Here is a 46,290-nt window from a genome sequence, read left to right as displayed (position 1 = left end):
TTTGGAAGTATGAGCGGAATGATCAGGGGGATGTGACGCGCAGGACCGATCCTGACGGCAACGCTATTGACTACAGCTACAACAAATATGGGCAGCTGGTTGGGGTTTGGTATCCGGATCACAGCTGTCAGACGTTGGTTTGGAATGAACGTGGGCAGTTGCTTGAAGAGCAGTTGCCGAATGGTGGGATCAAGCGTTATCGCTATGACGATCTTGGCCGAAAAATCTCCCAAGAAGATGAGCACGGTGCGCTCACACAATTTGAGTGGAACGACGTTGGGCGGTTAGTCCAAATCGTCTTGCCGAGCGGCGAAACGCGTAAATATACCTACAACCCCTACGGAAAAATCACTTCCGAACGCGATGAACTGGGGAACGTCACCCGCTACGAATACGCCGACGGCCTGCACCTGATCAGCCGCCGCATCAATGCCGATGGCAGCCAGGTCAACTACCGCTACGACAACGTACGCTTGTTACTGACTGAAATCGAAAACGAGGTTGGCGAAACCTACAAGCTTGATTACCACGCCAACGGCCTGATCCAACAGGAGATCGGCTTTGACGGTCAGCGCACCGCTTACGTTTACGACCTCAACGGCAACCTTCAGGAAAAGACGGAACACGGCGATGACGGCAGTCAGTTGGTTACCCGCTACGAGCGAGACCACGCCGGTCGGCTCGTAAGAAAAACCCTGCCTGATGGAAACTCTGTCGACTATGCCTACGACCGCCAGGGCAATCTCCTCAGCGTTGACGACGGTAATTGGTTTTTAGCCTACGAATACGACGTCCAAAACCGCCTCACCGCCGAACACCAAGGCTGGGGAACCCTGCGCTACGGCTACGACGCCTGCGGCCAACTTACAAACCTGCGCCTGCCCGACAACAACCGCCTCACCTTCAACCACGACAAAGGCGGCCACCTGGCCACCGTCGAACTGAACGGCGAGATCCTCACTTCGCATCTCTACAAAGCCGGCCAGGAACACCAACGCCAACAAGGCCAACTGATCAGCCACTACCACTACGACGACCAGCAACGCTTGCATGCCCACGCCGTCACCCAGCAGGAATACACCCTCTACCAACGCCACTACGACTACGACAAATCCGGCAACCTCACCCGCCTGCTCGACACCCGCAAAGGCGAGCACCACTACCACTACGACCCACTAAGCCGCCTCACCCGCGCCAACCACTCCCAAGAAGAGCCAGAACGCTTCGGCCACGACCCCGCCGGCAACCTGCTCATGCAAGACCGGCCGGGCCCCGACATCGTCGCCGGCAACCGCCTGATGATCCAAGGCGAACACCATTACGACTACGACGCCTTCGGCAACCTCATCCGCGAACGCCGCGGCAAAGGCCACGCACTCGTCACCGAGTACCGCTACGACTGCCAGCATCGGCTGATCGGCATCACCCAACCTAACGGCCAGACCGCCAGCTACCGCTACGACCCGTTTGGGCGGCGTATCAGCAAAACCGTCGACGACGTAACCACCGAGTTCTTCTGGCAAGGCGACACACTCATCGCCGAACACCATGCGGACCGTCACCGCAGCTACCTCTATGAACCGGACAGCTTTCGTCCACTGGCTCTACTGGAAGGATTCGGCCCAAAAGAAACCAAGGTCTACCACTACCAACTTGACCACCTCGGCACCCCACAAGAACTCACCGACACCGAAGGAGAAATTGTCTGGTCCGCGCACTACCGCGCATACGGCGAAATCACCCGGCTCGACATCGGAAAAATCGACAACCCGCTGCGCTTCCAGGGCCAATACTTCGATCCAGAAAGCGGGCTGCACTACAACCGCCATCGCTACTACCATCCGGATATTGGTCGGTACCTGACACCGGATCCAGTGAAGCTGGCGGGTGGGATCAATGCGTACCAGTACGTGCCCAACCCTACAGGATGGATAGACCCGTTGGGGTTGAATAACTGCCCTGGAGAAGACGGGTGTGGGGCGGAGGTGAGTGCTAAGGATCCGGCCAAGTCGACAAAAGTGGATCCAGGAGAAGCTGAACTACCTAAAACTGGGGGAGCTGAGCGAGCAGCTAAGTATTCCTCAAACTGGAAGGTAGCAAGCTTAGATGAAAACATCGTCAAGTTTGCCGGCACTGACCCAATCGTGACGACGACAGACAAAGGCAAGAAAATCTACAAGAACCCTGCAAATGGCGTTGAAATTGTAGAGGACCTCAATGGGGACTACTTCAGAATCCATGACCCATCACAGCCGGGAAAAAGGCGCTACTTGAGTCTTGAAGGCGTGGTCCCTAACAACAAGACATCCCCTTCAGGAAAGCAAATCGGTAGAACGCAAAGCGAATACAATGAAGCCACCCACTTTAATAAAAAGGTACACAAAAAATGAAAGTAATCTGTACCCCACTTACCTTAGAGGCCATGAGTTTATTAGACGTAGACGACTGCCCGGACTCTTTACTCGAAAGCGTTACGCTCACCCACGAAGAGTACGAACAACTTCTACAGTCAGGCGCGCTAGAAGCAATAAACACCACGCTGGGAAAAATAATTGACGACTACGAAGACGAAGTCATCTACAACCTTGAGGAGCTCAACAAAACCTTAGCGATCCTCAATAACCATCTGACGCCCGAAAACTCATCTACTATAAAAAAATTAATCGATCTAAACACCCTTGCGATCAAAAACCGAACAGGCCTCTTTTTCTTCTTCTAGCTTTTTACGTATCCCGCATTAATCCCCCTCACCCCCACGCCACCACCAACAACCCCACCCCCAACACCAAACACAATGGCGAATAAAAATACGTATCCAACCTCGCAAACCGCGACCCACCCACCTTCTTGAAAAACCCCACCAACTCCGAATCCCCAATCGCCCTTGCAAACATCACCACGGCAATCGCGCTGATCCCCCACTGCAGCGCCCCATGGGACACCGCCGAGAAGTACAGCCCAGCCCGCAGGCACACCAACAGCGCAATCGCCACCAGCCCCATCGCCACGAGGAACGTCCCCAGCGCCGAGGGCTTGAACGCTGGCTTTGGGCCACTGGCGAATTCGCCGGGCAGTTGGGGGATGGCGGCGAGGCTGCCGAGTTTGCCGCCGGCGGCCCAGTAGAGGTGGACCATGCTGATGCAGGTAAAAACGCCGACAATCCATCGTGCGACAACAAAGCTCATGGCTGGCTCTCCCTGAAAAGGTGCGAAACAGAATAGTCGCCCTGAGATTTTCTGCAGGCATTTCGTCGGCGGCTGATGGTAAAGTGCCGCCCCATGAAACTTGCCCGTGCCGATCGCTCGCTCATTGCCTGGATGCTTTACTGCTGCGTCCTGTTCAATGTGTTCGCCTGCAGCATCGGTCATGGGCAGATGGTCGGGATGCAGCTCAATGGCATCGGCGGTCAGTTTTGTACGGTGGACCCGCGCACCCAGGCGCCCACGCCGTCCAATGCCCCTGAAGAGAATTTGCCTACACTGTCCAAGGCGTTTGGTTGTCCGCTGTGTTCCACCGGCGGCATGGGCCCGGCGCTGAGTTCCAGCCTGAATGTGGCGGTGCTGCCACAGCCTCATGCCCCCCCGCCTGCCTTCGTCCTGGCTGCTGACATCCCTGCCCGCTTCACCTGGCCCACGGCCCACCCGCGCGCGCCGCCTGCCTTCGCCTGAGTCCTTCGCTTTCTGATCTGCACTGAGCGCCGTTTCCGCAAGGAAATACGGATGGCTGTGCGTTGCTTTCAAGCCAAGTTTTTCAGGATTCAACCATGAAACATCTACCCCTGTTGGCGGGCCTGTTCGGCTGCCTGCCTGTCTGCGCCTGGGCCCTTGAGTTGGCCCCGACGACCATCGATGGCGAACAAGCCGTCGAGCCCGGTTTGGCTTTGGACCAATCCAGCGGCATGGCGTCGCGGTTGGGCTTGAGCGTGCGGGAAACCCCGGCGTCAGTGGCCATCGCCACTCGCAATGACATCGAGCGCCACGGCGCCAAGACTTTCCGCGATGCGGCCAATACCTTGCCCGGCGTCAACGCCAGCGCTCCACCGGGGTTTGGCGGGTTTGTCTCCTACCGTGGTTTTACCAGCAGCCAGATCACCCAGATGTTCAACGGCATCAACGTCGCCACCGGCCTGGCACGCCCGGTGGATGCGTGGATCTATGACCGGGTGGAGCTGGTGGGCGGCCCCTCCTCGCTGATCAACGGCGCAGGCTCAGTGGGCGGTTCGCTCAACTACGTGACCAAGCTGGCCACCCGTGAGGAACAGGCTGCCGAAGGGCAACTCACTTACGGCAGTTATGACACCGCCGGCATGGCCTTCGGTGTCAATCATGCCCTGACCGACCCCGGCGCCGAGGTGCAGCACTACGCTCGCCTGGATGTAAGCCGCAGCACCAACCACAGCTACATCGACCGCGACCAGCGCGACGCCTGGAGCCTGGCGTTTTCCCTGCTCAGCGATCTCACCCCGAACCTGTCCCACACCCTGGCGCTGGAATACCAGGATGAGCATGAAGACAGCCCCTACTGGGGCACACCGGTGCTCAACCCCAAGGTCGGCGAACTGAAGATCGACAAGCGCAACCGCTTCAACAACTACAACGTCGCCGACGGCCGCTACGAACAGCGCACGCTCTGGGTGCGTTCGATCATCGACTACCGCCTCAACGACAGCACCACGCTGAAAAACACCCTCTACCATTTGGACAGCCAGCGCGATTACCGCAACCTGGAAACCTACCAGTACAACGCCGACAACAGCGCGGTAAACCGCTCGACGGCCTATCAGGTGCGCCATCAGGGCGAACAAAACGGTAACCAGTTCGAGTGGCGCCACGAGGACCACATTTTCGGCCTCTCGACCACCTGGTCCGGCGGTTTCGAGTACAAGGTCAACAGCACCACCAACACCCCACTGAATGTGCCAGGCAACAGCGTGGTAGACCCGAACAACTTCGATTCCGGCCACTTCTATGACATCCCGCGAACCCGAGAGAACGTCGGCAAGGACAAGACCAACGAAGTCACCACCCAGGCATTATTCGTGGAGAACCGTCTGGGCCTCACCGATAAACTGTCGCTGCTGACCGGCTTGCGGTATGACGCCATAGACCTGGACGTCACCAACCACCGGGCGATAACCGCCACCAACCCCCGCCACTTCAAGCGCCGCTGGGAACCGGTGACCGGCCGCGTGGGCCTGACCTATCAGTTCATCCCCTCGGCCAATGTGTATGTGCAATACAGCACCGCCGCCGAGCAACCGACGACCACCACGCAAGTGTTTGAGGTCTCGACGGGCAAACAGTGGGAAGTGGGCAGTAAGTTCGACTACCTGGACGGCCGTGGCTCGGCCACCGTGGCGGCCTACAAGATCGAGCGCAAGGACTTTGCCGTGACCGATCCGCTGGATCCCACCAACAGCATCCCGGTCGGCGCGCAGTCTTCCAGGGGCATCGAGTTGGCGAGTTCACTGCGCATCACGCCCAGGCTGCTGGCGGAAGGCAACTTCGCCTGGGTTGACGCCGAATACGAGGACTTCAATGAGAAAATCGCCAGCGGCGCGGTAGTCTCACGCAAAGGCAACACGCCCACCAACGTGCCCAAGCACGTGGGCAACCTGTGGCTGACGTATGATTTTGCCGAGGACTGGCAAGGTGGCGTGGATGCGCGGTATGTGGCCGAGGTGTTTGCGGACAATGCCAACACCCAGACGGTTCCAGCCTACACGCTGTTCGGAACGTTCCTGCGCTATAAGGTGGACTCGCACACCTCGGTGACGGGCCGGGTGCGCAACGTGACCAATGAGGTGTATGCCGAGTTTGCGCATGTGTCGCCGGCGTATTACTTGGGCTCGCCACGAACCTTTGAGTTGGCGGTACAGACCCGGTTCTAATCTTGGAATGCAACTGAATGTGGAAGGAAGCTTGCTCCCGATAGCGGTGAATCAGTCAACCATGCCGTGACTAAGACGCTGCATCGGGAGCAAGCCCCCTCCCACACTTGATCCGCATTGAACTGAAAGATCCGTGGTTATTTCAGGCTGGCTTCAACCTTCTGCGCCACATCCTCGGTCAACCATGCCTTCCACACCTCGGGATGTTCCTTGAGAAACGCCTGGGCCACCTCACGTGGCGCGGTGTGATTTTCGCTCATGGTCGCCAAGGCTTTATTCAGCGGTTCAATCGGAAACTCGACCTTTTCAAAGAACTCGGCAATCTGCGGATGTTCCTTCTGGAACGGCGTAGAAACGCCGATACTCAACTTCGACGCCAACGACCGCGTCGGCTTCGGATCAGGGTTATCTGCATCCGTCAGGGTCTTCCACGCCTCGGCATCAAACGGCGGTTCTTCCAGCTGGATCAGCTTGTAGCGTCCCATCAGCGGCGTCGGCGACCAGTAGTAGAACAGCACCGGCTTGCCACGCCGGATCGACGAGGCAATCTCGGCATCCAGTGCCGCGCCCGAACCGCTGCGGAAGTTCACGTAGCTGTCATCCAGGCCGTAGGCCTTGAGCTTCTGTTTGTTGACCACTTCCGAGGTCCAGCCGATCGGGCTGTTGAGAAAGCGCCCCTTGCCTGGGGATTCGGGGTCCTTGAACACGTCCTTGTAATGCGCCAGGTCCGTCACGCTTTTGAGGCCCGGCGCCAGGGGCTTGATGCCTTTGGCAGGGTCACCCTTGACCACGTATTCCGGCACCCACCAGCCTTCGGTTGCGCCTTTGACGGTATCGCCCAGGCCTACCACCTTGCCTTCGGCCTCAGCCTTGACCCACACCGGGCTGCGGCCGGCCCATTCTTCGCCGATCACCTGAATGTCGTTCTTCGCCAGGGCGGTTTCCAGGGTGATGGTGGTGCCCGGCAAGGTGTCGGTGGGCAGGTCGTAGCCCTTCTCGACAATCACCCGCAACACTTCAGTGATCAGACTGCCGCTTTCCCAGTTCAAGTCGGCAAAATGGATCGGTGCCTGGGCCGCTGAAACCGGCAACGTCGTCACTGACAGTGCCAGGGTCGTCAGGGATGCTGCCAACAGTGTTCTCAATCCTTTCATGCCTTCGCACCTCGCGATATCGCAGCCAATGGCGGACGGCTTTGCTGCGTATGCGCGAAGCCTCTGAACAATTAAGTCAACTCAACTGTAGTAGAGGTTCCGGGAGATAACGGGTGTTCGCTGTTTTTACTGATTATTCACTGGCCTTGAACGTCACCAGTTCACCCTTGCGCCATTTGGCGGCCTTGCCGGTCACGGCCTTCAGGGTTTTGGTCAGGCCTTCCTGCAGTTGCTCGGTGGCGGCAAATACCAGCATCACGCTGTGGCCTTCCTTGAACACAATTCCCTGGCCTTCGGCTGAAGACACAAAGGCGTATTCGCCCAAGCCATAGACGGTCAACTTGATGTCGCGGAACTTCAACTCGAACTTGCCGCCTTCACGACTCGGCAACACCGCCGCGCGGAAATGGTCACCGACTTTGAGTTCCAGGCGGGGCTTGTCATCCACCACCATCGCCGCTTCGGTATCGATTTCGGCGATGTAGATGCCTTCCGGCGTCTGCTCGGTGATGTAAACGAAACGGGATTGAAACTGTTTAACCAACTTTGCGCGCAAATCACCCAGCACGAATAACGCGTGCATATCCAGATTACTGACTGCCAAGGAAACGCCCCCACATCGAAAAGAGCGCTGTCCGCCAGAGCGGGCAGCACAAAAAAACGGCCATCACGGCACGACCACATCACTCATTCTTTGAAAAAAACTGAAGTTAATCCCGCCATCGCGCCGTAAGACGAGTGCGCACGTATGCGATAGACCTTGTGCGAGGTCATCAGGCACCACAGGAGATCACAGGTTTCACGGCACGAGAATACGCGCCGACCAACTTCAGAGAATAACCTGATTAAAAATGCAGTTTTCCGACACGCAAACACAAATAAACACACTGTCGTGGAACCGTGCGCGGGCCGGCGACAACAATACTAAAACAGCAGCAAGGATCAAAACCACTCAAAACGCTGCAATAACGTCATCCGGCTAGATCGAAAGGAGCAGGCCATGCAACGATCACCCTACAGCGCTATGTCTTCGCACACCCGTTCATCCTGTCAGGACAGCGCTCAATACTACCGTTTGAACGGCTTTGGTGGGTACTCGGATTCGGTTCTCTACCAAGTCGTACCTGCCGGCAGAAACTTTTTCCACATCCGTGAAGTGCTCAGTGGTCGAATCAAAGGCTTTCGCAGCGATCATGTCAAGGCCTGTGAGCTGGCCAAGAAACTTGAAGCCCTGTTGCAGGCCTCCCACAGCGCAATCGTTTCGTCCGCCGGGTAACTTAACTGCGCCGCCGACCCGCAACAACTGCCATACTGGCCCGTCCACTGAAGTTTGTGCCCCGCGGGCCAGGTTTCTCCAGTGCAGTTATCTCCAAGGGAAGGCTCTACGTGACGGAATTTGATATCGGCGAATTTTTCATCCATGGCGACGCAAGGGAGGTAGACGGTGAATTTCAAGCAGTGATTGTCATGCGGGCCAAGCCACCGCTGACCACTGTCACCACACACCAGGTGGAAAAAGACCGCTGGTTCAAAACCGCCGACGCCGCCGCCATCGCCGCAAAGGACGCCGCCAAGGCGTTAAAGACCGCTGTGGATGCCGGGGCCCTGAATTCCTGACATCCGATAGAACTCTACCGCGCCACAACCCTCCCATGCATAACGACCACCCTGCATGGAGAACGAAATGGACGCGCCAATCCCCACCCTTGAAACCCTGTTTGAACAATTGGGCCTGGATTCAACTCCGGAGGCCATCGATGCGTTTATCGTCGCGCACCCTTTGCCTGACGACGTGAAGTTGATCGATGCGCCTTTCTGGTCCGCACAACAGGCAAGTTTTCTCAAGGAAGAGCTGCGCGAAGACGCCGAATGGGCGATCGCGGTGGACGAACTCAACCAACGCCTGCATCAACCGCACTGACGGTAGATATCTACACAACGTTCAAAGGCTGAAAAATCTCCCTGTAGTGAGCGGGCTTGCCCCGCGCTGGGTGGCGAAGCCGCCCCAAACCAAGCGACCTAGTTCTATCTGGAACTCGGCGATGTCTTTATTGGGGCGGCTTCGCCACCCAGCGCGGGACAAGCCCGCTCACTACAATATGTGTCGATACCTATGCCCATTCCGGAAAAGCCTAATTTACGTCAGCGCCTCACAGCCTCGGGTTTATAGCCCAGGCGCAGGCCGCCCCAGTGCCGACCCTTGACCATGATCGGCACCGACAGATCGTGCATCAACTCCCCGGTGTCGCGGGTATAGGTTTGCAGCAGAACTGCCTGTTGGTGGCTGCCACAGCGGATCCCGGTGCGGTCTTCGAACTTGCGCTTGGTGCGGTTCTGCACCGCATCCACTTGCATGTCGCCGGTCAGCGCCTGGGAAAACGCTTTGTTGTGCGTCGGCACATAGCCCTGCGGCGTGCAGGCGATGGCGAACACCAACCCTTCATGCCGTGGCAACAGCGCCTCCTGGATCGCCGGCAGCACCTGGTCGGTGTAGCCGTCAAACCGGGTGTGGTACTTGCTCGGGCTGGTGTTGGCAATCGGCGTGTAGCTGCGGTCGAACAGGTCATCCAGGCTGATGCGGTTCTGTTGCACATCGGCTTCGAATTGCGCGGCAATCCGGCTCGCACCCTCGCGGGCCAGGTCGTAGATACGCTGGTGGTAGTCATCCAGCCCGACTGCCGCCAGGCGCTCGCTGATGGTTTCGGCCTGACCCTCCATCTGCACGGCGGCATCGGCCAGTTGACGGGTTTGCTGGTCACTGACGGCCAGGTCGCTGCGCATCTGTTCCACGGCATGGAACAGGCTGTCGAGCTGGGTGCGATTGGTGTCGGTGCCCTGGGCGATTTCATTCACCTGGCCTTCCACACCCGCCGCCAGCGTTGCGATACTTTGCAACTGCTCGCCAGCGTGCTCCACCTGCTCGACGCCAGTGTGCAGGTCCGCCGAAAGCTGGCGAATCTGCTCCACCACCTGGGCGGTACGTTGCTGGATATCCGCCACCATCACGCCCACTTCATCGGTGGCCGTGGCCGTGCGGCCGGCCAGCCCGCGCACTTCATCCGCGACCACCGCGAAGCCACGACCGTGTTCACCGGCCCGCGCCGCTTCAATGGCCGCATTGAGCGCCAGCAAGTTGGTCTGGCTGGCGATGGACTGGATCACCAGGGTCACCCGCTGGATTTCTTCACTGCGCTGGCTCAAGGCTTCGATCAGTTCACGGCTCGCGTTGGCGCGCTGGCTGAGTTGGTGCATGCGGGTAATTGATTGGGCCAGCACTTCGCGGCCCTCGGTGCTGCGCTGATGGGCTTGGCTCGCGGCTTCCAGAGCCTCACGACTGAGTTGGGAGGTGATCTTTTCGGTGCCAATCATCACTTCGGCACTGCTGACAATCTGCTTGGCGGCGCTCAACTGCGACTGCAACCGGGCGGCCAGTTGCTTGACCGAATAGGCCACGCCGGCAGCGGACAATGCGTTATGGCTGGTGGTGTGGGACAGGTCGCGAGTCAGCTCGCCAATGGCATCGACGGCCTCGGCAGACGCAATAACCGGCGTGCGGCGTTTCAGCTGAGGCAGCCAGATCACCAGCAAGGCCAGTGGCAGGCAGAGGTACAGCGGCAGGCTGGCAAACGCCAGGCCCAGCAGTAGCAACACCAGGGCGGCGCTCTGCATCAGCTGCGTGAACCAGCCGGGCAACCCGCGCACCACCGGTTGCGGTGGCACTGCTGCGCCCATCAGAGATCCGTCTCCAGCCATCTTCGCCACCCCACTGCTTGTCGTTATTGTCACTGCATTAAACGCCACTATCGGGCCATTATCCATGGGCCTTTAGTGGGGTAGCTTGCAGCAGATCAATAGAGGGGGTGTAACGGGGTCTTTCCCTGGGGGAACGGCGTGGCGATCCCCCAGCTTCACCGCATCAGGCTTGGCGCTGATGCTTGTCGATCTGCTCGTGGCGCTCTTGCGCTTCGATGCAGTATTTGGTGGTTGGGCTGATCAGCAGGCGCTTGAGGCCAATCGGCTCGCCGCTGTCATCGCACCAGCCAAAAGAATCTTCCTTGATGCGTTCCAGTGCACGCTCAAGTTGCGGCAGCATGCGCTGGTCGCGGTCGATGGCATTGACCAGCCAAGTGCGCTCTTCTTCCACGGAAGCGGCGTCAGCCGGGTCAGCCGGGGTGTCCAGGCTTTCAATGGCGATGCGGTTCTGTTCGATGCGCTCGTGGTGTTCCACTTTCATGTCTTGCAGCAACTTCTCGAAAAAAGCGTGCTGTTCGGCATTCATGTAGTCATCCGCCGGCATGGCCAGCAACTTTTCCTTTGTCATTGATTTCTCTATAAAAAATACGTGCATTAAGGCGAATAAGGGAGCGTTCCGGTCGACCTCTGCAGGTCTCGGAAAGGCGCCGTCCATTTCAAGCGCCACCCGGCACTCAATTTACGAGGGGCGGCAGTCTAAGGCCGACTTGAGGGCGCAGCAACTGAAATGACAGGCAATTTTTCCGAGATAACCCCAAAAGGCACCAGGACGGGCTTGGCGAATGGTTATCGGAGTGCGTTTATAGCAAGAAATTCAGTGTTGTGGAGCTATATAGAAGACAAACGGTTAGAACGGCCTGATAAAGATCAAGTGTGGGCGTCGGGCTTGCCCGCGATGCAGGCGACTCGGTCCGTCAGGGCTGCCGAGTGGATGCAATCGCAGGCAAGCCAGCGCCCACATTTGATGTGTGTTGGCCGTAAGACGATCTCAGCGTTTGAGCTTGCGCTTGTTGCGATACTGGTCAATCACCACTGCGACCACAATGATCAGGCCCTTGATGATGTCCTGGATATACGCGTCCACCCCGACAAAGGTAAACCCGCTGGCCATCACACCAAGGATCAGCGCGCCGATCACAGTACCGGTGATGCGCCCTACCCCGCCCGCCAGGCTGGTGCCGCCGATCACCGCCGCGGCAATCGCATCCAGCTCATAGGACATGCCCATGCCGGCCTGACCCGTCGCAGCGCGAGCCGACGCCACGACCCCCGCCAAACCTGCGAGCAAGCCGGCGATGCTGTAGACGATGATCAGATGACGCTTGACGTTGATCCCCGACGTCCGCGCCGCCTGCATGTTGCCGCCGATGGCGTAGGTGTACTTGCCGTACTTGGTGTAGCGCAAGGCGATGTGGAAGATCACCGCCACCACCAGGAAGATGATCACCGGCATCGCGCCATGGCCGATGGCCGTGTACGAGTCCGACAGCATACTCACCGGCTGGCCTTCGGTGTAATAGCGCGCCAGGCCGCGCGCCGAGACCATCATGCCCAAGGTGGCGATAAACGGTGGGATACCGGTAACGGCGATGATGCTTCCATTGATCGCACCCGCCAACAGCCCCACACCCAGCCCCATGGCCACCGGGATCCACACCGGCAAGTCGGTCAGGCTCGGGAATACCGCCCGGGAAAAATCGGACGTTTGCGCCAAACTGGCGGCGATCATCGCCGACAATGCCAGCACCGAGCCGGAGGACAGGTCGATACCGGTGGTGATGATCACCTGGGTCACGCCGATGGCCAGCAGCCCAATGATCGACACCTGCAGGATCATCAGCACCAGGCGCTGGGAGTTCATCAGGAAGCTCTGGTCACGCACGATCCAGCCGAACAATTCAAACACCAGGCCGATACCGATCAGCACCAGGAAGATGCTCAGCTCGGTGGGCATGCGTCGACGACTCTTGGTTGGCACCGTCGCCGGTTTGTTATCCGTTATTGCGTTCATAGCCAATCACCTTTTTTATTCTGTACGTCAGTGGACTGCCGTCATCCCGGAGGCCAACTGCATGACTTTTTCCTGGGTCGCTTCGCTGCGATCCAAGGTGCCCATCAATTCGCCTTCGTGCATCACCATGACCCGGTCGCTCATGCCCAGCACTTCGGGCAGCTCGGAGGAAATCATGATCACCGCCATGCCTTCGCTGGCCAGGAACGAGATCAAACGATAGATCTCGGCCTTGGCGCCCACGTCGATGCCCCGCGTGGGTTCATCGAGGATCAGCAGGCGCGGGTTGGTCATCAGCCAGCGCGCCAGCAACGCCTTCTGCTGGTTGCCGCCGGACAAGGTGTCGATGCACTGTTCAAGGGACGGGGTTTTCACCCGCAGCTTCTTGCACATGTCTTCGCACAGCGCACGCAGGGCTTTCTGCTGGATAAAGCCGTTACCCGAGTAATGCGGCAGCACGGCCATCTCCATGTTTTCCAGTACCGACAGGCACGGGAACAGGCCGCTGAGCTTGCGGTCCTCGGTCAGCAGCGCAAAGCCTTTCTCGATGGCCATGTGCGGGTCGCTGATACGCACCGCTTTGCCGTCCAGTTCAATCTGCCCGCCGTCGCTTGGGGTGATGCCGAAAATGGTTTCCGCCACGTTGGTGCGGCCTGAGCCCATCAACCCGGCGATGCCGAGGATCTCGCCGGCATGCAGGTCAAAGGAGACGTCCTTGAACACACCGTCCAGGCGCAGGTCGCGGACCGACAGCAGCAGGTCGCCGATCGGCGTCTCGCGCACCGGGAACAACTGGCTCAGTTCACGGCCGACCATCATCGAGATCAGGCTGTCGCTGTTCATGCTGTCGGCGCGTTGCAAGCCGATATAGTGGCCATCACGAAACACCGCCACTTCATCGGCGATGGCAAACACTTCGTTCATTTTATGCGTGATGTAGACGATGCCTTTGCCCTGGGCCTTGAGGTCGGCAATGATCGAAAAAAGGTGGGCCACTTCCTTCTCGGTAATGGCCGACGTCGGTTCATCCATGATCAGGATGTCGGAGTCGTAGGACACGGCCTTGGCAATCTCGACCATCTGCCGCTCGGCGATGCTCAGGTTGCCCACGTGTTCCTCGGGGTCCAGGTTGATGCGCAGGCGTGCCAGCAATTCTGCCGTGCAGCGGTGCATTTCGCGGTGGTTGACCATGTGCAGGCTGTTGAGCTGCTCGCGGCCGATCCAGATGTTCTCGGCGATGCTCATGTGCGGCATCAGGTTGAGTTCCTGGTGGATCATCGCGATCCCGGCCTTCTGGGCCGCCAGGGGCGTTTCAAATACGATCGGCTTGCCGCGCAGGCGAATTTCCCCGGCGTCGGGCTGGTAGATGCCGGCGATGATTTTCATCAGCGTGGATTTGCCCGCACCGTTCTCGCCCATCAGCGCCAGCACCGTGCCAGGGCGTACGCGCAATTGCACGTCGGCCAGGGCCACGACGCCGGGAAAGCCTTTGCTGATGTTGACGATTTCCAGCAGGTAGGGTTCGTCCAGCGGCAACGGCTGGAGGCCGGGGGGCTGCGAGACAGCGGCTTGAGCGAGCATAGGGAGGTACTCCATCGGCAGGGCGGGCACGACCGCCCTGCCGGTTTATTGTTGTTATGTCAGGGCTACTTGAACTGGGCGACGTTTTCCGGAGTGATCAGTTGGAACGGAATAATCACGTTCTGCTCGACCGGCTCCTTCTTGGCCATTTTGCGCGCCGCTTCCACCGATCCCACCGCCTGACCCTTGGCGTCCTGGAACGCCGACGCGGCCATGTCACCCTTGGTGATCGCGTTCAGACCGTCCGGGGTGCCGTCGACACCTGCGATCAGCACGCTGCCCGGCTTGGTACCCGCCGACTTCAGGGCCATGGACGCACCGATGGCCATCTCATCGTTGTTGGCCAACACGGCGTTGAATTCGCGACCTTGGGTCAGCCAGTCGTTGACCAGGGTCATGCCCTTGTCACGCAGCCAGATGCCGGTCTGTTCCTGTTCGATCTTGATGTCCGGGTATTTGGCCAGCACCTCCTTCACGCCCTTGGTGCGGTTGGTGGTGGAGTTGTTCGCCAGGTCACCCAGCAGGATCACAATCTTGCCCTTGCCGCCGAGTTTCTCAGCGATGTATTGCATTTGCAGGCGACCCGCCTCGATGTCATCGGAGGTCACCGCGACCACATCCTTGGGCAAGTCTTTCTGGTCGGGACGGCGGTTGACGAAGACCAGCGGGATGCCCGCCTTGGTCGCCGCATTGATGATGTTCTTGGTCGAGGCGGTATCCACCGGGTTGACGATGATCGCGTCGACTTTCTGACTGATAAAGTTCTCGACCTGGCTCAGTTGCTTGACCACATCGGCACGCGCGTCCTCGAACTGCAGCTGCACGCCATCGCCCTTGGGATAGGACTTGGCTTGCTTGTCCATGTCTTCGCGCAGGTAAGTCAGGAAGGTGTCATCGAAGGCGGACATGCTCACGCCTATCTTCAAGTCGGCAGCCGAGGCAAAACCACTGGCCAGCAGCATGGACAAGGCCAGCGCGGTAAAACGGATCGGGGTCTTCATGAACGGTCTGTCTCCACTTTCTTGTTGGTTTTTTGGACGTTGCGTTTTTCAGAGCTCGGCAGGCAGCCGGACGACCGGTGCGCCTGGAATGCAGCACACCAGCGCGCCTTTGTTTTCGACGCACAGCACATTAAGGAAGGAGAAGTAGAACGGCCGGGCGCGGGGCAGGCCGCGTGGCGTGTGGGCAGGGCGTAAAACTCGCAGTACAGCGTTGAAGATTTTCATCTGACGGTACCTGGTTGTTTTTGATCTTGTTTTTGTTGAGTCGTGCGAATCGAGTCCGAACGTACTTTATGCAACCTGGAAAAGACTTTATTGGAAAATAATTTCCATATCAACCTGTTTTAGAATTTTATTCTATTTTTGTTGAAACCACCTGCTGGCGCTCGGCGCTCAGGCGTGCGGCGTCCAATATACGGGTGGTTTCCAGCGCATCATAGGCGTCCACCGGCAACGGCCCCTGCCCTTGCACGGCCACTTGCAACTGCCGATAGAACTGCGTCCAGCAGCCCTTCTCCGACGGCACTCGCTCGCGTTCCGGGCCTTGTTCGAACCAGCCCCAACGTCGGTGTTCTTCAGCGCCCCAATGCTCGCCTTCGGTCTTCGGCGACTTGCCGGCCATCAAGGCGTCTTCCTGGCCGTCCAAACCGTCGACGGTGTAGCAGCCGGCGGTGCCACTGACCCTGAAACGCGGGGCCTGGCTGTTTTGCAAGGCATTGCCCCACAGGTGAGAGATCACCCCGTTGGCATGGGTCAGGGAGACAAAGAAGCCATGATCCACGGTGGGGTGTTCGGCGGTGTAGTGCAGTTGGGCGAACACCCGATCTACCGGCCCGAACAGTTGCAGGGCCTGATCGACCAAATGGCTGCCCAGGTCGCGCAGCCAGCCGCCACCGCTGGCGTTGCCCACGGCTTGCGGGCTGTAGCGTTCCACGCGGGATTCGAAACGGGTGATGGTGCCCAGAGCGCCGGCGTCGATGCGTTTGCGCAGGGTCAGGTAGTCCGAGTCCCAGCGCCGGTTCTGGTAGACGCTGAGCAAAGAGCCCTGGCGTTCAGCCGCAGTGATCAGGGCTTGGGCCTGTTCGGCGTTGGCGGCGAAGGGTTTGTCGCTGACCACCGCAACGCCGTGTTCGATGGCTTCCAGCACTAATGCGGGACGCCCTTTAAGCGTGGTGGAGATCACCAGCGCATCGACCCCGGCTTCGACGATCTGGCCGATGGAATCAAAGGCCTTGAGGCCGGGGTGGTCGGTTGCCAATTGCTGGCGGCGTTCCGCAGACCGGGTGACCACGCCGACAAATGTGGCACCGGCCAATGTTGCAATCAGCGGCGCATGAAAGAAGCGCCCTCCATGGCCGTAGCCGACTAGTCCGATTCGCATACCTACACTCCTTGCTTGAAGTGAAAACCCGATTCAAATGTGGGAGGGGGCTTGCCCCCGATTACAGTGTGTCAGTCAATAAATATCTATCTGATCCACCACCATCGGGGGCAAGCCCCCTCCCACATTTTTGACAGTATTTCTCCAGTGATTCAGCCGTAGAAACGCGGGCGATCCGGCAAGCTCATCTTCACAATCTGCTCACTGCCTTGCGCTTCGATACACGCATCCGCCGCCACCGCCGCCGCGAACCCGTCCCACGCCGACGGCCCGCCGACCTGCCCGGCGCGCACGCTGTCGATGAACGCCTGCAACTCCACGTCGTATGCACCGATAAACCGATCCTTCCAGTCCATCAGAATCGCATTGGACAGCTTCGCCCCGCTGCGCAGTTGCACCTGGGATGGCTCCGGCAGTTTTGCGATACCGGTCTCCCCCACTACTTCGCACTGGATGTCGTAGCCGTACTGGCAGTTCACAAACACTTCCACATCGATGCGCGTGCCCTTGACGGTTTCCAGCAGCACGATCTGCGGGTCACGCAAGTGCGCCAGGGCCTTGCTGGATTTGCGCGGGAACACCACTTGCACCGACACGTAGTCATCGTTGAGCAACCAACGCAATACATCCAGCTCGTGGATCAGGGTGTCGGTGATCGCCATGTCGGTCTTGTAGTTCTCGCCCACCGTGGGGTTGCGATGGGCGCAGTGCAGCATCAACGGCTCGCCGATCTGGCCACTGTCGATCACCGCTTTGAGGGCGCGATAGCCTTCGTCGTACGGGCGCATGAAGCCGACCTGCACCAGGCGCTTGCCGTAGGCCACCTCGGCGTCGACGATCCGGCGACACCCCTCGGCGGTGACCGCCAGGGGTTTTTCGCAGAACACCGGTTTGCCGGCGGCGATGGCGGCGAGCACGAACTCTTCGTGGCTCGGGCCCCAGGAGGTGACGAGCACCGCTTCGACCTGCGGCGAATTGATCAAGGCATGGCCGTCGGGGTACACCTCGGCGTCCAGCTTGAGGTCCGCAACCACCTTGGCGGCCTGCTCAAGGTTGATGTCGGTCACCGCCACCACCTGGCTGTTGAGCAAGGTCTGGCTGCAACGACGAATATGGTCCCGGCCGATGGCGCCTGTACCGATCACTCCAAGCTTCAAAGACATACAAACACTCCTCTTGTTATTAGTACTGCCGGGCCTTCGCCAGGTGTTCATTGAGTTTTTTTGCGGCGGCATTCGTGCGTTCGCTGGTGGACACCTGCGCCACGCCCACGCGCCACCACGAGAGGTAGCCGTGGATCATGGTCTTGGGCAGCACCTTGATATCAATCAGCGTCGACACCGTTTGCGTACGCGCGTCCGCCAGCGCCGATTCCAGTTGTTCCACGGTGCTGACCTTGTAGGTCTTGCAGCCATAAGCCGCCGCGCTCATGGCGAAATCCACCGGGACCAGGCCACCATCGAGCTTGCCGCTCTCAGGGTTGCGGAAGCGGAATTCGGTGCCGAAGCTGTCCATGCCATTGCCGATCTGCAGGTTGTTGATACAGCCGAAAGCCATGTTGTCGAGCAGCACCACGTTGATCTTGTGCCGCTCTTGGATCGAGGTGGCCAGCTCCGAGTGCAGCATCATGTAGGAGCCATCGCCGACCAGGGCGTAGACCTCCTTGGTTGGTTCGGCGAGTTTCACGCCCAGGGCGGCGTTGATCTCGTAGCCCATGCACGAATAGCCGTATTCGACGTGGTAGGTGTTGACGCCCTTGCTGCGCCACGCGCGTTGCAGGTCGCCGGGCAGGCTGCCGGCGGCGGCGACGATGATGGCGTCATCCGCCAGGCTCTGGTTGAGCACGCCCAGCACGCGGCTTTGGGTCAGGCACGAGCCGGTCAGCTCGATGAATTCCCGCAGCACCGCACGGTCCAGGTGGTCGTCGACCTCAGGCACGAAGCCGTCGCCGGCGTATTCCACCTGATGCACGCGGTCCACTTCGGCATCCAGCTGCGCCTTGGCGTCGCGCACCTGCTCGCCCCAGCCGGAACGGTAGTCGCCCAGGGCATCGGCGAGCGCTTCAAGCGCGACCTGCGCGTCGGCCAGCACCTGCACGCCGTCGAGCTTCAGGGCGTCGCACGGGCTGATATTGAGGTTGAGAAACGTCACCTCGGCGTGCTTGAACAGTGATTTGGACGAGGTGGTGAAATCGGTGTAGCGCGTGCCGATCCCAATGATCAGGTCGGCCTCGGGCGCCAGCAGGTTCGCCGCCAGGCAGCCGGTTTCACCGATCCCGCCCACGTTCAACGGGTGACTGGAGACGACAGCACTCTTGCCCGCCTGGGTCTCGGCAAAGGGAATATCAAAACGCTCGGCAAACGCTTGCAGCGCGGCATTGGCGCCGGAGTACTTCACGCCGCCACCGCAGATGATCAGCGGTTTGCGTTTGCCTCGGAACGCCGCCAGCGCGTCACCGATCATCGCGGCAGTGGCCGGGCGACGCTCAATACGGTGCACGCGTTTCTGCAGGAAGTAATCGGGATAGTCCCAGGCCTCGGCCTGCACATCCTGGGGCAATGCCAGGGTCACGGCGCCGGTTTCGGCCGGGTCGGTGAGCACGCGCATGGCGTGGATCGCAGCGGTCATCAACTGCTCGGGGCGGTTGATGCGGTCCCAGTATTTGCTCACCGAGCGAAAGGCATCGTTGGTGCTGATGCTCAGGTCGTGGAACTGTTCGATCTGTTGCAGCACCGGGTCGGGCTGACGGCTGGCGTAGACGTCGCCCGGCAACAGCAGCAACGGAATACGGTTGGCCGTGGCGGTCGCGGCGGCGGTGAGCATATTGGCCGCACCGGGCCCGACCGAGGCGGTGCACGCGTAGATCTTGCGGCGCAGGTGCTGCTTGGCGAAACCGATGGCCGCGTGGGCCATGCCTTGCTCGTTGCGACCCTGATGCACGACAAGGTCACCGCTGTCCTGCTCCAGGGCCTGGCCCAGGCCCAGCACATTGCCGTGGCCGAAAATCGTGAACACCCCGGCGACAAATTTGCTCTGCACGCCATCGACTTCTATGTATTGGTTATCCAGGAACTTCACCAGGGCCTGGGCCATGGTCAATCTTGTCGTGGTCATCACTTGCACCTTGTGTGAATGCAATTCGATTGGTCAACACCGATCCAATGTGGGAGCTGGCTTGCCTGCGATAGCGGTGTGTCAGGCAATGAATCTGTATGTGATAAATCGCTATCGCAGGCAAGCCAGCTCCCACAGGTTGATCGGTGTCAGGTTCGAAAATTTTGCAAATGGGCGATGCTTGCACCCAAGGCTTGCTGGATGTCGGCCAGGCCATGCACGCTCTCGGAAAACGGCTCGAACGACAGGTAGCCGCTGTAGCCGCTGCTGAGCAAGGTGTCGATCTGCGCCGCGTTGCCGAGGATGTCGCCCTCGCCCACCAGCACGCGGTGGCCGTCTCGAATCGAATTCAGCGGTGCCTCGGCATCTTCCACGCCGGAGATATGCACCAGGCCGGTGAGTTCCGGAAAGAACTCATGCTCGCTGGCCAGGTGATGGTGAAAGGTGTCGTGCACCAGGCGGAACACATCCAGGCCGCCGATGGACTGGATCGCGTCCACCGCCACGCGTTTGCGGCGCATCGCGCACTCTTCAAAACCCAGGGGTTCGATAAAACCGAGAATCCCGTATTCGCGCAGGATCGGCGCCAGCTCGCTCAGGGCGGTGCGCAAGCCGGCAGCGCGCTGGGCTTCATTGCGCGTATCACCCGGCTCGTTGAACGGGCACATCACCAGGCCCTGGGCGCCGCATTCGCGCGCGTAGGTCGCCAGCGTGATCGCCTGGGCACGGCGTTCGTCGTTCCACACATCAAAGGGGTACAACGCGTTGATCGACAGCACCGTAATGCCTTGCACCGCGCACAGTTCGCGCACGCGGCTGGCCGGGGTGCCGAATTCAATTTGTCTGTCCGCCAGGTCGTTGCGGATCTCGATGGCATCGCACTTGAGCGCTACCGCCAATTGGATGAAATCCGGCAGGGACAATTGGGGCGCGACCATGCGGTTAAGGGCGAAACGTAAAGGCGATTTCATTGTTGTTGTTCTCCGTCCAAACCGCTGATTAAAGGTCCAGCAGCCAGCTGTGCTGCGGGTCGTTATGGAAATGCCAGGCGCGCTTGGGGCCGGCCATTACGTTGAGGTAATAGGACTCGTAGCCATACGGCACGCTGACCGGGTGATAGCCCTTGGGCACCACCACCAGGTCGCTGTTTTCCACCGCCATGGCCTGGTCGATGCTGCGGTCGTCGGTGTAGACACGCTGGAACACAAAGCCCTGGGGCGGGTTGACTTGGTGGTAGTAGGTCTCTTCAAGGAAACTCTGGTGCGGCAAGTCGTCGGTGTCGTGTTTATGCGGCGGGTAGCTCGACGAGTGCCCGGACGGCGTGCGCACCTCCACCACCAGCAGCGAATGCGCCGGCTCGCTGTCAGGCAGGATGTCGCACACGTAGCGGGTGTTGGCGCCTTTACCGCGCACGCTGCGCTTGCAGTTTTCCGGGCGGATCAGGCGTGGTTCGTAGCCTTCTGTGCCGGGAGCGGCGCAGACGGCAATCTGTACATCGCTCAAGGCGGTAACTTGCGCATCGGTGCCCGGTGGCAGGTAGGCGGCGAACGGGGATTTGTCTTCAAACACCGACTGGCGATCCCCCAGGTTCTGCCAGTTGAAGCCTTCGCCCTCAATGTTCACCCGGCCGCTTAGCAGCACCAGGCACAGCTCCTGATCACCGGCGCTGACCGGAAGGGTTTCGCCGAGGCTCAGGCGGTAGGCGGCAAAGCCCACGTACTCCAGGCGCCCTTCTTCCAGGGCGACCATGGTTTTTCCGCGTTTGCTGCTTTTGACCAACAAGCTCATTTTCCGGTCCTCTCATTCAACAGAGCACGTAAGGTGTCGTAGCCTTTTTTCGCATAGATATAGCTCGGCGCCACAGCCGGGTCCTGCTCGGCCTCCACCACCAGCCAGCCTTGGTATTGGGCGGCGAGCAGCACATCGAGCAATTCGGCGAAGTCGATATCGCCATCGCCGGGCACGGTGAAGGTGCCGTTGACGATGCAATCCGGAAAACTCCACATCTGGTTGCGCGCCAGTTGCACCACCGGTTTGCGCACGTCCTTGAAGTGCACGTGGCAGATACGCCCGATATGCTTGCGCAGCACGTCAATCGGCTCGCCGCCGCCCATGTAGCAGTGGCCGGAATCGAACAGCAGGCCGACTTCCGGGCCGGTACGGTTCATCAGTTGGTCGATGTCTTCCGGGGATTCAACATAAGCGCCCATGTGGTGGTGGTACGCCAGGCGCACGCCCTGGGACAGGGTAAAACGCGCCAGTTCGGTGAGTTTGTCAGCGTAGTCCTGCCAGGCCTGCTCGCTGTGGAAACGTGGGCGTTCGATCAGGCGGATGCGCGAGCCCTGGATCGAGTCGGCCACCTCGCCGTACACCAGCACCGTGGCGCCGTTCTGTTTGAGCAGCTCGACATGACCGGCGATGGCTTCGATTTCCTCGGCCACCGAGCGACGGGCCAGGCGGCTGGAGTACCAACCGGAGACCAACGCCAGGTCGTAGGGGCGCAACACGTCGCCGACGCCCTTGGCGTCCTTGGGGAATTTACCGTTGAGTTCGAAGCCTTCGTAGCCGATCTCCTTGCCTTCGCTCAGGGCGGTGCTCAGGGGCGTTTCACCGCCCAGGGCCGGCAGGTCGTCGTTGCTCCAGGAGATCGGGTTGATGCCAATTCGGATTGCGGGCATGGCTGCACCTTTATTATTTTCAGGTATCACTGAGATCTGCTTTATGTGGAAGCTGGGTTGCTGTGGTGAGGGGGGGGATTGTCCCGCGACGGGTTAGTCGCAGAGCCGGTGGGGCTGCTTCGCAGCCCAGCGCGGGGCAAGCCCGCTCACCACAAAAGCCCGCTCACCACAAAAAGCCCCTTCCCACATTGGATTGCATTTCAAATTAAGAACTGGGTTTAGCCTCGGGCACTGCGCCAGGCATTGATCAACTGCTCGAAGGTGGCTTGCACCCGCTGGACCAGGGTCTCGTCATCAATCTCCCCCGCCATCCACGCCCGGCTCGGTTCCTGGAAGATCGTGCGCCCCACGGCAAAACCCCGGCAGGTCGTACTCTGGCTGGCTTGCTGGAAGCCATCGGCGAGGAACTTGGCCGAGGCATTCAGGCCCAGCAGCACCACGCCTCGGCAGTACGGGTCGCGCTCCTGGATCAGTTCGTCGAGCTTCTTCCAGTCCTCGGCCGACTGCGCCTCGATCTTCCACCACGCCGGGTAGATGCCCAGGTTGTACAGGCGCTTGAGGCTGCGATAGAGCACGTCGGGGTAAGTGGACGGGTGATCCTTAGGCGGGATGACTTCCAGTAGCAGTTCATGGCCGCTGACGATAGACGCCTCGTACACCGCCTTGAGTTGCGCTTCCTGTTCCAGGCGCAGCAGCGGCTCGTCGTCCGGGTGGAATTGCACCAGGCACTTGATGATTTGTTCCTGGGGCCAGGCAATCAGGTTGCTGCCCACCGAGCGGCCATGTTCGAACGCCAGCGGCCGCGAGTTCTGCACCTCCACCGGGCGCGCAATCCACCAGCCGCGACCACTGGCGGCGTTGAGGGCGTCCTGGCCGAAGCGCTGGTCGGCGAGCAGGCCGACGTCGGCTTCCACGCCTTGCTCAGCGAGTTTTTGCTCGACGCGTTCGATGGCCTGGATAAACAGTTGCTTGATGGCGCTGATGCGCGTCGTGTCTTGGCCACCTTTCTGCGCCAGGTCCACCAACTGCCAGCGGTGGTCAAAGGCAAACACGAACAGTTGCTTCCAGTTCTTGCGCGGCACCGTCACGCGGTGCAGGCGCTGCAGCGTCACGTCCTGATCCGGGCGCGTAATCGGCACCGGGCTGTTGAACAGGTACTCGAGCTCCGCAGGCGTCGGCATCGCCGGCGCACAGGCGTGCCGCGAAACGACCAGGCCGCCGCAGGCATTGGCCAACTGGCTGCACCGTTCATCACTCGCATCGTTGATCCAGCCACTGAGGAACCCCGACATGAACGCATCGCCGGCGCCAAGCACATTGAGCACTTCCACACGCACACCGGGGTAGATGGCGCCGTCTTCCAACCGCGCGGGAATGGCGCCGTGGAGGACTGTGCAACCCTGCGGACCGAGCTTGACCACCAGGGTCGCCGGGGTCAATTCGCGCACCTTACGCAAGGCGGTGAGCAAGTCTTCGCTGCCCCCCGCAATCAGGAATTCTTCTTCGGTGCCGACGATCAAGTCGAAGCGCGGCAGGATTTTCTGCACGTGCTGGCTGACATTCTGATCGGCGACAAAACGGGTTTCGCCGTCGGCCTTGCCTGCCAGGCCCCACAGCACCGGGCGGTAGTCGATATCCAGCACGCGCTTGACGTTGTGCTTGGCCGCGTAATCCAGCGCCTGGATGCTGGCCTTGTACACGCCGTCGGTGGAGAAATGCGTGCCGGTGATCAGCAGGGCTTTGCTCGACGCGATAAAGGCTTCGTTGATGTCTTCGGCACGCAAGGCCATGTCGGCGCAGTTTTCGCGGTAGAACACCAAAGGGAAGGTTTCGCGGTCCTTGAGGCCGAGCAACACCAGGGCGGTGAGGCGCTCCGGGTCGACCTTGATGCCGCTGACATCGCAGCCTTCACGCGCCAGCGATTCCACCAGGAAGCGCCCCATATGGTCGTCGCCGACCCGGCTCAACATCGCCGACTTGAGCCCCAGCCGCGCGGTGCCGAAAGCGATGTTGGCGGAGGATCCGCCGAGGTACTTGGCAAAGCTGGATACGTCCTCAAGCCGCGCACCCACTTGCTGTGCATAGAGGTCGACGCCCAGGCGCCCGAGGCAAATCAGATCCAATTGACGCCCACTGGCAAAACGAGTCTGGCCCATGCTGGCTCCTGTTATTTTTATCAGCCTGCGTTTTGCCGCCGTGGCGACGGCAAACGCTCTTGGTGGGAGCAGACTAGAACGTCCTGCGGCGCCAATCAATATTTATTCCATATATTTTTTCATTGGAATATTTTTTCCATTAAGCTTGTACAAGAGCATGCAAGCGGCAGTGCATCGTTTCAGCAGGCCATGGCCGCCGTGATGCCGAGGTATTTTTTTGCGCCTACCCTGTAGACTTGCGCCACCCATCAGCGCATCAGAAGAACACGCCAGAAGGATTGCCCATGTCCCGCACCGATCCCGAGACCACCCTGGAAGACTCTATCGCCAGCCCTCCGATCAATGCCGAGCGCCTGTTGCAGCTGATCACCGACGAATACGAGAGCCTGCCGCGCCAACTCAAGCGCATCGCCAGCTACATGAGCCAGCAGAGCGACCGGATCATGGTCGACCGCATCAGCGACATCGCCCGTGAGTGCGAAGTGCACCCGTCGGCCATCGTGCGCTTCTCCCAGCGCTTCGGTTTCAGTGGGTTCAGTGAGATGCAGGCGCTGTTTCGCGAGGCCTACACCCACAAGACCACACCGGTGCAGAACTACCAGCAGCGCATCCGCAGCATGATCGCCAACAAGTCGCAGAAAGCCAGCGGCGGCGACCTGGCGCGCGAGTGTGTCAACGCCACCCTGTCCGGAATCGAGCGCCTGGGGCTGGAACTCGATGACGTGGCCTTCGACAAGGCCGTGGACCTGGTGGTCAACGCCGACAACATCTACGTGGTTGGCGTGCGCCGCTCCTTTGCGGTGGCTGATTACCTGGTCTACAACCTGCAGCACACCAACAAGCGCATCCATCTGATCTCGGGCCTGGGCGGCAGCTACCGCGAGCAGATGCGCAGCGTGCGCGCCAATGACCTGGTGATCGCCATCAGTTTCACGCCCTACGGCAAAGAGACCCAGCACTGCCTGCGCATCGCCCAGCACCACCAGGCCAAGACGCTGATCATCACCGACAGCAACCTGTCGCCCCTGGCCAAGCGCGCGAACGCGGTGCTGTTGGTCAATGAAGGTTCGTCGTTTGCCTTCCGCTCGTTGAGCGCCACCCTGTGCCTGTGCCAGGCGCTGTTTATTGCGGTGGCGTACCGGTTGGAGTTGAAAGTGGACGAGATCCACGAGCAGGTTGGGTTTGATGACTGACCTGCTGCCCCACCTTGTGATCAGTAAATAGCTGCCAGCGCGCGGCCGTGGTGACAAGTTGGCTGGCGCTACACACCACCCAATGTGGGAGCGGGCTTGCCCGCGAAAGCGTTGTGTCAGTCAACTCATGAGTCACTGATACACCGCATTCCCGAGCAAGCCCGCCCCCACAGTTTTTTACCGAGTAAGACGTGCTATCAGTGCACGAATATCGCGATCAGGATGATGATCGGGATTGGGATACCGAGGAACCACAGAAGTAATGAGCGCATGATGTTCTCCTTGAATTAACGTACGAAGTGTTCGGTTTCGACATACACCACGGCATCGCGACGGCGACCGCCGAAGGTGGCTGCGAAGCTGGCGAAGAATGCACCGATCAACAGCGCGATAAAGGTCCACAGCGAGGTATACGCAGCGACTTTGGCGGCCGTGTCAGCGGCTTGCTTGGCTTTGAGCTTGGCATCTTCAACGGCTTTACGGGCATCGCCGTAGACCTTGTCGATTCGCGCCTCGGCATCCGCCTGGCTGAGGTTGGTGCGTTGGCTGATCAGTTGGGCCAGGTAGGCACGATCTTCGGCGGCAAGCTGGCCGTCGTTGCTCAGGGTGCGAGTGAAGATGCGTGCAACCACGCCGTGGGCCGCGTCTTCACTGACGGCAACCGGGCGATCATCGCGGAACAGGCTGTCAACGTAGTAATCGAAGTCGCCGCCGTTGACGCCCTTGGCGGCACTGCCGGCCGCTTGGGTGATACCACTGGCCGCGCCCGCTGCAACGCTCGCGCCGGCTTTGACGCCACCGCTGACGACACTGCTGACCGAACCCACCACCAGCATCGCCGTGATCAGTGTGGCAACAGCCCAGGCCAGGAAGCCGTGGGCGGTGTCGCGAAAGTACACCTCATCGCCGTGCATATTGGCCCACTTCACGCGCAACCGACCGGCGATATAACCGCCCAGCCCGGACGCGACGATCTGCGTGAACGCCAGCCAGACAATCGTGGAAATGCCAAGCCCCTTGGCACTGATACCGCTGTCGGCCCACGGCGACACCGCCGAAAAGCCCAGGCCGAAGCCCAGCAGTACCAGGATCAGCGACAACGCAGCCGCGGCAGCGGCCCCGGCAAAGATCGCCCCCCAGGAAACCCCGGAGAGCGCGCTCGACTCTTGCAGCGTGGATGAGGATGTGATCATTGTTGTTTTGCTCCAAGGCAGAAAAATAGTGTTACAAGTCTCAAAAGGGACAGTGCAGTCACCATGCCAGTCGCGATTAAATTTAAAATCTTTATAGATCAATAGCTTAAGTATTTTGAACTTACCAAAACCGTGCAAGTTGCAAGAATCGATCGTTTAAGGCGGGCGTTATGCATTCCATGCACTGAGCGGTGATGAAATCTGTGTCAGTTTTGCCAAGATGAAGTTTTATTTAGGAAGCGTTCAGGCATTTCTTGGCAAAATGTGTCCACTTCTAGTGTCAATCGCTCACCAGGTAATCCTATGACCCGTATTTTGACCATCGAGGATGACGCCGTAACAGCCCGCGAGATCGTCGCCGAGCTGAGTAGCCATGGACTGGATGTAGACTGGGTAGACAACGGTCGCGAGGGCCTGGTCCGCGCAGTGAGTGGGGATTACGACCTGATCACCCTCGATCGCATGCTGCCGGAACTCGATGGCCTGGCTATCGTCACGACCCTGCGTACCATTGGTGTATCAACACCGATCCTGATGATCAGTGCCCTCTCCGATGTTGACGAACGCGTGCGCGGCCTGCGGGCCGGGGGTGATGATTACCTCACCAAGCCGTTCGCCTCGGATGAAATGGCCGCCCGTGTCGAAGTGCTGCTGCGACGCAAAAGCACGGTCAAGGAATTCGAAACCGCCCTGCGCGTGGCCGACCTGGAACTGAACCTGATCAGCCGCGAAGCCAGCCGCGCCGACCAGCCCCTGAGCCTGTTGCCCACCGAATACAAACTGCTCGAGTTCCTGATGCGCAACACCGGACAGATCCTGTCGCGGATGATGATTTTCGAGGAAGTCTGGGGCTATCACTTCGACCCAGGTACCAACCTCATCGACGTGCACATCGGTCGCCTGCGCAAAAAGATCGACCCACCGGGTCTCACGCCGCTGATCCGCACGGTACGAGGTTCCGGTTATGTCATTGCTGAACCCCTCTAAAGGCTGGCGCTCCTCCAGCAGCCGTTTACTGGCGCTGTACAGTTCGTTGTTCGTGGCCTGGAGCTGCATCCTGATGGGGGTGTTGTATTACGAGGTTTCCGGGTACCTGGGCGACCTGTCGCGCCATTCCCTGCTGCAGCGCCAGCACTTGTTCCAGCGTTTTGACGGCGAAGAACTGGTGGAAGCCCTGACCACCAGCATGACCTTCGACATGAAGGGCGTGGACGCCTACGGCCTGTTCGACGAGCAGTTCCGGCCCTTGAACGGGCCGATCCGCGCGATGCCGCCGGACCTGCCCCTGGACGGCAAGATTCACGCCCTGGCCAATTGCGTCGACTCCGACGACCCCAAACTGCCCAAGGACAGCTGCGACGCCGTGGCCACCCACACCGACGACGGCCGCTGGCTGGTGCTGGTGCGTGCCAACGGTTCGTTGTTTGGCGTGACCCGCATCATCTGGCATGCGCTGTTGTGGGCGCTGTCGCTGACGATCATCCCCGGTGCCGCCGGCTGGCACTTGCTGCGCCGCCGTCCGTTGCGGCGCATTCGCGGCATCCAGGCCAGCGCCGAAGCCATCGTCGCCGGTGACCTCACCCACCGCCTGCCGCTGTCCGATCGGCGTGACGAACTGGACATGCTTGCCGCCATCGTCAACGCCATGCTCGACCGCATCGAGAAGCTGATGAACGAGGTCAAGGGTGTGTGCGACAACATCGCCCACGACCTGCGCACCCCGCTCACGCGCCTGCGTGCGCAGCTGTATCGCATCAAACAGGAGGCTGAGGCGGAGTCGGACTATGCGGTGAAGCTGGACGACGCGATTGCCGAAACCGACACCCTGATGGCGCGGTTTCGCGGGCTGTTGCGGATCTCCGAACTGGAAGACCACCAGCGGCGCTCAGGTTTCCTGGTCATGGACCCGTTACCGCTGCTGCGCGAACTGCATGACTTCTACCTGCCCCTGGCCGAAGAAGGCGAACTGCAACTGAAGCTGGAAATCCCGGAGTCCCTGCCGTGGATCACCGGCGACCGCGCCCTCTTGTTCGAAGCCCTGGCCAACCTGCTGAGCAACTCGATCAAGTTCTCCCCTCCGGGCGGCGAAGTGATGCTGCGCGGGGTCAATGATGCCGGCAGTACACGCATTGAAGTGCATGACTCGGGGCCGGGTATACCCGCGGCGGAGCGTGACGCGGTGTTCCAGCGTTTCTATCGCGTGGATGAAAGCGACCAGCAAGGCGGGTTCGGGCTGGGCTTGTCGATTGTGGCGGCGATCATCAACTTGCATGGGTTCAAGTTGGAAGTGGGTACGAGCGCGCAAGGGGGCGCGCGCCTGATTCTGGAGTGCCGCCAACAGTTGATGCCTGAAGCCTGATCCATCAGGCAGTGAGGTCCACAGGTGGGAGGGGGCTTGCTCCCTCCCACATTTGAGCTGCTTTGATTGTTGGATCAGCGCTCGAGCCAATATCGATCACCCAACCTGGGTCTACTGGTGAAGCCAGCCAAGGCAAAAATCCATCTGACTCAACAGTGATCAATAGGTGGGAGGGGGCTTGCCCCCGATGGCGGTGGTTCAGACAGATATGAATTGACTGACACACCGCTATCGGGAGCAAGTCGAATCGTCGCACCGCCCCTCCCACATTGTTTTGCTGAGCCTGAAGGATGGAATCAGGCCGGGAAGTTGGCCCGCAACGCCTCCAACCCACCGCTGTAGACACCGGCAAACAACTCCTCCACCGCCGAATCCGTAGTCCCCACCGCCGGGGTGAACACACCGGACCAGGTGACTTTCGCCGACGTCTCACTCAGCGCTTCAACCTGCAACGTCGCCAGGTACGCACTCACCGGAAACGGCGACTGCTCGATGGTGTAGCTGTAAGTACGCCCCACGTTATCGAACGTCTGCAAACGCTCGACCACCACGCCGCCATCGGCGGTTTCCAGATGCCGCACACGGCCGCCATCGCTGGGCTCGCTCTTGACGATAAACGGCAGCCAGTCCGGCAGGCTGTTGAAGCCGCCGACCAATTGCCAGACCTGATCGGCCGAAACCGGAACTTCAATGACCGAAGACGCTGTTGCCACGATTAATACTCCCTAAAATGAAAAACAATTCAGATTGCCATGCTGTCGACAACACCACCGTCGACCCGCAACGCGGCACCGGTGGTGGCAGAAGACAGGGGTGAAGCAATGTAAGCCACCAAGTTGGCGACTTCATCCACATTCGCCGCCCGCTGGATGATCGACGTCGGCCGCGCATGACGCACGAAGACATCCGCCTCGTCCCGCGCACTGCGCCCGGATTTCTGGGTCGCGTCCTTGAGCATCTGCTCCAGGCCATCGGTGAAGGTCGGGCCCGGCAGCACGGCGTTGACCGTCACACCCGTCCCTGCGAGGCGCTTGGCCAAGCCATGGGACACCGCCAGGTTGGCGCTTTTGGTCACGCCATAATTGATCATGTCCGCCGGCGTCGCCACACCGGATTCCGACGACACGAAGATCACCCGCCCCCAGCCTTGCTCGACCATGCCCGGCACGTAATGGCGCGCCAGGCGTACGCCGGAGATCACGTTGACCTCGTAGAAGCGCGTCCACTCACTGTCCGGCGCCTCAAAGAAATCCACATCGTTGAAGATGCCCAGGTTGTTGACCAGGATGTCGGCACGCGGTTCGGCGGCGAACAGTTTTTCTGCGCCTTCGACCGTGCCGAGGTCCGCCACCCACCCGCGCAGGTCCGCGCCTGGCACGGCCTGACGGATGCTCGCCAATGCATCATCCACCTTGCCGGCGTCACGTCCGATCACCACCACCGTGGCGCCGGACTGTGCCAGCGCGAGGCTGATACCCAGGCCGATACCGGCGGTGCTGCCGCTGACGATGGCCACTTTACCGCTTACATCAATTTTCATCGGTTGAACTCCTGAAGTTATCGCGGCAGTGGTGCACGGTCCGAAATCAATCGGGCATCGCGCAGGGCCTGCCAGAAGGCTGCCGGGATTTTCTCTGACAACGCCACGACGTCTTCGGCAATCCGCCCCGGACGACTGGCGCCTGGAATCACCGCCGCCACGGCCAGGTGCGCCAGGGAGAATTGCAGGGCCGCAGCTTTCACGCTCACGCCAAACGCTTGGGCAATTGCCTTGATCTGCTCGACCTTTTGGATGATCGCCGGGCTGGCCTGCTGGTATTCGAAATGCTCACCACCGGCGAGAATGCCGGAGCTGTAGGGGCCACCGACGACGATCTCGACGTGCTGCGCCAGGGCCGCGTCCATCAGGCGTTGCAGGGCGCGATCGTGGTCCAACAGAGTGTAGCGGCCGGCCAGCAAAAAGCCGTCGGGTTGCGCTTCGGTCAGGTCCAGGGTCAGTTCGCAGGGCTCGACGCGGTTCACACCCAGGCCCCAGGCCTTGATCACACCCTCTTCGCGCAGCCGGGTGAGGACTTTGAACGCGCCGGTGCGGGCTTGGTTGAAGTATTCCAGCCACTGGTCGCCGTAGAAGTCTTGGGCGATATCATGGATCCACACGATGTCCAGGCGATCGGTCTGCAGGCGTTCCAGGCTGTCTTCAATCGAGCGCATCGTTGCATCGGCGCTGTAGTCGTTGACCATCTTGTTCGGGCGACCGTGTTCGAACACGCCGCTTTTTTCGCCAAGGTCACGGGGGCTTTCTTCGACTTCATCAAGAATCACCCGGCCGACTTTGGTGCTGAGCACGAAGTCATCGCGGTTGTACTGCGACAGCGCCTGGCCCAGACGCAATTCGGAAAGGCCCGAGCCATAGAACGGCGCGGTGTCGAAGTAGCGCACGCCGGCGTTCCAGACGGCCTCGACAGTGGCCTGGGCTTCTGCTTCGGGGATGGCGCGGAACATATTGCCCAGCGGTGCGGTGCCGAAGCCCAGAACGCCGGGCAGTGTGTCTTTCAAACTCATGGTGGGATCCTCAATCGGTTCGTGGTCGCGGTGACCGTTGAGCAGAGGCTAGATTGCCTAGGTCGGACCGTCCAAGACATACTGCGACCAACTTGAGTCGCTACAGGTCTTAAAGAAAAGGTCCAACATGATCGATCTCCGTCAACTGCGCTATTTCGAAGTGGTCGCTGAAGAAGAACACGTCGGCCGCGCCGCCGAGCGCTTGCACATCTCCCAATCGCCGCTGAGCCGGCAGATCGCCCAGCTCGAAGAGCGCCTGGGCCTGACCCTGTTCGAACGCAGCCAGCAACGCATCCGCCTGACCCGTGACGGCCAGACCTTCCTGGCGGAAACCAAGGCGCTGCTGACCCACGCCAATCGCCTGGAGTCCCTGGGCAAGCGCCTGGGCCGCGGTGAAGAAGGCGGCCTGTGCATCGGCTATATCGAAAACGCCATGCACGCCGGCGTACTGCCCAACGCCTTGCGCGTCCTGAGGGATGACCGGCCCACCGTGCATATCAAGCTGTACAACCAGCCCTCCCTCGAACAACTCGAAGGCCTGCGCCAACGCAGCCTGGACATTGCCCTGGTCGGCGAACCACCCGCCGCCGATGACCCGGACCTGACCGCGCTGCAGGTGCTCGACGACCCCATGCTGCTGGCATTGCCCGAGCATCATCCATTGGCCCGCCAAAACGCGCTGTTGCCGCAACACCTGGCCGACCAGGAATGGATCGGGGTGCAGCGCAAACCCGGCGCCAACCCCGCCGACGACTTCGTCGCCGCCTGCATCCGCGCCGGTTTCACCCCGCAGATTCCCATGGAGGCCGGTGAGCCGTTTACCGCCTTGGGGCTGGTCGCTTCGGGGCTGGGCGTGGCGATGGTGCAAAAAGGCCTGAGCCGCAATGCACCACCGGGCGTGGTGTTGCGGGAGTTGCCGTGGATGACCTACACCACGCCGCTGTGGGCGGCGTGGCATCGGATAAACCTCCGGCCGTTGGTAGAAACCTTCCGAAAGGTACTCACCGCTCCCCAAGACTGATGGGATACAAAATGTGGGAGGGGGCTTGCTTCCTCCCACATTGGATTGTGACTAGAGCCATTCCCGCAACCGATACCACATCATCCCCAGCGCCAACAGCGGCGAACGCAGCGCCTTGCCGCCGGGGAACGTCATGTGCGGCACTTGGCTGAACATATCCAGGCCCTGGCTGTGACCGGCATGGATACCCTCGGCCAGCAGCCTTGCACACCAGTGCGTCACGTTCAGCCCATGCCCCGAATACCCCTGGGCATAAAACACATTCGGGTACTGCTTCAGCCGCCCCACCTGCGGAAAACGGTTGGCCGTGATGCCGATCTTGCCGCCCCACTGAAACTCAATGGCGGTCTGGGCCAATTGCGGGAAGACCTTGAGCATTTTCGGCTGCATATAGGCGGCGATGTCCGCTGGGTCGCGTCCGGAGTAATGGCAGGCGCCGCCGAACAACAGGCGTCGGTCGGCGGACAGTCGGTAGTAGTCCAGGCCGACTTTCTGGTCGCACAGCGCGAAGTTTTGCGGGATCAACGGGGTGGCGATGTCCTCCGATAACGGCTCGGTGGCGATGATGTAGCTGCCGGCCGGAAGCACCTTGCCGCTCAAACGGGGCTCCAGTTCCTCCAGGTGCGCATTGCACGCCAGCACCAGGCTGGCCGCGCGCACGGTGCCACCGGCGCAGCGCACCTGCACGGTGTCGCCGTGGAGCAGTTCCAGCACTTCGGTGTGCTCGAAAATCCGCACGCCGAGGGACTCGGCCAGCCGTGCTTCACCCAATACCAGGTTCAGCGGATGCAAATGCCCGGAGCCCATGTCCACCAGGCCACCGGCATACACTGTCGAGCCCACCACCTGTTGCATGTCCTGTGGGCCGACCAGGCGGGTTTCATGCACGTACCCCAGGTTGGCCAGGTGTGCCTGCTCGGCCTTGAACGCGGCGAATTGTGCCGGCGTATTGGCCAATTCACAAAAGCCCCAGCGCAGGTCGCAGTCGATGCTGTGCTCGCGAATGCGCTCGCCCACCAGCGCCACCGACTCAATCCCGGCGCGTTCCAGGTAACGCACGCCCTCCTCGCCCACATGCTTGGCGAACCCCGACACATCATGGCCGATGCCGCGAATCAACTGCCCGCCATTGCGCCCGCTGGCGCCCCAGCCGATGCGCCGGGCTTCCAACAGGACTACCGAGAGCCCACGCTGGGCCAGTTCGATGGCGGTATTGACGCCGGTGAACCCGCCGCCGATCACGCACACGTCAGCGGTCAGGTCGGTGCCCAGGGCCGGACGCTCCGCCAGGGCGTTGGCCGTGGCTCGGTAGTAGGAGTGGGCGTGGTCAGTTGACTGGATCATTTATTGGTCTTCACTTTGCTCCACGCGCGGGTCATCAGGCGCATGGTCGCCGGGGTGGGCGTGGTGGAAATGTAGAGTTTGTCGAGCACGGCCTGTGGCGGGTACACCTCGGGGTTGTTTACCAGTTCCGGGGCCATGAAGGCCTTGGCGGCCGGGTTGGCATTGGCATAGCCCACCGAGGCGCTGACCTTGGCGATCACTTCAGGGTCGAGCAGGTAGTTGATGAACGCGTGGGCTTCTTTCGGGTTACTCGCGTCGGCGGGAATCGCCAACAGGTCGAACCACAGGTTGGAGCCTTCCTTGGGAATCGAATAGGCAATGTTCACGCCGTTCTTGGCTTCCTTGGCGCGGTTGGCGGCTTGGAACACGTCGCCGGAATAACCGAAGGCCACGCAGATATCGCCGTTGGCCAAGTCCGAGATGTACTTGGAGGAATGGAAATAGGTGATGTACGGCCGCAGCGTCAGCAGCTTGGCTTCGGCCTGCTTGTAGTCCTCGGGATTCTCACTGCGCGGGTCCTTGCCCAGGTAGTTGAGGATGGCCGGGAACAGCTCGTCCGCCGAATCGAGGAAGGCCACGCCGCACTGGTTGAGCTTCTTGATGTTCTCGGGCTCGAACAGCACCGCCCACGAATCGATACGGTCGACGCCGAGCACCTGCTTGACCTTGTCGACGTTGTAACCGATGCCATTGGTGCCCCACAGGTACGGCACCGAGTGTGCGTTACCGGGGTCGTTTTTCTCCAGCAGCGCGAGCAGCTTGGGGTCGAGGTTCTTGAAGTTGGGCAGTTGCGCACGGTCGAGCTTGAGGAACGCACCGGCCTTGACCTGTCGCGCCAGGAAGTGGTTGGACGGCACCACCACGTCATAGCCGGTGCGCCCGGCCAGCAACTTGCCCTCCAGGGTTTCGTTGGAGTCGAATACGTCGTAGACCGGCTGGATCCCGGTCTTGGCCTGGAAATCGGCCAGGGTGGTCTCGCCGATGTAGTCGGTCCAGTTGTAGATGCTCACCGTCGGTGCCGCCTGGCTGGTGCTGCTGAATGCCGCCACCAGTGCCAGCGGGAGAAGCTGTTTCACAAGACGCATATCGACACCCCTTTATTGGTTGTTAGACGCTCAACAGCACGACCCCACACGCCCAGGCACTGCTTGAGCCTGTCGCAGTCCATGGCTGGGGGACTGGCGTCGGCTTGTACACCTGGCGCATTGAGGTCTATCTTGAGGCCGCTGCCCGTCGGCATCTATCCACTTTGCACGCGCCACAACGCACCATTAGAGTGCGCCCAGGGTATCCCATGACACAGTCGACAGCGTTGCGCGTACAGGCCTTCACCACCGGTGATGTGGCCGCTCAATGCGGTGCGACACCCGGCTGGGTGCAGCAGTACCAGCAGATGTCCCCAGGGCATTTCGCCGGGCAGATCCGCTACCTCGACCTGCAAGGCGTGCAGGTGTACGAAGAGCGCATGAACACCCGCGTGGAGCAGCATTTCAACGCGCCGTCAGGGTCGTTGGCGTTCTGCTTCGACGGCAGCGACAACGCGCTGTACGTGCTCAATGGCGAAAGCCGCAACACCTGGATCACGCCGGAAAACTACCGCGAAGTGGCGGTGGTGTTCGGGCCGCAATTTGTGCAGCGTCATGGGCTGGATGTGGCAACACTCGAAGGCTTGTTCATGGCCCCGCTGACGTGCCAACAGAACGCGCTGTTCAGCCGTTGGTTAAGTAGCACGCTGACACGCTTGCCCACGGTCACCGATCCCGCCCCCCTCACCCAACAGCTGCTGGACGATTGCCTGTTCATCCTCGACAACGCCTGCGTCTGCCTGGACCGCCACGCGTTGCAGCGGCGCAGCGACGAACGCCAGTTGATGGCGCGCATTGGCGAATGGGCGGCAGACGTTCCGGACGAAACCGTCAACCTGCTGGAACTGGCCCGGATTGCCGGCGTGCCGTTGCGACAGTTGCAGCAGGGCTTCAAGACCTACACCGGCATGAGCCCGGCGCAGTGGTTGCGGCTGCGACGGTTGAATGGGGCGCGACGGGAGTTATTGAACTCACCCGGCACCACGGTGGCGGAGGTGGCGATGAATTGGTCGTTCTGGCATTTGGGGCGGTTTTCCAACAGTTATCGCGCGCTGTTCAAGGAATTGCCCAGTGAAACGTTGAAACATCGCCACTAACGGAGAAACCTTCTCAATACCTTGTAAAACCTGGCCGATATGCCTAGCTTATGCGCCCCCCGCCCTGCGCTTTAAGGCCTTGCCCCCATGGTTTCGCGTTTTCGTCCCGTCGTCACCTCACGTTTCGCCCTCGGCCTGCTGCTCAGTGGCAGCATCGGTAACAGCCTGGCGGCTGAAATTGAGCTGCCGGCGGTGAAGGTCCAAGGCCAGGACACGTCAGGCTACCGCGGTGAAACCGCCTCGGTCGGCAGCTTCGATGACGCGCCGCTGCTGGACACCCCGGCCTCGATCACCGTGATCAACGCCGCGCTGATCAAGGACCAGCAAGCGCGCCTGCTCAGTGAAGTGCTGCGTAACGATGCCTCGGTGGGCGACAGCTATGCGCCCATCGGCTATTACGAAAACTTTGTGGTGCGCGGCTTCTCGCTGAACGCGGCCAGCAGCTACAAGATCAATGGGCGCACCATCACCGGCGAGCAGAACGTTGCCCTGGAAAACAAGCAGCAGGTCGAAGTGCTCAAGGGCCTGGCGGGCCTGCAAAGCGGCATCTCCGAGCCCAGCGGCGTGATCAACTACGTGACCAAGCGCCCGGAAGATGTGCGCTCGGTGACCGTGTCCACCGACGATCGCGGCAGCGGCTATGTCGCCACCGACGTCGGCGGCTGGTTCGGCAGCGAGCAGCAGTTCGGCCTGCGCGCCAACGTCGCCCATGAAGACCTCAATTCCTATGTGGAACACGCCAACGGCCAGCGCGATTTTGTGGCCCTGGCGTTCGACTGGAACATCAGCCCGGACGCCCTGCTGCAACTGGACGCGGAGTACCAGGACAAGCAACAGCGCTCGGTGCCGGGTTACCAATTGCTGGGCGGCACGGAGGTGCCACACGGCGCCTCGCCAAAGAAACTGCTGGGGCACCAGACCGGCTCCAAACAGGTGGGGATCGACTCGCTGAACCTCACTGGAAAGTTCGAGTACCGCTTCAGCGATCAGTGGAAAGGCAGCCTCAGCGCGGCCCGCAGCAAGGTGGTGATCGACGATTACAGTTCGTTTGCCTGGGGTTGCTATGGGTCGACCCGTTGCACGTCAAGCGTACCGAACTACTTCAGCCCCGAAGGCAATTACGACGTCTATGACTACCGCAGCCCGGACGACACCCGCCGCGACGATGAGGTGCAGGCCGCGCTGACCGGGCTGTTCGACACCGCCGGCCTCGGCCATGAGCTGACGTTCGGCACCAGTGCGTTCCGCCGGGTGATCGACAAGCGAAAATCGGTTAACGAACTGATCGGCACCACCAACATCGACGTGGACGCGCCCTCGTTCACACCGACCGACAAACCCCTCAACGCCAGCCATCGCACCCTCGACAGCCGCCAGTACGGCCTGTTCGTCACCGACCGCATCCGCTTCAACGAGCAATGGCAGACGATCCTCGGCGGCCGCGAAGTGCGTCTGGACGAAAAGGCCTTCGACGGTGTCACTGGCAGCCAGGCGCGCCACACCCAGCAATACGTGTTCCTGCCGCAGGCATCGTTGATCTACAAACCGGTCGAGAGCATTTCGCTCTATACGAGCTACAGCAAAGGCCTGTCCCTGGGCGGTACCGCGCCATGGTTCGCCAGCAACGCCGATGAAACCCTGGCACCCACCACCTCGCGGCAACTCGAGGCCGGGGTCAAATACGACTGGCGCCGCATCAGCTTTGCCGCCGCCGTGTTCCAGACCCGCCAGGCCTACCAGTACGCCAAGCCTGATGGCGCCGGCAACTTCACTTACGTGCAACAGGGCGAGCAGAAGAACACCGGGCTGGAACTGTCGGCTAACGGTTGGGCCACCGAGCGCCTGCAAATCGCAACCAGCGTGGCCGCGATTCGTGCGCGGGTCACCGGCAGCGGTACGCCGGACTATGAAGGCCACCAGGCGATCAACGTGCCCAAGCTGCGCGCCAGCGTGTATGCGGACTATGCGTTGCCATGGGTGAACGGCCTGGCGGTGCTCGGTGGCGTGCAGTACAGCGCCAAGAAGTCCGCCAACCGCACCGGCACTGTCGAGGTGGGAGATTACGCGGTGGTGAATGTGGGCAGCCGCTACACCACCCAAGTGGACGGCTATGAGACGGTGTTTCGCCTGAGCGTCGACAACCTGTTCGACAAGCGCTACTGGCGCGACGCGGGCGAGTACATGGGCGATGACTACCTGTTCCAGGGCGCGCCACTGACGGCGCGCCTGAGTGCATCGGTCAACTTCTAAGGATTACTTGGGCATCTTGCGAAAACCCACGGCCAGGCGGTTCCAACTGTTGATGGTGGCGATCGCCACGCTCAGGTCGACCTGCTCCTGAGCGCTGAACTCGGCGGTCAACGTGTTGAAATCTTCATCCGGGGCATGGGTCTGGCTGAGCAGGGTCAGGCTTTCGGCCCAGGCCAGGGCAGCACGCTCACGTGGGGTGAAGAACGGCGTTTCGCGCCAGGCCGACAGGGTGTACAAGCGGCGCTCGGTCTCGCCGCCCTTGCGTGCATCGGCGGTGTGCATGTCGAGGCAGAAGGCGCAGCCGTTGATCTGCGATACGCGCAAGCGCACCAGTTCCAGCAGTGGCAGCTCGATGGACAGTTTGCCGACGGCGGCTTCCAGGGCGAGCATGGCTTTCATGGCGTCTGGGGAGGCGGTGTAGAAATCGGTACGGGTTTGCATGGTGATATTCCGGGGCAGTGGGGATTGATGGCTAGGTTAGTCATCGGGGCTTTGGGGAGGAATATCCAATTTTGGGTAAGACGGGGTGACCAATTGTTTGTGTGTGTGTTGGGTACATATTCGTTATTGGGGTAACGGCTGCTATTGGTTCCGCGCTTACAGCGGGCCGCTCGGTGTGCCCGTCATGCGACAGGGATTTGGGGGCCGCCCAAGCTCAAAAGCAGATCAAAAGCAGGCTGATATCTACCTGATGTATGAAGATCAAACTGTGGGAGGGGGCTTGTCCCCGATGGCGGTGTGTCATTTGCAGATGTATTAGCTGACACACCGCAATCGGGGGCAAGCCCCCTCCCACATTTGACCGAGATCGACAGTAAGAAATCGGCCGGCTCCAGGCCGTCGTTACCGAAGTAATGGATATGTACACACCCCCATCACCCCGGCAACGGAATAACCCGCAAAGCCCGCACCGACTTATAAGAAAAACTCGAATAAATTTCCTTAACGCAAGGCAGCGTCTGCAACACCTCCCGCGCAAACTCACCAAACGACTCCAGATCCCTAGCCACCACTTCCAACAAAAAATCATACCGCCCCGACACGTTATGACACGCCACCACCTCGGGAATCTCCAACAACCGTTGCTCAAACGCCCTGGCAATCTCCTGGGTATGACTCTCCATCATAATGCTGACAAACGCCGTCACCCCATACCCCAGCGCCTTGGGCGAGAGGATCGCCTGATACCCACTGATAACGCCACTCTCCTCCAGGTTGCGCACCCGGCGCCAACACGGTGAGGTCGTCAGGGAGACGCGGTCGGCCAACTCCGCCACCGTGAGTCGGGCATTGCCTTGCAACGCGTTTAAAAGGGCCTTATCGGTGCGGTCGAGACTGACGGGCATAACGTGCCTCTGATTGTTATTTTTAGACGATTTTCATCCCAGGATGCGGGAATTGGCAGCAAACATTGCAAAGTTCATCTCTGGTTATGAGCATAGCATTGTAGGAAATAAGGAGCGCCCGACATGAACAATAAACACAACACATTCGGCTTTTCCACCCGCGCCATCCACCACGGCTACGACCCCAAGGACCATCACGGCGCGCTCGTGCCGCCGATTTACCTGTCTGCCACCTTTGCATTCCCCACCGCCGAATACGGCGCCGCGTGTTTTGCTGGCGAAGCCACCGGCCACTTTTATACGCGCATTTCCAACCCGACCCTGGCACTGCTGGAGTCACGCATGGCGACGTTGGAAAACGGCGAGGCGGCAGTGGCTTTCAGTTCCGGCATGGGGGCGATCGCCGCCACGTTCTGGACCCTGCTGCGCCCCGGTGATGAAGTGATCGTCAGTCAGACGCTGTATGGCTGCACCTTCGCCCTGCTGCACCACGGCATCGGCGAATTCGGTATCAAGGTGCGGCATGTCGACCTCACCGACCTGGCCGCCCTGCAAGCGGCACTCTGCCCCGCCACCCGTATGATCTACTGCGAAACCCCGGCCAACCCCACCTTGCAACTGGTGGATATCGCCGCCGTGGCCGCCCTCGCCCATCAGCAGCCCAACGTCACCGTGGTGATCGACAACACCTACTGCACCCCCTATCTGCAACGCCCCCTCGACCTGGGCGCCGACGTGGTGGTGCATTCGGCCACCAAGTACCTCTGCGGCCACGGCGATATCACCGCGGGCATCGCCGTGAGCAGCCAGGCCCTGGCCCAGCGTATTCGCCTGCAAGGCCTCAAGGACCTGACCGGCGCGGTGATGTCGCCCCAGGACGCCTCGCTATTGATGCGCGGCCTCAAGACCCTGGCCCTGCGCATGGACCGCCATTGCAGCAATGCCCAGGCGGTGGCCGAAGCCCTGCAGGCGCACCCGGCCGTGCAGTGGGTGACTTACCCCGGTCTGCGCTCTTTCGCCCAATACGAACTGGCGACACGGCAGATGAAACTGCCCGGCGGCATGATTGCCTTCGAACTCAAGGGCGGGATCGACACCGGCCGGCGCTTCATGAATGCGCTCACAGTGTTCACGCGAGCGGTCAGCCTGGGGGATGCAGAGTCACTGGCCCAGCACCCGGCGAGCATGACCCATTCCACCTACACACCGGAGGAGCGTGCGGCGCACGGCATCAGCGAAGGGTTGGTGCGTTTGTCGGTGGGGCTGGAAGATATCGCCGACCTGCTGGCGGATGTGCAGCAGGCGCTGGCCAAGTGCGCCCGTACTGTTATGCGTCCTTCTAAGCTTGTGAATATTTAATCCGATTTTTTCAGATTGGATCCCCTTCCCGTCGCCAGGCTGTACTAGCATAGGTTCCGGCGGGAAGGACTATCACGGTAGGTTATTCGCATTGGCTAGCATCTTAATCCCCGCCGCTATAAAGCCGAATGCCTGCACGCCTCATGGACGAAATGATGAACTCACAGTTGTTCCCCCATATTGGCAAGGTCATCGCCAGCACCGGCAGTCGCCATTTCCCACGCATGCTGCATGACCTGATCCTCACTCAACTGGCAGTGGACGCCACCCATATCACGCAATTGCAGGTCAGCGCCGACGGCCACACCCAGCGCAAGATCAGCCCGATCTACACCGATTCGGTCGCGCCACTGGGCGAAGAACAACCCGCCGCCCAACTGCACCTCACCCGCCGCAGGGACAACGTGCGCTACGTGCTGTCGGTGTATCGCTCACACCAGTCCGACAGCTTTTCGCCGCAGGAGCGCAGCATGCTGCAGGACTTCTCCACGTTGCTATTGCCGATGGTGGAAAAGCACATCAGCGCGATCCAGCCATGCCGCACGGGCTGCGAGCCTGTGGTGGCGGAAAACCAAGGCATCGAAACCCTGCGCCGACGCATTGAAGAGCGCCTGGTGCAATCGGGGTTGAGCCTGTCCAAGCGGGAGCTTGAGGTGTGCGTGGGCCTGCTGGCCGGGCGTACCGCGCCGGAGTTGGCGGAGCAGTTGGCGTTGAAGGTCAACACCATCGAGAGTTACCTGAAACGCGCGGCGATCAAGCTGGGGATCAGTGGGCGGCATTCGCTGTTGCGGTGGATGTATGCCACTGAGGACACCGCTGGTTTTTAAGACAACACCGATCACAATGTGGGAGGGAGCTTGCCCCCTCCCACATTGGCTCCTCATTGGCAGACCGGTCTCAATCCCTTGCCAGTGCTTCAATCGGGTCCAGCCGTGCCGCATTCCGCGCCGGCACAAAGCCAAATACAATGCCGATCAGCGTCGAGCAGGCAAACGCGGTGATGATCGAGCCCAGTGAAAACACCATCTCCCATTCCTTCACAAACAACGAAAACAGAAACCCCAGGGCATACGACAGCGAGATCCCGATCAGCCCGCCAATCAGGCACACCATCACCGCTTCCACCAGGAACTGTTGGCGAATATCCGACTGGCGCGCGCCGACCGCCATGCGAATGCCGATCTCACGGGTACGCTCGGTGACGGACACCAACATGATATTCATCACGCCGATACCGCCCACCAGCAGCGAAATCACCGCGATCAACGACAACAACAGCGCCAGGGAGCGACTGGTCTTCTGCACCGTCTGCATGATGCTGTCGAGGTTGTTGGTGAAAAAATCCTTGGTGCCATGGCGTTGCAGCATGAGTTTATTGACGTTGTCTTCCACCACTTTGCTCGGCTGGCCGTCCTTGATACGCACGGTGATGCTGTCCAGATGGCGCTGCCCGAGCAAGCGCCCCGCCGCCGTTTCATAGGGCACCCACACGTTCAGCGCCTTGCTGGCGGCGAACATGTTTTTATTGTCGGCAGTCACCCCAATCACGGTGCACGGCAGGTTCCCCACCAGGATCACCTGGCCCAGCGGGTCGACATTTGGTCCGAACAGACGGTGCCGGGTGTTGTGGTCGATCACCACCACCTGGGCCTGACGCCGTGCGTCGCTTTCACTGAAGGCGATACCGGCCTCGAGCTTCAGGCCCTTCACCTTGAAATAGCGGTCGCTGACGCCATTGACCTGCGCATCCAGGTCGATATTGCCAAAACGCAGCAACAGGTTGCGGCCCACCACCGGCGTGGCGCTGTCGACGTAGTACAGCTGGTTCAACGCGTCCACATCCGAGGGCATCAAGGTCTCGATGGCCGAGGCGCGACTGTCGCCGAAACTGGTGCCGGAAAAGATATCGATGGTGTTGCTGCCGATCGCCTGGATGTCCTTGAGCACATAGCGCTTGGCGCCTTCACCGATGGCCGAGATCGACACCACCGAGGTAATGCCGATGACAATGCCGAGCATGGTCAGCAAGGTGCGCATGCGATGGGACACCAGCGCGACCCAGGCCATGTTGAACGCCTCCTTGAACAACCCCAGGCTCGCCACCAAGCGCCGGGCGCCGCTGCGCCTGGGCTCAATCGGGGTGTCGCTGGGCAGTTCCAGGCCGACACCGTCGTTGGCCTTGTCGCTGACAATCTCGCCGTCACTCACCTCGACGATACGCTGGGCATTCGCCGCGACCTTGGGGTCGTGGGTAACGATGATCACCGTGTGCCCGGCCGCGTGCAGCTCGGCGAGGATGCGCATCACCTCCTTGCCGCTGTGGGTGTCGAGGGCACCGGTGGGTTCATCGGCGAGGATCACTTCGCCGCCGTTCATCAACGCTCGGGCGATACTCACCCGTTGCTGCTGCCCGCCCGAGAGCTGGCTGGGGCGATGGGTGGTATGGCCCGCAAGGCCCAAGCGCGTGAGCAATTCCCGCGCGCGACTGTGCCGCGCGGTTTCCGGTGTGCCTGCGTAAATCGCCGGCATTTCCACGTTGTGCAAGGCACTCAGGTGCGCCAGCAAGTGATAGCGCTGGAAGATAAAACCAAAGTAGTCGCGGCGCAGTTCGGCCAACTGCTCGTCCCCCAGCGAGCGGGTCTCGATGCCATTGATCTTGTAGCTGCCCGCCGTGGCGTAATCCAGGCCGCCGAGGATGTTCATCAGGGTGGACTTCCCGGAGCCTGAGGCGCCGATGATCGCGACCATTTCCCCGGCATGTATCGTCAGGTCGATGCCCTTGAGCGCGATGAATTCACGCTCACCGGCCATGAAACTACGGGTGATGCCCTTGAGTTCCAACAGTGGCTGGGTCATGCGTCAGTTCCCCGCCACGGCCGGCGTGGCGTCGCCGATCACCACTTTGTCGCCTTCGGCCAGGCCGTCGAGGATCTGCACCTTGACGTTGTTGTTGATCCCGGTCTTCACATCCCGCGAAACCGCCTTGCCCTTGGCGTCCAGCACCCGCAGCGGGTAGCTGCCATCGTTGTTGCGTGCGCCAAGCGCCGCCACCGGCACCATCAACGCGGCCTGGGCAGTGTCGAGCACGATACGCACCTGGGCGGTCATGGCGATGCGCAGGCGGTGGTCGGGGTTGGGCACATCGAACAGCGCGTTATAGAACACCGCGGTGTTCTGCTTCGGCGTGCCGGCGGCCTGGGTTTCAAGGAAATTCTGCGGCGCCGGCTCGGTGCCGCGCAGCTTGGCGTAGTAGCGTTTGTCGGCCTCGCCGAGGATGGTGAAATACACCTGCTGGCCGGGGCTGATATGAATCACATCCGCTTCGGAGACCTGGGCCTTGACGGTCATGGTGTCCAGGTCGGCCAACTTGAGCAGCACTGGCGCCAGTTGGCTGGCGATCACGGTCTGGCCTTCCTGGGTGACGATGCCGACCACATCGCCGTCGATGGGCGCGACGATACGGGTGTAGGCCAGGTTGACCTTGGCCGTGTCGATCTGGATATGGGCGCTCTTGATCTGGGCATCCAGGGACAACAGGTTGGCCTGTTGTACTTGGAAGGTGGACTCGGCGTCTTCGAAGTCCTGGCGCGATACCGACTCGTCGTCCTGCAGGCCCTTGTAGCGTTCGTACACGGACTTGGCTTGCTTGAGCTGGGCCGCCGTCGCACGGCGTTGGGCCTGGAGGTTTTCTTCGTCGACCTGGGCTTTGCGCAGGGTGTTTTGCAGGATCAGTGGGTCGATTTCGGCGAGCCATTGGCCCTTCTTGACCTTGTCGCCGACCTTGACCTTGAGGGACTTCAATTGGCCGGAGACTTGGGCGCCGACGTCGACTTGCTTGATGCCTTCGAGCAGGCCGGTGGCGAGGACGGCGTTTTCGATATCGCCGCGTTCGGCGGTGGCGGTCAGGTATTGCGGCGCATCGGCGGGGGCTTGCACGGTGTAGATGACCAGGCCGATGGCGATGGCCAGTGTTGCGAGCATTCCTAGTTTGCGTAACCGTGACTTTTCCATAGGTAACCTTTGATCGTGTACATATCCGTTATCAGGGTAACGGCCGCTTATGGTTCCGCCCTTACGGCGGCTCACTTTTGAAGAGCGCAAAAGTAAGCAAAACGCTCTTGCCCCAACACTCGGCACCTCGCCTAGGCTCGGTGTGCCCTCACTCCGGCTTGAATCCGTGGGCCGCCGTCATGGGCCATCCTTGGCCCAAGACGGCTAACCCGGCGTCCTGCCGGGTTACCCACGGATTCAAGCCTGCGTTCGGCCAGCGTGTTTGACGGGGCGCCTGAGATCAAAATCAAAAGCAGATCAAAAGCAGGCTGATATCTACCTGATGTTTGGAGATCAAACTGTGGGAGGGGGCTTGCCCCCGATAGCAGTGGGACAGCCATATCTGCATCAACTGACACACCGCCATCGGGGGCAAGCCCCCTCCCACATTTGAACCGCGATCGACAAACGCAATACCGGTCGGCTTTAAGGCCGCCGCGCCCTGCCTTGGCTTTTGACCTTCGGCGCCCCGTAAACCCACGCTGGCCGAACACAGGCTTTGGAGCGTGGGTAACCCGGCAGGACGCCGAGTTAGCCGCGGACTGATATCTACCTGATGTATGGAGATCAAACTGTGGGAGGGGGCTTGCCCCCGATAGTAATGGGACAACCACAGATGCATCAACTGACACACCGCCATCGGGGGCAAGCCCCCTCCCACATTTGAACCGCGATCGACAATCGCAATACCGGTCGGCTTTAAGGCCGCCGC

General features: G+C 60.6%; 43 protein-coding genes. 16 read left to right on the top strand and 27 right to left on the bottom strand.

Annotated elements, in window-relative coordinates:
• A partial coding sequence (locus BM403_RS30830) for an RHS repeat-associated core domain-containing protein (RefSeq protein WP_139238018.1) occupies nt 1–2,390 on the top strand: 2,390 nt, incomplete at its 5' end.
• A complete protein-coding gene (locus tag BM403_RS30825; protein ID WP_012723796.1) occupies nt 2,387–2,719 on the top strand; it encodes a hypothetical protein in 333 nt (110 codons plus the stop codon). The genes BM403_RS30830 and BM403_RS30825, both read left to right, overlap by 4 nt.
• 28 nt (nt 2,720–2,747) lie before the next feature.
• Here the strand turns inward: BM403_RS30825 and BM403_RS30820 are convergent, their stop codons facing one another.
• Complete coding sequence (locus tag BM403_RS30820; protein ID WP_078048046.1) at nt 2,748–3,185, bottom strand: DUF3995 domain-containing protein; 438 nt, start codon at nt 3,183–3,185, stop codon at nt 2,748–2,750.
• Between the two features lie 93 nt (nt 3,186–3,278).
• Here BM403_RS30820 and BM403_RS30815 point away from each other — a divergent pair, with 93 nt between their 5' ends.
• Both BM403_RS30815 and BM403_RS30810 read left to right on the top strand, forming a co-directional pair.
• Complete coding sequence (locus tag BM403_RS30815; protein WP_093546934.1) at nt 3,279–3,668, top strand: DUF2946 domain-containing protein; 390 nt, start codon at nt 3,279–3,281, stop codon at nt 3,666–3,668.
• A 95-nt stretch (nt 3,669–3,763) separates the two neighbouring features.
• On the top strand, nt 3,764–5,890 hold the full coding sequence (locus BM403_RS30810; RefSeq protein ID WP_093546931.1) for a TonB-dependent receptor: 2,127 nt from the start codon (nt 3,764–3,766) through the stop codon (nt 5,888–5,890).
• A 137-nt stretch (nt 5,891–6,027) separates the two neighbouring features.
• Here BM403_RS30810 and BM403_RS30805 read toward each other — a convergent pair whose 3' ends face one another.
• The gene (locus BM403_RS30805; protein ID WP_093546928.1) at nt 6,028–7,044 is read right to left on the bottom strand and encodes an ABC transporter substrate-binding protein; all 1,017 of its coding nucleotides are present in this window, start codon (nt 7,042–7,044) and stop codon (nt 6,028–6,030) included.
• A gap of 133 nt (nt 7,045–7,177) precedes the next feature.
• Nucleotides 7,178–7,627, bottom strand: a complete 450-nt coding sequence (locus tag BM403_RS30800) for a hypothetical protein (protein WP_046034041.1) — start codon at nt 7,625–7,627, stop codon at nt 7,178–7,180.
• A gap of 417 nt (nt 7,628–8,044) precedes the next feature.
• On the opposite strand from BM403_RS30800, the gene BM403_RS30795 reads away from it, so the two are divergent.
• From BM403_RS30795 to BM403_RS30785, 3 genes are all read left to right on the top strand, one after another.
• Nucleotides 8,045–8,320, top strand: coding sequence for a hypothetical protein (locus tag BM403_RS30795; protein ID WP_012723790.1), 276 nt, complete (start codon nt 8,045–8,047; stop codon nt 8,318–8,320).
• 110 nt (nt 8,321–8,430) lie between these two features.
• Nucleotides 8,431–8,661, top strand: a complete 231-nt coding sequence (locus BM403_RS30790; protein WP_093546923.1) for a hypothetical protein — start codon at nt 8,431–8,433, stop codon at nt 8,659–8,661.
• 67 nt (nt 8,662–8,728) lie between these two features.
• Nucleotides 8,729–8,965, top strand: a complete 237-nt coding sequence (locus BM403_RS30785) for a DUF2789 domain-containing protein (RefSeq protein ID WP_043205235.1) — start codon at nt 8,729–8,731, stop codon at nt 8,963–8,965.
• 221 nt (nt 8,966–9,186) lie between these two features.
• Here the strand turns inward: BM403_RS30785 and BM403_RS30780 are convergent, their stop codons facing one another.
• The 13 genes from BM403_RS30780 to iolC all read right to left on the bottom strand — a co-directional run bounded on the left by BM403_RS30780 (nt 9,187) and on the right by iolC (nt 24,719).
• The gene (locus BM403_RS30780) at nt 9,187–10,413 is read right to left on the bottom strand and encodes a methyl-accepting chemotaxis protein (protein WP_370636896.1); all 1,227 of its coding nucleotides are present in this window, start codon (nt 10,411–10,413) and stop codon (nt 9,187–9,189) included.
• A gap of 547 nt (nt 10,414–10,960) precedes the next feature.
• A complete protein-coding gene (locus tag BM403_RS30775) occupies nt 10,961–11,365 on the bottom strand; it encodes a TraR/DksA family transcriptional regulator (RefSeq protein WP_003191666.1) in 405 nt (134 codons plus the stop codon).
• Nucleotides 11,366–11,785: 420 nt separating this feature from the next.
• A complete protein-coding gene (locus tag BM403_RS30770) occupies nt 11,786–12,808 on the bottom strand; it encodes an ABC transporter permease (protein WP_016975559.1) in 1,023 nt (340 codons plus the stop codon).
• Between the two features lie 27 nt (nt 12,809–12,835).
• A complete protein-coding gene (locus tag BM403_RS30765) occupies nt 12,836–14,389 on the bottom strand; it encodes a sugar ABC transporter ATP-binding protein (RefSeq protein WP_043205233.1) in 1,554 nt (517 codons plus the stop codon).
• Nucleotides 14,390–14,454: 65 nt separating this feature from the next.
• Nucleotides 14,455–15,390, bottom strand: a complete 936-nt coding sequence (locus tag BM403_RS30760; RefSeq protein WP_012723784.1) for a sugar ABC transporter substrate-binding protein — start codon at nt 15,388–15,390, stop codon at nt 14,455–14,457.
• Between the two features lie 48 nt (nt 15,391–15,438).
• The gene (locus BM403_RS31985) at nt 15,439–15,615 is read right to left on the bottom strand and encodes a hypothetical protein (RefSeq protein ID WP_012723783.1); all 177 of its coding nucleotides are present in this window, start codon (nt 15,613–15,615) and stop codon (nt 15,439–15,441) included.
• Between the two features lie 127 nt (nt 15,616–15,742).
• The gene (locus tag BM403_RS30755) at nt 15,743–16,771 is read right to left on the bottom strand and encodes a Gfo/Idh/MocA family protein (protein WP_093546918.1); all 1,029 of its coding nucleotides are present in this window, start codon (nt 16,769–16,771) and stop codon (nt 15,743–15,745) included.
• A gap of 152 nt (nt 16,772–16,923) precedes the next feature.
• Entirely contained in the window at nt 16,924–17,934 is a 1,011-nt protein-coding gene (locus tag BM403_RS30750; protein ID WP_093546914.1) for a bifunctional inositol 2-dehydrogenase/D-chiro-inositol 1-dehydrogenase, read from the bottom strand.
• Between the two features lie 19 nt (nt 17,935–17,953).
• Nucleotides 17,954–19,885: a 3D-(3,5/4)-trihydroxycyclohexane-1,2-dione acylhydrolase (decyclizing) gene (gene iolD / locus BM403_RS30745; protein WP_093546911.1), complete on the bottom strand. Its 1,932-nt coding sequence runs from the start codon at nt 19,883–19,885 to the stop codon at nt 17,954–17,956.
• 149 nt (nt 19,886–20,034) lie between these two features.
• Complete coding sequence (locus BM403_RS30740) at nt 20,035–20,856, bottom strand: TIM barrel protein (RefSeq protein WP_093546907.1); 822 nt, start codon at nt 20,854–20,856, stop codon at nt 20,035–20,037.
• Nucleotides 20,857–20,884: 28 nt separating this feature from the next.
• Complete coding sequence (gene iolB, locus BM403_RS30735; RefSeq protein ID WP_012723778.1) at nt 20,885–21,673, bottom strand: 5-deoxy-glucuronate isomerase; 789 nt, start codon at nt 21,671–21,673, stop codon at nt 20,885–20,887.
• Nucleotides 21,670–22,563: a myo-inosose-2 dehydratase gene (gene iolE / locus BM403_RS30730; RefSeq protein ID WP_043205231.1), complete on the bottom strand. Its 894-nt coding sequence runs from the start codon at nt 22,561–22,563 to the stop codon at nt 21,670–21,672. Before iolE ends, iolB begins: the two co-directional genes overlap by 4 nt.
• A gap of 218 nt (nt 22,564–22,781) precedes the next feature.
• A complete protein-coding gene (iolC, locus tag BM403_RS30725) occupies nt 22,782–24,719 on the bottom strand; it encodes a bifunctional 5-dehydro-2-deoxygluconokinase/5-dehydro-2-deoxyphosphogluconate aldolase (RefSeq protein ID WP_093546904.1) in 1,938 nt (645 codons plus the stop codon).
• On the opposite strand from iolC, the gene BM403_RS31805 reads away from it, so the two are divergent.
• Both BM403_RS31805 and BM403_RS30720 read left to right on the top strand, forming a co-directional pair.
• Nucleotides 24,718–24,921, top strand: coding sequence for a hypothetical protein (locus BM403_RS31805; RefSeq protein WP_139238017.1), 204 nt, complete (start codon nt 24,718–24,720; stop codon nt 24,919–24,921). The two genes, iolC and BM403_RS31805, sit on opposite strands and share 2 nt — an antisense overlap.
• 82 nt (nt 24,922–25,003) lie before the next feature.
• On the top strand, nt 25,004–25,912 hold the full coding sequence (locus BM403_RS30720; protein ID WP_012723775.1) for a MurR/RpiR family transcriptional regulator: 909 nt from the start codon (nt 25,004–25,006) through the stop codon (nt 25,910–25,912).
• A 287-nt stretch (nt 25,913–26,199) separates the two neighbouring features.
• Here the strand turns inward: BM403_RS30720 and BM403_RS30715 are convergent, their stop codons facing one another.
• The gene (locus BM403_RS30715) at nt 26,200–27,105 is read right to left on the bottom strand and encodes a hypothetical protein (protein WP_046034030.1); all 906 of its coding nucleotides are present in this window, start codon (nt 27,103–27,105) and stop codon (nt 26,200–26,202) included.
• A 303-nt stretch (nt 27,106–27,408) separates the two neighbouring features.
• Here BM403_RS30715 and BM403_RS30710 point away from each other — a divergent pair, with 303 nt between their 5' ends.
• Together BM403_RS30710 and BM403_RS30705 are read left to right on the top strand one after the other, a co-directional pair.
• Nucleotides 27,409–28,092: a response regulator transcription factor gene (locus BM403_RS30710; RefSeq protein ID WP_010564812.1), complete on the top strand. Its 684-nt coding sequence runs from the start codon at nt 27,409–27,411 to the stop codon at nt 28,090–28,092.
• Nucleotides 28,070–29,464 (top strand): sensor histidine kinase, encoded by a 1,395-nt coding sequence (locus tag BM403_RS30705; RefSeq protein ID WP_012723773.1) that lies wholly within the window; start codon nt 28,070–28,072, stop codon nt 29,462–29,464. The genes BM403_RS30710 and BM403_RS30705 overlap by 23 nt, the downstream gene beginning before the upstream one ends.
• Before the next feature lie 296 nt (nt 29,465–29,760).
• On the opposite strand, the gene BM403_RS30700 is transcribed toward BM403_RS30705, so the two are convergent.
• From BM403_RS30700 to BM403_RS30690, 3 genes are read right to left on the bottom strand one after another with little or no spacing between them, the layout of a single operon-like run.
• Nucleotides 29,761–30,177 (bottom strand): SRPBCC family protein, encoded by a 417-nt coding sequence (locus BM403_RS30700; RefSeq protein ID WP_012723772.1) that lies wholly within the window; start codon nt 30,175–30,177, stop codon nt 29,761–29,763.
• A 29-nt stretch (nt 30,178–30,206) separates the two neighbouring features.
• Nucleotides 30,207–31,004, bottom strand: a complete 798-nt coding sequence (locus BM403_RS30695) for an SDR family NAD(P)-dependent oxidoreductase (RefSeq protein ID WP_012723771.1) — start codon at nt 31,002–31,004, stop codon at nt 30,207–30,209.
• A gap of 17 nt (nt 31,005–31,021) precedes the next feature.
• Nucleotides 31,022–32,026, bottom strand: coding sequence for an aldo/keto reductase (locus BM403_RS30690; RefSeq protein WP_093546898.1), 1,005 nt, complete (start codon nt 32,024–32,026; stop codon nt 31,022–31,024).
• A 127-nt stretch (nt 32,027–32,153) separates the two neighbouring features.
• Between BM403_RS30690 and BM403_RS30685 the strand changes: the two genes are divergently transcribed.
• Nucleotides 32,154–33,047, top strand: a complete 894-nt coding sequence (locus BM403_RS30685; protein WP_046034027.1) for a LysR substrate-binding domain-containing protein — start codon at nt 32,154–32,156, stop codon at nt 33,045–33,047.
• A gap of 51 nt (nt 33,048–33,098) precedes the next feature.
• Here the strand turns inward: BM403_RS30685 and BM403_RS30680 are convergent, their stop codons facing one another.
• A complete protein-coding gene (locus BM403_RS30680) occupies nt 33,099–34,391 on the bottom strand; it encodes an NAD(P)/FAD-dependent oxidoreductase (RefSeq protein WP_093546896.1) in 1,293 nt (430 codons plus the stop codon).
• A complete protein-coding gene (locus BM403_RS30675) occupies nt 34,388–35,476 on the bottom strand; it encodes a polyamine ABC transporter substrate-binding protein (RefSeq protein ID WP_012723766.1) in 1,089 nt (362 codons plus the stop codon). Before BM403_RS30675 ends, BM403_RS30680 begins: the two co-directional genes overlap by 4 nt.
• Before the next feature lie 209 nt (nt 35,477–35,685).
• Between BM403_RS30675 and BM403_RS30670 the strand changes: the two genes are divergently transcribed.
• Together BM403_RS30670 and BM403_RS30665 are read left to right on the top strand one after the other, a co-directional pair.
• Nucleotides 35,686–36,573 carry a helix-turn-helix domain-containing protein gene (locus BM403_RS30670; protein WP_046034024.1) on the top strand — a complete coding sequence of 296 codons (888 nt, stop codon included), beginning with the start codon at nt 35,686–35,688 and terminating at the stop codon, nt 36,571–36,573.
• A gap of 87 nt (nt 36,574–36,660) precedes the next feature.
• Entirely contained in the window at nt 36,661–38,823 is a 2,163-nt protein-coding gene (locus BM403_RS30665; RefSeq protein WP_093546893.1) for a TonB-dependent siderophore receptor, read from the top strand.
• A gap of 3 nt (nt 38,824–38,826) precedes the next feature.
• On the opposite strand, the gene BM403_RS30660 is transcribed toward BM403_RS30665, so the two are convergent.
• A complete protein-coding gene (locus BM403_RS30660; protein ID WP_093546890.1) occupies nt 38,827–39,264 on the bottom strand; it encodes a carboxymuconolactone decarboxylase family protein in 438 nt (145 codons plus the stop codon).
• Between the two features lie 434 nt (nt 39,265–39,698).
• Nucleotides 39,699–40,169, bottom strand: a complete 471-nt coding sequence (locus tag BM403_RS30655; protein WP_012723762.1) for an Lrp/AsnC family transcriptional regulator — start codon at nt 40,167–40,169, stop codon at nt 39,699–39,701.
• A gap of 123 nt (nt 40,170–40,292) precedes the next feature.
• Here BM403_RS30655 and BM403_RS30650 point away from each other — a divergent pair, with 123 nt between their 5' ends.
• On the top strand, nt 40,293–41,528 hold the full coding sequence (locus BM403_RS30650) for a methionine gamma-lyase (RefSeq protein WP_093546887.1): 1,236 nt from the start codon (nt 40,293–40,295) through the stop codon (nt 41,526–41,528).
• A gap of 155 nt (nt 41,529–41,683) precedes the next feature.
• Nucleotides 41,684–42,355: a helix-turn-helix transcriptional regulator gene (locus BM403_RS30645; RefSeq protein ID WP_093546884.1), complete on the top strand. Its 672-nt coding sequence runs from the start codon at nt 41,684–41,686 to the stop codon at nt 42,353–42,355.
• A 70-nt stretch (nt 42,356–42,425) separates the two neighbouring features.
• On the opposite strand, the gene BM403_RS30640 is transcribed toward BM403_RS30645, so the two are convergent.
• From BM403_RS30640 to BM403_RS32025, 3 genes are all read right to left on the bottom strand, one after another.
• On the bottom strand, nt 42,426–44,384 hold the full coding sequence (locus tag BM403_RS30640) for a MacB family efflux pump subunit (protein ID WP_012723759.1): 1,959 nt from the start codon (nt 44,382–44,384) through the stop codon (nt 42,426–42,428).
• A 3-nt stretch (nt 44,385–44,387) separates the two neighbouring features.
• Nucleotides 44,388–45,539: a macrolide transporter subunit MacA gene (gene macA / locus BM403_RS30635; RefSeq protein ID WP_046034020.1), complete on the bottom strand. Its 1,152-nt coding sequence runs from the start codon at nt 45,537–45,539 to the stop codon at nt 44,388–44,390.
• 286 nt (nt 45,540–45,825) lie between these two features.
• Nucleotides 45,826–46,290: hypothetical protein (locus BM403_RS32025; RefSeq protein ID WP_139238016.1), on the bottom strand; the 465-nt coding region annotated here is incomplete at its 5' end.

The sequence above is a fragment of the Pseudomonas sp. OV546 genome (genome assembly GCF_900116845.1).
Classification (GTDB): domain Bacteria; phylum Pseudomonadota; class Gammaproteobacteria; order Pseudomonadales; family Pseudomonadaceae; genus Aquipseudomonas; species Aquipseudomonas petroselini.
Note: the sequence above shows the minus strand (reverse complement) of the source record. Positions and strands in the feature narration are given on the sequence as shown.

Coding starts and splice junctions, on each gene's coding strand:
- BM403_RS30825 (WP_012723796.1), top strand. CDS start 2,387: ATGAAAGTAATCTGTACCCCACTTACCTTAGAGGCCATGAGTTTATTA.
- BM403_RS30820 (WP_078048046.1), bottom strand. CDS start 3,185: ATGAGCTTTGTTGTCGCACGATGGATTGTCGGCGTTTTTACCTGCATC.
- BM403_RS30815 (WP_093546934.1), top strand. CDS start 3,279: ATGAAACTTGCCCGTGCCGATCGCTCGCTCATTGCCTGGATGCTTTAC.
- BM403_RS30810 (WP_093546931.1), top strand. CDS start 3,764: ATGAAACATCTACCCCTGTTGGCGGGCCTGTTCGGCTGCCTGCCTGTC.
- BM403_RS30805 (WP_093546928.1), bottom strand. CDS start 7,044: ATGAAAGGATTGAGAACACTGTTGGCAGCATCCCTGACGACCCTGGCA.
- BM403_RS30800 (WP_046034041.1), bottom strand. CDS start 7,627: ATGCACGCGTTATTCGTGCTGGGTGATTTGCGCGCAAAGTTGGTTAAA.
- BM403_RS30795 (WP_012723790.1), top strand. CDS start 8,045: ATGCAACGATCACCCTACAGCGCTATGTCTTCGCACACCCGTTCATCC.
- BM403_RS30785 (WP_043205235.1), top strand. CDS start 8,729: ATGGACGCGCCAATCCCCACCCTTGAAACCCTGTTTGAACAATTGGGC.
- BM403_RS30780 (WP_370636896.1), bottom strand. CDS start 10,413: ATGATTGGCACCGAAAAGATCACCTCCCAACTCAGTCGTGAGGCTCTG.
- BM403_RS30775 (WP_003191666.1), bottom strand. CDS start 11,365: ATGACAAAGGAAAAGTTGCTGGCCATGCCGGCGGATGACTACATGAAT.
- BM403_RS30770 (WP_016975559.1), bottom strand. CDS start 12,808: ATGAACGCAATAACGGATAACAAACCGGCGACGGTGCCAACCAAGAGT.
- BM403_RS30765 (WP_043205233.1), bottom strand. CDS start 14,389: ATGCTCGCTCAAGCCGCTGTCTCGCAGCCCCCCGGCCTCCAGCCGTTG.
- BM403_RS30760 (WP_012723784.1), bottom strand. CDS start 15,390: ATGAAGACCCCGATCCGTTTTACCGCGCTGGCCTTGTCCATGCTGCTG.
- BM403_RS31985 (WP_012723783.1), bottom strand. CDS start 15,615: ATGAAAATCTTCAACGCTGTACTGCGAGTTTTACGCCCTGCCCACACG.
- BM403_RS30755 (WP_093546918.1), bottom strand. CDS start 16,771: ATGCGAATCGGACTAGTCGGCTACGGCCATGGAGGGCGCTTCTTTCAT.
- BM403_RS30750 (WP_093546914.1), bottom strand. CDS start 17,934: ATGTCTTTGAAGCTTGGAGTGATCGGTACAGGCGCCATCGGCCGGGAC.
- iolD (WP_093546911.1), bottom strand. CDS start 19,885: ATGACCACGACAAGATTGACCATGGCCCAGGCCCTGGTGAAGTTCCTG.
- BM403_RS30740 (WP_093546907.1), bottom strand. CDS start 20,856: ATGAAATCGCCTTTACGTTTCGCCCTTAACCGCATGGTCGCGCCCCAA.
- iolB (WP_012723778.1), bottom strand. CDS start 21,673: ATGAGCTTGTTGGTCAAAAGCAGCAAACGCGGAAAAACCATGGTCGCC.
- iolE (WP_043205231.1), bottom strand. CDS start 22,563: ATGCCCGCAATCCGAATTGGCATCAACCCGATCTCCTGGAGCAACGAC.
- BM403_RS31805 (WP_139238017.1), top strand. CDS start 24,718: ATGCTGGCTCCTGTTATTTTTATCAGCCTGCGTTTTGCCGCCGTGGCG.
- iolC (WP_093546904.1), bottom strand. CDS start 24,719: ATGGGCCAGACTCGTTTTGCCAGTGGGCGTCAATTGGATCTGATTTGC.
- BM403_RS30720 (WP_012723775.1), top strand. CDS start 25,004: ATGTCCCGCACCGATCCCGAGACCACCCTGGAAGACTCTATCGCCAGC.
- BM403_RS30715 (WP_046034030.1), bottom strand. CDS start 27,105: ATGATCACATCCTCATCCACGCTGCAAGAGTCGAGCGCGCTCTCCGGG.
- BM403_RS30710 (WP_010564812.1), top strand. CDS start 27,409: ATGACCCGTATTTTGACCATCGAGGATGACGCCGTAACAGCCCGCGAG.
- BM403_RS30705 (WP_012723773.1), top strand. CDS start 28,070: ATGTCATTGCTGAACCCCTCTAAAGGCTGGCGCTCCTCCAGCAGCCGT.
- BM403_RS30695 (WP_012723771.1), bottom strand. CDS start 31,004: ATGAAAATTGATGTAAGCGGTAAAGTGGCCATCGTCAGCGGCAGCACC.
- BM403_RS30690 (WP_093546898.1), bottom strand. CDS start 32,026: ATGAGTTTGAAAGACACACTGCCCGGCGTTCTGGGCTTCGGCACCGCA.
- BM403_RS30685 (WP_046034027.1), top strand. CDS start 32,154: ATGATCGATCTCCGTCAACTGCGCTATTTCGAAGTGGTCGCTGAAGAA.
- BM403_RS30680 (WP_093546896.1), bottom strand. CDS start 34,391: ATGATCCAGTCAACTGACCACGCCCACTCCTACTACCGAGCCACGGCC.
- BM403_RS30675 (WP_012723766.1), bottom strand. CDS start 35,476: ATGCGTCTTGTGAAACAGCTTCTCCCGCTGGCACTGGTGGCGGCATTC.
- BM403_RS30670 (WP_046034024.1), top strand. CDS start 35,686: ATGACACAGTCGACAGCGTTGCGCGTACAGGCCTTCACCACCGGTGAT.
- BM403_RS30665 (WP_093546893.1), top strand. CDS start 36,661: ATGGTTTCGCGTTTTCGTCCCGTCGTCACCTCACGTTTCGCCCTCGGC.
- BM403_RS30660 (WP_093546890.1), bottom strand. CDS start 39,264: ATGCAAACCCGTACCGATTTCTACACCGCCTCCCCAGACGCCATGAAA.
- BM403_RS30655 (WP_012723762.1), bottom strand. CDS start 40,169: ATGCCCGTCAGTCTCGACCGCACCGATAAGGCCCTTTTAAACGCGTTG.
- BM403_RS30650 (WP_093546887.1), top strand. CDS start 40,293: ATGAACAATAAACACAACACATTCGGCTTTTCCACCCGCGCCATCCAC.
- BM403_RS30645 (WP_093546884.1), top strand. CDS start 41,684: ATGAACTCACAGTTGTTCCCCCATATTGGCAAGGTCATCGCCAGCACC.
- BM403_RS30640 (WP_012723759.1), bottom strand. CDS start 44,384: ATGACCCAGCCACTGTTGGAACTCAAGGGCATCACCCGTAGTTTCATG.
- macA (WP_046034020.1), bottom strand. CDS start 45,539: ATGGAAAAGTCACGGTTACGCAAACTAGGAATGCTCGCAACACTGGCC.